The sequence below is a fragment of the Haliea alexandrii genome (genome assembly GCF_003719295.1).
GTDB lineage: Bacteria > Pseudomonadota > Gammaproteobacteria > Pseudomonadales > Halieaceae > Haliea > Haliea alexandrii.
Genome location: NZ_RFLW01000001.1, coordinates 1,666,131 through 1,723,125 on the forward strand (window position 1 = coordinate 1,666,131; position 56,995 = coordinate 1,723,125).

A 56,995-nucleotide genomic window follows, 5' to 3' on the forward strand; every position below is an offset into this window, starting at 1 on the left:
AGCGTGTCCAGGTTTTTCGACATGAGACTGAGCTGAATGGATTCTTCAGGCTGCAGGCGAATCACCAGGCGATTGGGGTCCATTTTCCCGGCGCCGGCGCTGAAGACGCGGTGCGGAACCTCTTTAAACTGAATCATGATTTCCGCAAAGCGGGACTTCATGCGTTTGCCGGTACGCAAATAGAAAGGTACCCGCGCCCAGCGCCAATTGTCGATATAGACGCGCAGGGCAACGAAGGTTTCGGTTGCGCTACTGGTTGATCCCAGCTCTTCGAGGTAGCCGGGCACCAGCTTGCCCTGATGGCCGCCCGCTACATATTGGCCGCGGACCGTGTTTTTCATCACGTCGGTGCCGGTGATAGGGCGCAGGGCTTCCAGTACCTTGATCTTCTCCGTTTGAATGTTTTCAGCATTCATGGTGTGTGGTGACTCCATCGCCACCAGGCTCAACAGCTGCAGCAGGTGGTTCTGCACCATATCCCGCAGTGCCCCGGCCTCGTTGTAAAAGCCCGCTCTGCCCTCCAGACCCACCGTTTCGGCAATGGTGATCTGCACCTGGTCGATAGACTTTGCATCCCACAACTGCTCGAAAATCAAATTGGTAAAGCGCAGCGCCAACAGGTTCTGTACGGTTTCCTTTCCCAGGTAGTGGTCGATACGGTAAATGGATTTTTCTTCAAAATACGTGGCGATCTCGTTGTTGATGGCCTCGGCTGATTTTGCGTCGTAGCCCAGTGGTTTTTCCACCACCAGGCGGCTGTGCTCGGAAATCAAGCCTTCTTCGCTCAGGTGCTTGCAGCAAGCACCAAATACGGCGGGTGGTGTGGCAAGGTAAAAGATACGCGTGGCGTCCGGGTGAGTATGCAGTGCACGTTTGAGTTCCGTCCACCCTGCGTCGCGCTTTGCGATGTCCAGCGTAACGGGGAACAGAAGCGTCTTGAACGCCGCCCATTTCGTGTCGTTGAATTCTTCGGCAACCAGAAACGCTTGCAGACTATCCCGGGCGGTCTCCAGATACCTCGCGGTCGCATCTTCACTCCGCGTGGTGGTGAATATGCGCGTGCCCTCTGCCAGCTCTTCTGCAGTAAACGCTTTGTACAGCGCGGGTATCAGTTTGCGCAGGGCCAGGTCGCCTGAGCCGCCAAAAATCACGATATCGAACGGGTCTGTCATAACGGTACGGTCGTCTTCTACTGCTGAAACACACTAGCACCGTCTTCCGCGGCACTAACCTGGTTACGAAACACCTGAAACATTTCTCGCCCCATCCCCTGGGTGGGCTGCCCGTCGCCGGGTATCACCGCGCGGGAATCGAAATCTGCTGCGTGTACATTCAGCGCTCCGGCCTCGGCATCCAGCTCAATGGTGTCGCCGTCCCTCAGCTTTGCGATTGGACCCTGGTCCAGTGCTTCCGGGGATACATGTATCGCGGCGGGAATCTTGCCCGAAGCGCCAGACATTCTGCCATCGGTCACGAGGGCAACCTTGAAGCCCCTGTCCTGCAATATACCCAGATAGGGCATGAGTTTATGCAGTTCCGGCATGCCGTTGGCTTTGGGGCCCTGATAGCGGACCACTGCCACAAAGTCCCGCTCGAGTTCCCCGGCTTCAAATTTTTCTTTCAGTTCGTCCTGGTGGGAGAGAACCACCGCAGGCGCGCGCAACTTCTGGTGTGATGTGGCCACCGCAGACACCTTGATGATGGAGCGCCCCAGGTTGCCGGTCAGCAATTTGAGTCCACCCTCCGGGCTGAAGGGCGTTTTTATGCTGGCAAGCACCTGCGGATCCGCCGACGCGCTAGGACCCGGTTTCCACTCAAGCAGTTCATCGGCGCCGTCGGGGTTGAAGAAGGGTTCGCTGCAATAGGCTGTTAACCCCCCCTGGCCGAGAATCGTCTTGACCTCATCATGGAGGAGCCCGCCGCTTAATAACTCGCGCACGAGCAATGGCATGCCACCGGCGGCTTGAAAATGGTTAACGTCCGCCTCGCCATTCGGGTAGATGCGACAGAGCAGGGGCACCACTGAAGAGAGTTCCGACATGTCTTGCCAGTTGATCAAAATACCGGCAGCTCGTGCGATCGCAATGAGGTGAATGGCGTGGTTGGTGGAACCCCCGGTTGCCAACAGTCCCACGATAGCATTGACCAGACTGCGCTCATTGACGATATCCGCCAGCGGTGTGAACGCGTCCCCCTGTTTGGTGATTTTGGCGAGCTGTTTTACCGCTGCCGCCGTTAGCGCATCGCGCATTTCGGTGCCGGGGTTGATGAAGGAGCTTCCAGGCAGGTGTAGCCCCATGATTTCCATCAACATCTGGTTGCTGTTGGCGGTGCCATAGAATGTGCATGTGCCGGGGCTGTGATAGGACTCGCTTTCGGCCTTGAGCAGCGCATCGCGGCCAACCTTGCCTTCGGCATACAGTTGGCGTACCCGAATTTTTTCCTTGTTGGGCAAGCCCGAGGGCATGGGCCCGGCAGGAATGAATACGGTGGGCAGGTGGCCAAAAGAGAGTGCGCCGATCAGCAAGCCGGGTACAATTTTGTCGCACACCCCCAGGCACAGCACACCGTCGAACATATCGTGGGAGAGTGCCACGCCAGTCGCCATGGCGATCACATCACGGCTGAACAACGACAGCTCCATGCCGTCGCGACCCTGGGTGACACCATCGCACATGGCGGGTACCCCGCCCGCGAACTGGGCAACTGCATTGGCGTCACGCGCGGCCCGTTTGATGATGTCCGGAAAATCAACGTAGGGTTGGTGCGCAGACAGCATCTCGTTGTACGCGGAGACAATGCCCAGGTTGGCGGCGCGGTCGGAGGCGAGCAGAGACTTGCCTTCGTCATTGCAGGCTGCCATGGCGTGGGCGATATTGCCGCAGGACAGCCGTTTGCGGCTCACTTCCTGCTGGCTCGCAGTGTCTACCTTGTCCAGGTAGCGCTTGCGGCTATCGTGGCTCCGTTCATGGATACGATCGGTGACAGACTCGATGGTTGAATGCAGCATAAAATACTCAAAACGCGAGAGGGGCGTAACAAGTATAGGCAGACAGGAGGGGCTATTGGCAAGCCATCGCCTCTTGGCACGCCCTGCTGCCCTCCGAGGGCTATACACGCCGCCTCGGGTTAGGCGGACGGCAATTGCAGCCGCCGCCATCACCGAACGAGGGCGGGTCTTGACGATCTTGCCCTTTCCCGGTTTTTCAATCGTGTTGATTTGACGGTAGGTCCTGAGCTACCGGGGTGGTGGGGTCGTGCGTTACAAAATGATTCTAACTGTTGCTATTTGTCGCATAAACGCATTTAAATGTGACTAACTGCACACATCTGCAAGTTGCGCTGGTGCCGGCTTGCGACGTTTCCCATAATCTCGCGTCAGTTTTCGTGGTATGGGTAAACAGATGGAAGGTTCTTCGACGCTGCTGCACGTTTTTGTCAGCATTATTCTTGGCATTTTGGCCTTCGCCCTGATGGGAGCGATCAATACCTGGTGGGGCCGTAACCGCGCTGAATTGAGGCAGCGTGATCCTTTGCCCCTGTTTCAGGTCATACTCCGTTTCCTGGCGCTCACTGGTTGCAGTGTGGCGGTCATCCTGTCCGTGCGCGAACTGTTGCCCTACGAGATCGTCAGTGCGCAAGGCATGCTCAAGGCTGAACGCCTTTTTCCCATGTTGGCGATTGATCGCTATGAGGCTCGTCTGGAGGTGGCGGAAGGTCGTGTGGACATCGCGGCCCCGCTGGTGACCTACGAGCGCAAACTGGGCCCCGCGGAGGAGGCGGAGGCCCGGCTGGAGAGGGAATTGCTGGTCGAGCAATTGGCCGACCTGAAGTCGCGCCTGGCTGTTGGAGATCCGATAGATGAGTTGCAGAAGCTGTCGCAGGTGGAGAATTTGCGTGCCGCCCGCAGCCAGCAACAACAGGATCGAAGTCGGGCGATGTGGGAGGTGGAAAGTCTGAACTTCAAGCTCGATGAACAAAAGGCGCGGGTTAGCCTGGCACGCAAGGAAGTCGACTTTGCGCAGGATGCGATCAAGAACGGCTTGGTATCGAAGATAGAGTACGATCGACGGCAAGAAACCCTGCGCATGGAGCAAGCACGTTTTGAAGAATTGAAATCACGGCTGGATTTCACCGTCGACAGCATGATCGATTTCGCACCAACCGCGAGCTCGGAGGGGCTGCAGAGACTTGATCAGGTTCTGCAGAGCGATCTCAGCGCTTATGGAGAAGTCGCCGCCGGTGATTCGGTTCTGGTCGATTTGGAGCGCAGGCTGCGCGAACTCGACCGCGTATTATCTGGCGATTCACAGGCACCCATCACTGTAGCCGCTCCCTGGGCGGGTTTGATTGGCTATCGCAACCCGTCCTCCGTGCTGGGCCCACGCGAGCTTATCGGTGTTCTGGTTCAATCGGACTCTCTGTTTCTCGAGGTGCTGGTGCCCGCCACACTTGCGGAGAAGATTGGCGAGGGCTCGCGAGTGCAGGTATCCAGCCAGGAGTTGGAGGAGCTGGGGGTCATTGTTGAGGGGGAAATTCGTCGGGCTGTGACGGAAAACCCGGAGCAAACCATGTTCGAGGTGCGTCTGGAGCCCCGTGCGGATCTCATTCGTGATCTCGCGCTGGGTCAAGAGGTCAAGTTGACGGTCAGTTTTCTTAATCAACCGCCACACTTCGTATACGAGGTCGTCTACTTTTTCCGCGATATCTCCTCGCGTGACGTGGCGTTGTTGTGCTCGGCGCTGTTGCTGGGCTTGATAGCCGTTTACAGGCGGCAGGAGAGGCCGGGGCGAGTATCTGAGACCGTCGCCCATGGCGCCCCGGGAGGTGTCTAGCATGCTCGATGGACAAGTGATTTCATCCCCTGCGGTAGAGGCGGTTGGGCGGCCCGTGCATGAGCGGCGCTCACTCACCCCGCTGCTGTTGTTGGGGTATTTCCTCACCATCGGTGTGGGCTGCGCCCAGGTCTACTTTCTGGTGCGCGCCATTACAGGCGTATCGGAGTCATCTGACCTTAGCTACTGGCAGTCAGTGATTATTGCCTTCTTCTTCTTTTTCTTTTCTGTATTTTTTATCGGCCGTTACCTGGTGACCATGCTATTCGCCTTTCTGGAGGGGTCGAAGCGGGTGAATGAGTGGGTGGTGCCCGAGACTGGTGCGCCTCTGGTGAGCATTATTATTCCTGCCTACAACGAAGCTGACAACATTGTTCCTACGATCGTGTCGGCACTTGCTGTCGACTATCCTGCGCTGGAAATCATAGTGATCGACGATGGTTCGACGGATGAAACCCTGCAACGGGCGCGAGATTGGGTGGCCGGCCAATCCGTGAACGTACAGGTTGTGTCACAAGCCAACGCCGGGAAAGCGGCAGCGCTCAACTATGGCTATCGATTGGCAAGAGGTGAATACATCCTCAGTATGGACGCGGACAGTGAGTTGGATGAGCACAGTGTAAAGCGGTTGGTTGCTCGAATTTGTGAGTCGGGCGCTGCGGCGGTTGCCGGGCAGGTGTTGATCAAGAATACCCGCAGCATGCTCTCCTATCTGCAGCAACTGGAATATGTGTTGATGAATGGCACCGGTCGCTTGTTTCAGAGTTTTTTTTCCGCCGTGTTGGTGGCGCCTGGCCCTATTACGTTGTTCAGTCGCAGTGCTCTGGAGCGCACTATGGAGTTTCGTGCCACGCTTGGCTTTCCCGGTGCTGCACTCGTTTCCGGGCCTTGGGAAACATCCACATTTGCGGAAGATGCCAAGCTCTCGATGACGATGCTGGCGAGCGGTGAGAACTGTGTATTCGAACCCAGTGCAGTTTGCCTTACACAGGCTCCGACAGGGCTGAGTAGTCTGCTCAACCAGCGCTATCGCTGGATTCGCGGCAACCTGCAGGCAGTCAAGAGCACATGGGCGTTGTGGACGCGCGCATCGAGTCGCCGCCCCGGTCTGGGCTTGTGGCTGGTCTGGTTCATCATAGAATCACTGCTCTGGCCGCTGGTGGATGTGTTCGGCGCTATCGTCATTGTTTTGGTGCTGGCCAATACGAGTGCGTTCAATGAAGGGTTCCTCTGGTATCTCGCGTTGATGAGTGCTGATGTGGCGGCAGCGCTATTCGCTGCGACTGCCTGTCAGGCACGGCGTCGCCTCGCGTTGCTGGTGCCATTCTATCGCCTGGGTTACGGCCTGGTACTCGAGTGTGTCGCGTTGATATCCATCATAGATGAAAGTCGCCGCAGCAAAATGACATGGAGCTAGGGAGGTCCGCTGCGCTTTGTGTGGCGCTTCTGTGCCTGCCGACAGGACAGGCCTTGGCCCAGCATTTTGTGTCCTACTGGCCGCATTATCGCGGCATTGATATTCAGGCGGTGCCCGCATTGACTCATCTTCTCTATGCGTTCGCAGAGGTTGATGAAAACGCCGAAGTACGGCTGCCTGAGGATTTATCGGTGCTGAAGGCGGTTCGTGGTGCCGCGTGGCGCTCCGCTGCCCGACCGGGGCTGCTGGTAGGTGGTTGGAACGGTGGCGACGATGCGCATCTGACACGCGCTATGGCGTCCGCGGGTGGCCGCGCGCATCTGGTTGCCTCGCTTGTTGCGGTGCTCAAGCGTCACGCGCTGTCAGCCGTCGAGATTGACTGGGAATATCCCGACAACCGTCAAGAGGGGCTTCAGCTGCTGGCTTTTCTCACTCAGTTGCGTGGTGAGGTGAGCGGCTTGGATGTGTCGATCGGTCTGTCCGTTCCCGCGCTGGGTCCGCATGCGGATGTGATTCCAGGCGAGGTGTTTGATCATATCGATGTGCTGAGTATTATGGCCTATGACAATAGCGGTGGCCTGCATTCAAGTCGCACGTTTTTTCAGGACAGTCTGGAATACTGGTTGGCCCGGGGTGCGCCAGCACGGAAGATTGCTATGGGTATCCCGGCCTATTCACGGCCTCAGCCACAGAGTTATGCGGAGCTCGTTGCAGCCGATGCCCGGAACGCCTGGCGGGACACTGACGGAACGTCCAACTGGAACGGCTTGCCGACTGTCCGGTGGAAGGCAGATATGGCCCTGCGACAGGGCACCGGGATAATGCTGTGGGAGCTTGGGCAAGATGCGCCCGAACCCGTGTCGATTGCTCACGAGTTGTCACGCACTTTGTGGGAGTTCATGGGAGACGAAGTCAGGGACTGACCATGGGAACCCCGAGCAGGGCGTCGTCGGGGATGGGTTCGCCGCGTCCCGCCATTTCGCGTAGCACCAGTGCACGGGATTGATTCAGGGACGAGCGTGCGGCGAGGCTGTCGAGCTGCTGGAGATCCAGTAACTTGCAGCTGGCGACATTCGCGTTTAACCAGCTCAGCAACACCTGTTCTCGGTCGTAGATGAATGATTCAGCGACGATCAACGCCCGAGCGGCGTCGACATTGCAGCCGAGAGTGGGGGTTACCGTGACACCCGCATCACTCTCCAATTCGGCGATGCGTAGCCGCAATTGGCTGATTTCTGCATCACGCGCACTGAGTTGGCGCACCATCAGATCAAACGCCGCCTGCAACTCGGCATTTTCCTGTGCCAGTGCTGCGGTGGCGTATACATGGGACGAATGGCTCAGGTATGTCAGCAGTAGTATGGCAAGCAGGCGAGGGCGCAATCGTCGGTAGCGTTTTGATAGTGGCGTAAAAATCATTGGCATTCTCCATTACCGAGCTGTACCCAGCCAGTTTGCAGTGAGGGTGGGCTGCCGCGGTTCCACCATTTATTTCGCCAAGTGTTGCTGCGGTAGATGACGATATCGCCCGCGAGGTAGGTTTTCTTCATGGACCACGGCGTGGCGGCTCCCATAGCAGTCGGTGTCACGGTCTGCCACGCGTCACTGGATACAGGCAGTTCGCCCTGAGACCACCATCTTGCCTGGTAGGCTGCTCCCCGATACTGAACCTGATCGCCTGCCCAATACGTTGCGCTTGCCTGCCAGTCCGGTGCGGGCCCTGGAAGGGGCTCGCTGCTATGACAGCTGGGCTGCGCGTATTGCTTCTCCGAGTCCTCCACCACCGAAAACATCCAGGGGTTCGCCGTGCTGCTGGCCAGTTGTTGGTCGCTGATGAGCGTCAGTTGATAGGGTCCGGGTGCCACGCCAACCAATGACAGCGTGATCGTTTGCGTCGGGGTGCTCTGTACAACCTCGCGGCGCATAATTTCGCCGGCATTCAGGTTGCTCACAACCAGGTTCCCCCGGCTGCCTGGCTCACCACTGATCACAATGTCGGCGGTGCCCGTGCCCTGTCGCGTGGTGATCGTGCTGGGAGCCGACACCAGCTCTATTGCACTCTGCTGCACCGTCTGCGGCGCGCGTACAAGCTGCATTTCAGCTCGCACGATTCGACTGTTGCGTGGCGCCCACACTGGGTTCACCCCCAGCTGGGGGCGCGCTGTGCCGTCTGCATTGAGGGTGCCCGCGCGAAGGTCGAGATTGCTGTCATTGATGCGTGCTGCAAACAGGCGTGGCCACGCTCTGACGTCGCCTTGGGCTGCCTCCGTGATCATCAGGGTCGGCAGATTGCCAGGCAGCTCCCCCGTTGCGTCAAACAAGCGCAGCGTTATGCTGTCGCCCACCCGCAGTGTGCCGATTGGGTTGATAGCGCCAATTTCGGTCCATGGTGGCGATAAGGAGGGCGCAGGCGCAACATCGTTATGGCCGCTTTGCGCCGCAGTGAAATCAGCGTCGATGACATTGTAAAAGGCCGCGCCGGTGTCCCCCACGTTCCAGACGCCGAGTATCACATGATAGCCGCTACGTGTCGGGACATCGCAGTCGTGAGTGAGCTGCTCGGCGGGCCGCTGCATCTCGCCTGAGTAGCTGCAGAACGCCGCAGGCTCGAACGACGCCCGAGTCAATGGCGTGTTCGGATCCCAGTTGGTTCGTGTGATGTAATAGCGCCAGCCTTCGGTCACGTGAGGCGCGGTAAATCGCCAGGTGAACCGTTGCAGGCCGGCCTGCATGGGTTGCCTTCGCCAGCGCGTAAGGCTCTGTTCGTTGAGCGGCGCCCAATTGCTGCTACCGGCTGCGGCGATGCTGCCATCAGCAGGGCCGGATTGTGGCCAGCCATCAGGTCCCTCGAGGCTCTGGGGCTCCCAGTAAATGGCGCCACAATCCACGTTTTGACTCAGCTTGCAGGCATAGCCGCGTGCAGGAGGGTTTTCAATGTAACCATGCCCGTAGCAGTGGCCGGTACCCAGCGTGGCGGAGAGCAGTAAAAGCGCGGTCATTGACGCTGTGGTGCGCGGTATATTTTTCATGGTTGTTTCCGGCCGTATTAATCGCAGTGTGTAGATCGGTTGCTAGCGCACGCTGCGCTGGTTGGATTGCTGGTTGCTGGGAGGCTGCAGAAACGCGTCAAGACGATACAGGTCGCCCGGGCGCAGCCGGGCACCTGTGGCTCTCAAGCGGAAAGAGTTTTCAATGTAGTCGTAGCGGCTGTTCGCGTAGTCGCGTTCTGCGGAAAAGAGTGTGTTCTGCGCACTGAGCACATCAATGATGTTGCGTGTGCCGATGTTGTAGCCTGCCTCAGCCGCATCGAATGCAGCCTTGGCGGAAAGGATCGCCTGACGACGTGCCTCAATGCGTGACAAATCACTCTTTACTTTCAGAAACAGCTGCCGTGCCTGAGTCATAACGGCGCGCTGGGTTTCGCTCACCAGATCCCGGCTTGCTTGATATTGGTGCTCGGCGCGACGCCTGTTCGCTGATGTTGCGCCCCCCTCGTACAGCGGGATTTCCAGTCGCAATTCCAGCCCCAGAGTATCCGAATCCTGATCGGGTGAGAGCACAAAGGGGCTTTCGATGTTGCTATCAAGCGTGCCGCTGGTGTCGAGGTTGGCGGCAAAGACGCCCAACGTCAGCTTTGGTGCATGCGCCCATGAAGCAGCCTTGCGCTTGTCTTGTGCCGCGGCCTCGGTATGGCGTGCCGCAAGCAATAGCAGATTATCTCCTGCGGCGGCCTCCGCCCACGCAGTGACGTTGTCAGGTTCTGGTCCGGTAGCGAGAAAATCCTCGCGTAATATATTGATAACCGAATGCGTCTCTCCGGTAAGGTTGGAGAGCGCTTCGAGGGCCACCTCAACCTGGTTGGACTCCTCTATGGTACGCACTACCGCCAGATCGAAGGCCGATTGAGACTCGGCCACATCCGTGACTGGAATCAGCCCCGTCTCGAAGCGTTTGCGGGTTTGCTCCAGTTGCTGGCCGAAGGCGCGCTCCTGGGCGCGCGCCGCCGCCAGATTGTCCTGGGCTCTGAGCACGTCGAGATAGGCGCTCACCACGCGCAAGAGTAGTTCCTGACCCGCATTGGCAAAAATGGATTCGGCTGCCAGTGCCTTGGACTTGCCCTGTTGGTAGCCGTACCAGGCGGGTGCATCAAACAAGGGCTGGTCCAGGCGTGCAATCCAGCCCCGATCATCCGTATCCCGCTCAAGGCCCATATCTGTTTCCAGTAGTCCGCCGTTCCCGGTCGTGATCAGTTGTCGCGTGGTGCTGTCCTCGTTAACCGAGCGCAGCAGGTAGTCGGCGGTGATTTTGGGCAGGAGTTCGCTGCGGGCGATCGTCGGCAGCTCCAGGTCGGCGTGGTAGGTGGCGATTGCGCGCTGGAATTGATAGTCGTTTTCCAGGGCGAGTTCATACACTCTGCCCAGAGATTCGGCGTGCGTCGCTGTTGGCATGGCCGATAGTAGAAGTAGGAGTGCGGTGATGTTGAGCTTCATGTCGGTATCCCGGTAGCGCTGGTGTGGTGAGCAGGAGCGCTGCGTTATAACACGGGCACGACACACTGTAGTCCCGGGGTACGCGTTTTGTGATCTGTATCGCGATTAGCAGCCTTTTATTTGTTTTTTAGAAGATTTTCGATGCAAATGTAAGTAGATAGATACAAATAGATACGATATGTTGCAATTGGCCGTTGCGGAGTACTTATCCTGCGGCGCGTCTGCGTGCCTCACCGAAGGCGTCCAGGGCAAAATCGATATCGTGTGTTTGCAGCGCCGCTGACATTTGTGTGCGAATCCGTGCTTTGCCTTTGGGCACTACCGGGAATGAGAATGCCACGACATAGACACCGTGTTCGAGAACGACTTCGGCAAACCGTGCGGCGACGGCGGCTTCGTGCAACATGACCGGTACAATTGGGTGTTTCCCCGGCAACAGCTCAAAGCCCAGTGTTTCGAGTCCCTCCCGAAAACGGGCCGTATTCTCGATCAGCTGCCGCCGCAGGCCCGGTTCGGATTCCACCAGATCCAGTGCCTTGATTGCGCCGGCGACGACCGGTGGGGCGACCGTGTTGGAGAAAAGATAGGGGCGCGAGCGCTGACGCAGGAGGTCCACCACTTCCTGTCGCGCGGCAGTGTAGCCGCCGCTGGCGCCACCGAGGGCTTTGCCCAGGGTGCCAGTGATGATGTCCACGCGGTCCATGCAGCCGCGGTATTCGTGTGTGCCTTTGCCGTTGGCGCCGAGAAAGCCGGTCGCGTGGCAGTCGTCGAAGTGCACCAGCGCGCCGTAGCGCTCGGCCAGATCGCAGATCTCATCCAGGCGCGCGATATAGCCGTCCATGGAAAACACACCGTCGGTGGTGATCAACTTGAAGCGGGCACCGGCGGCGTCTGCTGCCTGTAGCTGTGCTTCCAGGTCGCTCATGTCGTTGTTGCGGTAGCGGAAGCGCTGTGCCTTGCACAGGCGTATGCCGTCGATGATGCTGGCATGGTTGAGTTCATCGGAGATCACCGCATCCTCTGCGCCGAGGAGCGTTTCGAACAGGCCGCCATTGGCGTCGAAACAGGAAGGGTAGAGGATGGTGTCGTCCATACCGAGAAATTCAGACAGTCTTTGTTCCAGCTGTTTGTGCAGGGTTTGTGTGCCGCAGATGAAACGCACGGAAGCCATGCCATAGCCCCACTCGCGCAGGCCCTCGGCCGCGGCGGCATTCACGGCGGGGTGCTGCGCCAGCCCCAGATAGTTGTTGGCGCAGAGGTTCAGCACCTCCCGCTCTGCCACACCCACGTGCGCGCCCTGGGGCGTTGTGATGAGGCGCTCGTGTTTGGTCAGCCCCGCGGACTCGATATCGGCCAGCTGGCCGGCCAGGTGTTCCCGAAATGCGCTGTACATGGTGGTTCAGTCCTCCCAGTTCAGTACGACTTTACTCGCTTCGCCGGAGCTCATCACATCGAAGCCGTGTTGAAAGTCGCGGAAGCTCATGCGGTGGGTAATCACGGGCGAAATATCCAGCCCGGACTCGATCATGACCGACATCTTGTACCAGGTTTCGTACATTTCCCGGCCGTAGATACCTTTCAGGGTGAGCATGTTGAAGATAACTGTGTTCCAGTCTATCGCTGTGTTTTCGCTGGGGATGCCCAGCATCGCCACCTTGCCACCGTGGCACATATTGGCCAGCAGGTCGCGAAACGCCTGCGGGTTGCCGGACATTTCCAGCCCCACATCAAAGCCTTCGTCCATGCCCAACGATTGCTGGACGTCGGCAATGCTCTCCCGGGTCACGTTTACGGTGCGTGTGGCGCCCAGTGTGGCAGCCAGTTCCAGGCGTTTGTCGATCACGTCGGTGATCACCACGTGGCGCGCACCGGCATGCTTGCACACAGCAGCTGCCATGGCTCCGATAGGCCCGGCACCTGTGATGAGCACGTCTTCCCCGAGCAGGTCGAATTGCAATGCGGTGTGGACGGCGTTGCCGAAAGGGTCGAAGAGGGCGGCAACATCGAGATCGATCCCTGCTGAATGCTCCCATACGTTGGACATGGGTAGCGCCATGTACTCGGCGAAGGCGCCGGAGCGGTCCACCCCGATGCCGCTGGTTTTCGCGCACAGGTGACGGCGGCCGGCCATACAGTTGCGACAGCGGCCACAGACCACGTGGCCCTCGCCGGAGACAATCTGGCCAGGGTGGAAGTCTACGACATTGGAGCCGACTTCAACGATCTCGCCGACGAACTCGTGGCCGACGATCATGGGAACGGGCACCGTTTTCTGCGCCCAGGCATCCCAGTGGAAAATGTGCATGTCCGTGCCGCAGATGGCAGTGCGTTTGACCTTGATCAGCACGTCATTGATGCCGAATGCCGGTTCCGGTACCTCCTCCAGCCAGAGGCCGGAGCGTGCTTCTTTCTTGACCAGTGCTTGCATAACGGCGTTTCACTATAGTGGAATTTATCCGGTATAGTAGATGGGTAATATCCCGGATACAAGAAATCCTTCTACTAAACTGGAAAATTGCATGTCCAAATCAGCGCTGGACCCCGCCAGCAAGGTCTTGTGTGAGCGGGTCACCGAACTGCGCCAGGTTCACGGGTTTACACTCGACCAGCTGGCAGCCGCGTCCGGCGTCAGCCGCTCCATGTTGAGCCAGATTGAACGCGGCCAGGCCAACCCGACTCTGGCGGTAACCTTCCGTATCGCCCAGGCCTTCGGACTCAGTATAGGCGAACTGGTGGATGACCCGCTGGCCAGTGGCCTGATTGAAGTGGTGAGGGCGGACGACCCCTCGAGCCTGTTCCGTGCTGATGACGAATGCCAGATTCGCACACTGTCGCCCCTGCATATGGAAAAACACGTGGAATTCTACGAATTGCTCCTGCAGCCCGGAGCGAGCCTCGACAGCTCGCCGCATTACAGCGGGACGCGCGAACTGTTGACCCTGGCGGCGGGTGCGGCGCAGGTGGTGGCGGGAAACACCGAGTGCCAGCTGGCCGCCGGCGACTCGGCGCATTACCGGGCGGATGTGGAGCACAGTATTCAGTCGCTGGGTGACACACCGCTGCGGGGCTACCTGGTGGTGACCTACAAGTGACGGCAATCGATGTGCGGCCCGGCCTGCGCGGCCCGGCCTGCGCGGCCCGGCCTACGCGGCCCGGCCTAACTACATAAACTCTGTGCGGGGGGCGTGGTCTGCGCAGGCGCGTTCGCATGCATTGCGCAGGCGCATCTGGTATATCAATTGCTCGAATAATTTGAGCAGGAGACGGATATGCAAGATCTCGATTTCACAGGGAAGATCGTTCTGGTTACCGGTGGCGGTGCCGGTATTGGCCGTGCCATTGTAGAAGCTTTCGCAACACGTGGCGCACGCTTGGTGGTTGCCGAGAAAGAGGCCGACCGCTGTGCCGACCTGCAGGCGGCCCTGGATGCCAGTGCGACTGAAGCGCTGGTGTCGCATACCGATGTCTGCGACCGGGCCGCTGTCGATGCGCTGATGGCCCAGGTGCAAGCGCGCTTTGGCGGCCTGGATGTGCTGGTGAACAACGTGGGCGATTTCCTTGGCATCATCAAACCGTTTGCGGCCTGCACCGATGAAGATCTTGAGCAGCTGTACGGCGTCAACCTGAAACATATTTTCACGGTCACCCGCGCCGCTATCCCGCTGCTGCAGTCCCGCGGTCGCGGCGGCAGCATCATCAGCATCTCCTCCATCGAGGCGTTCCGCGGCATTCCCATGGTAACGACCTACTGTGCCTTCAAACACGCGATAACCGGCTTCACCCGCAGCCTGGCGCTGGAGCTCGGTCCGGATGGCATTCGCGTCAACGCCATTGCTCCGGAAACCACCGAGACCGCGCAGGTGCGGCCCTCCCAGCTGATTGCACCCGAGCATCAGGCGCATACCCGTCGCTGGATACCGCTGGAGCGCTTTGGTACACCGGAGGACGCTGCGGGTTGCGCGCTGTTTCTGGCTTCCGGGCTGTCGGCCTGGGTTACCGGCACGACAATAAATCTCGATGGCGGTGCACTCGCGGCGGCCGGCTGGTATCGTGACCCCAATGATCTGTGGACCAATGTGCCGGTGGTATCCGGCAACGGGTTCAACTTCTGACGGTGCGCCCCCGGGTGCGACCAAACCTGAGAGAGGATTTTCGTGACCGAGCCAACATCGGGCGCTGTGCCGCGCGCCTATATTCTGTCATTCCAGTGTCCGGACCGACTCGGTGTCGTGGCGCGTTACTCCCAGCTGTTTCTGGAGGCGGGCGCCTTCATCACCGAGATTTCCAATTTCAGTGACCCGGTAAGCGGCACCTTCCATTTGCGCTGTGTCTTCGATGACCGCGCGATGACGGTGCCTTTTGCAGAGTTTGCCCGGCGCTTTGCCCTGCTCGCCGACGACATGGGCATGCACTATCGGCTGCGGCCGGCGGATGAGCTGCCACGTGTGTTACTGGCGGTTTCCCGCTACGACCACTGCCTGGTGGCGCTGCTGACCAAGTGGCGCGCTGGCGCACTGCCGGCCACGCTCGTTGGCGTGGTCAGCAACCATGAAGACTGCCGCGAACTGGTGGAATGGTACGGGCTGCCCTATCACTACCTGCCGGTCAGCCCGGAACAGAAGGCGGCGCAGGAGTCGAAGTTGCTGCAACTGTTTCGCGAACAGCAGGCTGACCTGCTGGTGTTGGCGCGCTATATGCAAATTCTCTCGGATGCGCTGTGTACGGAACTCGCGGGGCGGGCGATCAACATTCACCACTCCTTCCTGCCTGGTTTCAAGGGCGCCCGACCCTATCACCAGGCCTATGACCGTGGGGTAAAAGTGATCGGGGCCACGGCACACTACGTCACGTCGGATCTCGATGAAGGCCCTATTATCGCCCAGGAAGTCAAGGCAATTGACCACCAGGTTTCGGTGGAGCAGATGATTCACCTGGGGCACGACACCGAGGCGACGGCGCTGTCGCATGCGGTGCGGCTGCATTGCGAGGAGCGAGTGCAACTGAACGGGCAGCGCACGGTAATCCTCTAGGCGGGCCACTGGTTTCCCAGAGCCCCTTCCGGCGGACCACGATCGAGGCAGTGTCGCTGCGGCGTGAGGGGCGGGCGGCTGTACCCGCAGTGCCTCGCCTGTGGTAATCTGCCAACTGGTTTTTCGGAGGTAATGCATGAACGCGCACACGGTTCGTTCTTTGGCCACGTTGGCGGTTGTATCCGCGCTGCTGGCAGGCTGTACCTGGGTCAAAATCCCGGATGACGCGCGTGCCCTGCCCCTGCTGGAAGCTTCTGAAGTGGCGCAGTGCAAACGTCTCGGCCGCATTACCACGAACGTGGCGTGGAAGGTGGCGGGCATTGAGCGCGGCGAAAACAAGGTCCGGGTTGAACTCGACAACCTCGCTCGCGAACGTGCCCTGACGATGGGTGGAAATGCGGTTGTGCGTGAGTCCATTCACGAAGGTACTGGCGACTATACGGCGTGGATGTGTCCCTGACCGGGCACAACCACCGGTCCGGTAAGCCGCTGTAGCGGTGTGATACCGGCTTTCCACTGCTCCGGCCCAGGCAGCGCAGGCAACTATGTACCTTCAGTATTTCGGCCTCAGTGAAACGCCCTTCTCAATCGCGGTAAATCCGCGCTATCTGTTCATGAGTCCACGGCACCGCGATGCACTGGCGCACCTGCTCTACGGTGTGGGCAGTGGCGGGGGCTTTATTCTGCTCACCGGCGAGGTGGGTACCGGCAAGACCACAATCAACCGCTGCCTGCTGGAGCAACTGCCGCCCGATACCGATATCGCCATTGTGCTGAACCCGGCCTTGAATGCGCAGGAGTTGCTCGCGACCGTGTGCGATGAGCTGGGCATTGCCTACGACGGCAACCAGCCTTCGCTGAAAACACTCACCGACAGCCTGCATAGCTACCTGCTGGAGAATCACGCCCAGGGGCGCAAAACGGTGCTTCTGATCGACGAGGCACAGCATCTTGATTTTGATGTGCTGGAGCAGATTCGTCTGCTGACCAACCTCGAAACGCACAGTGAGAAACTCCTGCAGATTGTGTTGATTGGCCAGCCTGAGCTCGCGCAGCTGCTGCAGCGGCCTGAACTGCGTCAGCTCAACCAGCGCATCACCGCGCGCTACACGCTCGCGCCACTGAACCAGGCAGAAACCGCAGCATATATCCGTCACCGGTTGCAGATTGCCGGCCTGCCGGCTGGCCGCGAGCTGTTTCCGCCGGACGTGGTGCGTGGTATTCACCGCGCGACTCGCGGCATTCCCCGGTTGATCAATGTACTGTGCGATCGTATTTTGCTGGGCACGTATGGTCGCAACCGGACACAGGCCGACCGGCAGGTGCTGGCGCAGGCAATAGCAGAGGTGCTGGGGGAAGAGGGCCCGGCATCGCGTCGGCGGCAGCAGTTGCGTGTTGTAGCAGCGGCGGCCGGAATCATAGTGCTGATCGCCGCGGTGTGGTGGCTGGCGCGAGTCGGCCAGCCCGCGGTGCCAGTGGTTGCACCGGCACAGGCACCGACACAGGCGCCCGCGCCTGCGGCCCCCGCGGCGACCGACGTCGGCAAGGATACTGCCGTATTGGCGGCCTCGCCGGCCGCGCCCGCCTGGGAGCTTGCGCCGGCGCAGGGGCTGCAAGCGCTCTGGCAGTTGCAGGCGGCGGGGCCAGTGCCGCCGCTGGAACTTCTCTGTGACGACAGTGTGCGCTTTCCCCTGAGCTGCCACCGCGGTACCGCCGACACCTGGCAGGACGTGATCGCACTCAACCGTCCCGTGCTCCTGGACCTGATTACCGCGGATCGCTTTGCGGCTGCCGCAGTGTTCCTGGGGGAGGCTGCGGGCAATGCCCTGTTGTGGTCGGAAGCGGGGCTGCAGCGCGTGCCTTTCACGCAGCTGGCGCCGCACTGGCGGGGTGCTTACCGGTTGCTCTGGCGTCCTCCGGAGGGTTTCTCCGGTCCCGTGGGTCGGGCGGACTCGGGCCCTGTTGTGGCCGATATCGCCGGCCTGTTTGCTGTGCTCGATGGGCAGGCCGCACCGCTCTCTACCGGCGCATACTCACCCGCGCTGGCGGAGCGTGTGCGTCTGTTTCAGGCCAGCCAGCAGCTGCGGGCTGACGGGGTGGTGGGCGAGCAGACCCTGCTGCGCCTGAATATTCTGGCCGGACGCGACCTGAGCGCGGCGGAGGCGGCCCAACGGCTCGCGGCAGAGGCGGCAGGGCAATGAGTGGCCGCGCCGCAGTGAAGGAGCATCGCCAGTGTCATTGATCCTGGAAGCACTGAACCGCTCGCGCCGCGAGCAGCAGAATGCGAGCCCGGTACCGGGTGTGGACAGCGTGCATTTTGAACCCGAAGCCAACCGGCGCAGTGCGCGCTGGCTGTGGCTGCTGGCCGCTGCCGGCCTGATATTGCTTGCCGGTTTCCTGCTCGGCGGGCTGTTCAACCGTGCTGAAGGGCCAGCAGTGCGGCCAACTCCCGAACACGCCGAGGTGACATCATCGACGGCAGCGCAGTCAGGCGGAGTGCCGCCGACGTCTGTAGGCATGGCCCCGCCGATTTCTGTAGAGCCTGTAGGCGCCGAGTATGCCGCTGCCCGCGCCGTGCAGCCGAATGCGCCGACACCCGTAGCGGTCGAGAGTAGCGCGGCGGCACCTTCCCTTGAACACGAAGCCAGCGCGGATGTGAGCGCGTTGTATGCCGGTACCTCCCCGGCCGTGCAGGAAGCGCCTGTGGCAACGCCACCTGCGAGCGCGAGCAACGAGCGTGCGCCGAAGGACGCCGCGGCGAGCCCGGCTGATACGGGGCCATCCACGGAGACGGAGAGCAGCGTGGATATTGCGGCCCTGGCGGCCGCAGCCGAGCAGGCACTGGAAGATGTGCGCTTGGCGGAACACCCGGCGCCTTTTCTCGGCGAGCTGTCGCAGCAGCGCAAGGATGCCATTCCAACCCTGATGTATCTGCAGCACGATTACCGTCAGGACGGCGGCTCCAGCGTGACAATCAACGGTCAGCAGGCATCCGCCGGGCAGTCTGTGGGGCGCGGCATTCGGGTAGAGGCGGTGCTGCCCGATTCTGTTGTGCTCAGTCAGGATGGGGAACAGTTTCGCCTGCGTGCCCTGAACAGCTGGGTCAACCTGTAAGGGCTAGCCGGCAGCTCAGCCCTCACGCTGTAACGCGAGCGGCAGCAGCGTATCGCGTTCGACGCCCATGGCCAGCTCGGACAGGTGCTCAATCCAGCGTATCAGTGCAATCACGATCAATGTGATGATCATGACGGTCATGAGGAACAGCACAATGTGTCCGTGGTCGCCGTAGATGCCGGCGTTCAGCACGCGCAGTTCGGTTCACAGTGGTGGATGATGCGGAGTACACTTCAGGCATGGGCAGCACTTCCCTGGCGGCAGACGAAGCAGGTCACGCTTCCTGATGCATCAGGATAGGCAGGATTTCAACCACAGAATGCGCAGACTTTCCCGACCCGGCGCAGTCCAGGGGACCCCCAGCATGGAATGGATACATCGCCACGCCACCATCAATGGCATCCGTATGCACTACGTCGAACAGGGCTCAGGCATGCCGGTGGTGCTGTGCCACGGTTTTCCCCATCTCTGGTTTAGCTGGCACCGGCAGATCAGCGCGCTGGCGCAGGCCGGTTATCGGGTGATTGCGCCGGATATGCGTGGCATGGGGCAGACCGATGCGCCGACGGCGGTGGAAGCCTACGATATCGACCACATCACCGCCGACCTGCTCGGGCTGCTGGAACATCTGGGTGAGCCGCGCGCGGTGTTCGCCGGCCTGGATTTCGGCGCCTTCGCGGTCTACGACCTGGCCCTGCGTCACCCCGAGCGGGTGATCGCGGTCATTGGCCTGGAAAACCCGGCGGCCCCGCACAACCCCGACGAGCCGCCGCTGACCGAATACCGCCGCATGGGCGAGCAACACTTTCTGCACATCGAGTATTTCCGCGAGCCGCCACGCGCTGACCAAGAGCTGGCCGCGGAACCACGACGCTTCCTGCACAAGGTGTTTCACACCCTGAGCGGTGCCTGCAACTACTTCGAGATGTTTCAACACCCCCCCGGCACGTCGTACATTGATGCCATGGAGGAGCCGCCGCCTTTACCCTGGCCGTGGCTCTCCGAGCTGGAGCTGGAATTTTTCGTGTCCGAATACAGCCGCAGCGGCTTCACGGGTGGCCTCAATTGGTATCGGGCATTCGACCTGAAATGGGCGCAACGCAAACCGTTCGAAGGCGTACAGAGCAAGGTGCCAGCGTATTTCCTCGGCAGTGAGCACGATGTGGATCTGGAGGGGTTTCATGGCGACGACCCAATCGGCCAGATGCGCGCCATATTCCCCCGGTTGCGCGCTGTACGCATGATCCCGGGCGCAGGGCACATGGTGCAGCTGGAAGCCTCGGAAGCGGTCAATGAGATCTTGCTCGAGTACCTGGCGGACATCGTGGCGCAGGACACGGTGCCGGCTGATTGAACGGGCTCTGCGGTGCTGGCAGTCCTGCGCCGCTTACGCCAGCTCAGTGCAGGGAGAGCTGCAGACCTTCCTTGCCGAGTAGCGACACTTCCTGCTCCAGTTCCCGCGCTGTCAGCGGATGGCGTTGCAGCCATTCGGGCGGAAATTCCAGGCCAATCGTGTTTTCGTGCGCGTGCACCGCAAAGTCGGGCAGCGCCTCCAACTGTTCCACGTATTTGAACAGCAGTGCCAGCCGAAACAGGGTGATCAGGCGCAATAACCGGGGGCGGTCGGCATCGGTGACTGCGGCCCACAGGGGGTGGTCCAGTTTGCCGCGCTGGGTGGCGGCAAGCAGTGCCATCTGCTCCTGCTCTTCCTGCGAAAAGCCTGGCAGGTCGGCGTTCTGCAGCAGGTAGGCGGTATGTCGCTGGTAGTGCTTGTGCGAGATGGCCATGCCCACCTCATGGGTGAGTGCCGTGCGCTCAAGCAGATCCCGGTCGGTCTTGCGCAGCGACCAGCCTTCGCGGCTGGCGTTGAACAGCGTGCGCGCGCGCCGCGCCATCAGCTCGCCCATCACCTTGTCCACACTGTAGCGCTGCATCAATGCGTTGATGGTGCGTTCGCGCACATCCTCGTGCCCCAATCGCCCCATCAGGTCGTAGATCACGCCTTCCCGCAAGGCGCCACGCGAGGTGCGCAGGTGCGAAATGCCTAGCTCGTCGAACAGGGCGCTGGTAATTGCCACGCCGGCGGCGATAACGTTGCGGCGCTGGCTGCTCAGCCCTTCCAGTTCAATGGCATCAAAGTGCTTGAACTGCAGCAGGCGCTTCTCCAGCCGGGAAAGCGCCTTGCGCGTAATGCCGCCATCGCTCCACCCGTAGCTGACAAGCACTGACTCAATGGCTTGCAGGGTTCCCGAGGAACCCACGCATTCCGCCCAGTGGCGGGAGTGGAAGTGATAGCGGATGTGAGAGACTTCGAGCCTTGCCCGTTCATAGGCCGTGCGGTAGTTGCTGCGGCTCACCTTGCCGTTGGCAAAGCAGCTGTCGGAAAAGGATACGCAGCCCATCTGCAGGCTCTCCAGCCGCTGCGGCTCAAACCGCTGGCCAATGATCAGCTCGGTGCTGCCGCCGCCGATGTCGATCACCAGTCGCGACTGGGCGTCGTCCGCCAGGGTGTGGGCGACCCCCAGGTATACCAGCCGCGCTTCCTCCCTGCCGTAAACCACGTCGACGGGCGCCCCGAGGATGCGCTGTGCGGGCAGGGTGAATTCCCGACGATTATCCGCCATGCGCAGGGCGTTGGTGCCCACCACGCGGATTCTTTCCGGGTCCACGCTGCCCAGCATCTGGGCGAAGCGGGCGAGGCAATCAAGGCCTCGCGCAATGGCCGCCGCTGACAACTTGCCATCAACCAGGCCGGCGCCCAGCTGGACTTTCTCCGCCAGCGCCTCCACCGGGCGCATTTCGCCGTGCTCTACCCGCGCGACGATCAGGTGGAAGGAATTGCTACCGAGGTCGATAGCCGCCAGCAGGCTGCCATCGGCGAGCGGCGAGTGTAGGGGCTGCGACAAGAGATGCGACTCCGGAGAGAATTGCCGAAAAACCCATGATACTGGATGCCCAGTGCATGCGCACGGGGGGAGGCAAATCAGGCCAGGGCGTAGGCGGTGATGAGGAGCGCGACAAGGCCGATAATGGCGCTGTGCAAAACCACGCGCGGCGTTGTGCGCGAGAGTTCGCCAAGCGGGTCACCGCCGGCGTGTACGCGAGCGATAACGGGCCATTCGATGGCGCCGGCAAAGGCGAGGCTGCCCACGCTGGCTGCCAGCAAGGCAATGCTGCAGGGCGTTGCCGGCGGAATGTTGATCGCGAACAATGCGATGGCCACCAGGGAGCCCAGCGTACCGGCGTAGCTCATGACGAGGAACTGATGCCTGTTGTTGCGCTTGAAGTCCCACTCGAAGGCAAACAGGGCGAGGCGTGCCGGCCGGCTGTGTTGGCCTCGTGCGGCAAGGGCACCAAGGTAATGAAACCACTCGTGCACCAGGGTGCAAATGATGCCACCCGCTGCAGCGCCACTCACCACGCCCAGTACAGCGGCGAGTATGAGTGACGAGGACTGGTACCAGTTGTTTGCCGCTGCGAACAGTGCCAGCAGTATTAACGCCAGCGCCGCGTGTGCAGCGGCGACCCTACGAATTTGGATGCCGTCCCGGGTGGTGACGGTGGGGTTCAGAATATTGTCCATGGTGCTTCCCGCTCAGGTAAGACCGATGGAGAGTGTACGCGCTTCCGTGCCGTCTGGATGCGCTGCGGGCGCGGTTGTTATTTGCGCCCTGCGCCGGAGGGACGTGCGGCATAGCCGCCGGGCTGGCCGCTGATGCCCGACTGGATGTTCTGGATCTTGCCCCCAGTCTTCAAGAAAGCGCGCGTTTGTTCTTCGATCGAATTCGAGGTTTCTACCGCCGCGGGCTGTTTTTTCTTGGCGGGCGCGCGTTGTGGCTTGGCAGACATATCAGGGTCTCTTCAGGCTGGACGGCCGATCAGTATACCACAGACGGGTGCGACGCGCTCCAGATCGTTGAGATGCGCCTCGAGAAGGTCAGTCGATGACCACACGTCGTGGCACCCGCGCAGGCATGCGGGTCAGCAGTTCGTAGCCGATGGTTTGCGCGTGCTCTGCAACCTCGCCAACCGGCAGCCCGTTGCCCCAGAGCACCACGGGGTCACCGATCGCCACGGGCGGTAGATCGGTAACGTCCACGGTGATCATATCCATGGACACACGGCCCGCCAGTGCGGCGCGATGGCCGTTGACCAGCACCGGGGTGCCGTTGCCCGCACCGCGGGGATAGCCGTCACCGTAGCCCACGGTAACGGTGGCAATGCGCGAGGGCCGCCTGGCCTGCCAGGTGGCGCCATAGCCGACGCACTCGCCAGCTTCTACCTCGCGCAGGGAGATTACGCTGGAAGCCAGGGTCATCACCGGGCGCAGCGTGTCGGCCTGGGGGTGCGGTACAGTGAACGGGGAGTTGCCCCAGAGCATGAAACCGGGCCGAATCCAGTCGTAGTGGCTGGCAGGCCAGGCCAGGGTGGCGGGCGAGTTGGCGGCACTGCGCACACCGGCAAGCGGCCCGGTCAGTTGCTCAAAGCGCTCGATCTGCGCGGCGGTGGCGGGATGGTCCAGCTGGTCGGCGCAGGCGAAGTGTGTTGTCAGTACAGGTGGCCCTGCGAGCTTGCCGCAGGCCAGCAAGCGGCGATGGAACTCCGCGACCTGTCCCGGTGGAGCGCCCAGGCGGTGCATGCCGGTATCGATTTTCAGCCAGCAATGCACAGGCGTCGGCAACGTGGCCCGCTCCAACCACGCGACCTGTGTGGCGTTGTCGATGGTCAACCACAGCTGCTGCTCGGCGGCGAGTGGCAGTTCATCCGGGTGAAATACACCCTGCAACAGCAGCAGTGGGCAGTGGATACCCGCCCCACGCAGTTCCAATGCCTCCTCCAGAGAGGCGACCGCCAGTGCGTCTGCCAGCGGTTCCAGTGCGCGGGCCATGGTAATGGCACCGTGGCCGTAGGCGTTGGCTTTGACCACCGCCATGAGGCTGGATTGTGGCGCCAGCGTGCGGGCAAGCGCCAGGTTGTGGCGCAGCGCGGTCAGGTCCAGGCGGGCTTCGCAGGGGCGTGCCATCAGTAGTCGTACCGGTGCCGGGCAAACAGCGTTTGCGCGGCCAGCCAGACATCGCCGACCTGACCGTCGCCCACCGGCTGGTCGTCTATGGACAGCACCGGGGCCACTTCCTTGCTGGAGCTGGTCAGCCACACCTCATCGGCGCTGTGCACCTCCTGCATGGTCACGATGCGTTCGCTCACTGGAATACTGCTGTGCTTGCGCAGGATGTCCAGCAGCATGAGCCGGGTGATGCCGGGCAGTTTCTGGTGATCCAGGGGCGGCGTTGCCACGGCACCGTCCTTCACGATAAACACGTTGCACGCCGCGGCCTCGGTCAATTCACCGGCCTCGTTGTAGAGCAGGGTTTCTCCGTGGCCGCGGCTGTGGCCGTGCTGGTAGTGCATCACGTTGCCGAGCAAGGCGGTGGATTTGATGTTGCAGCGTCGCCAGCGCAGGTCTTCCGTGGTGGAAACATGAAAGCAGCGCGCGGCGGCTTTGTCGGGTGCCGGGGGCGGCGCGATCTCAAAAACAAATGCATAGCGCGTTGCTGCGATGTTCTCGGGGTAGGCATGATTGCGCCGCAGGTCCGCACCGCGGCTGATGTGAAAATACAGTCCGAGATTGCCGCCGCCGTTGCGCTCCAGCAGCTCCTGGGCGATGGTGCGCCATTCGGCCTCGTTCAGATGTACTTTCAGTTCAATCGCATCGAGGCCCTGCTGCATGCGCTGCATGTGGGGGCCAAAGCCCACCAGTTTCCCGGCGTAGGAAGGGACCACTTCGTAGATGCCGTCGCCGAACAGGAAGCCGCGGTCCATGGGGGAAATGCGGGCTTCATCCATGGGCAGGTAACTGCCGTTGAGATAAACGATGCTCATAGCCTTTCCTTGTGTTGAGAGTGCCAAGTGCTCACGCCGCCGCCTCGAGAAAACCGGTGAGCGTGCGCAGCTGGCGGATGACCGATTCGCTCTCGGAGGGCGGCAGCCCATCTTCTGTGAGCGTGTTCCTGCGTGTGACACCATCCACGCTGCCGCGTTCGGACAGGTAGCGCAAGGTGGCCAGTGGCGAGAACTCGGCGAGCAGATCGCGTTCTGACCACAGGCCCAGGAACGCCAGCAGACCATAGGCACCCCAGTTGGAAACATCAGCGACCAGCAGCTCGTCACAGGGGGTGACTGATACCTGTATGTCCAACCCGGCGATGGCGTTGGCGATATTCCCCATGCCGATCTCATTGCCACCATCGCCAATCGCGATCGTGGGGCATTCCGCCAGGGTCAGGAAGGGGTCGAATACGCCGCAACCGGCGCTGATGTCCTCCCCGCGCATGTTGTAGTAGCGGCCATCGGCCGCCATCCCCGGGCGTTCGATAGAGATAATGGCGCTGGGTGCATGGGTCGCGAGCCAGCCGGCGGCGAGTGCCGAACCGTCATCCGCTGGCTCGCGCTCCAGCGGCAGGATCCGGTAGGCGCTCGCCAGCACCTGAGCCAGCGGTGTAGCACAGGCAATCATCGGCTCGGCGCCGAGCGCCTGCAGGGCCTGGTACAGGGCGATGGCGCCGACCGGGCCATCGGTCTCGAAGGTGCCCGCGACCGGAAAGCCGGTGCCGATCAATACGGTACCGCGGATATCGCGCAAGCGCTGTGCCGCACGCAGGTAGTAGCCCGCGGGAAGCGCGGCGCGGGCCACCTGCATTTGACGTGGATTGCGTGCCACCAGCAGGGTCTCAATGGCTTCGCTCAGGACTTGTTCGTCCACGGCGTTTACTCCTCAGGTGGTGATTGCAGTGGTATGTGTCGCATGCGCCAGTGTTGCAGGTGCAAGACGTTGTGTGCCGCATGGGGGCTGATGGCGGCAAAGTGCACGGTAGCGCCGGGCCGCAACTGGCTCATGCGGGCGGCATCGACCGAGAGCGCGGCGCCCAGCTTTGGGTAGCCGCCGATGGTCTGCCTGTCATTCAGCAGGACGATAGGCTGGCCATCGGCCGGTATCTGGATCGCACCCAGGCAAATGCCTTCTGAAACAATACCGGTAATATCGCCCTTGATGGGCGGGCCCTCCAGACGATAACCCATGCGATCAGCGCGCTGCGATACCGTCCAGGGGGAGCTGTAGAAGCGACGTTGCTGCAGCCTCGGAAAATGCGCCTGTTGGTAGCCCGGCACCACACGTACCGTCAGTTGCGCACCGTAATGGGGGCGCTCGGTCGCGGGCAGCTGCAGTCGTCGACGCTGTGTGTCCGGCCGGCACGGCAGAACATCGCCGGGCGCCAGTTTTTCGCCGCGCAGGCCTCCGAGTCCCTCGCGCAGCACGGTCGCCGTGCTGCCGAATTGCGGGCTTACCGCAAAGCCATCGACCACACCAATATAGTTGCGGCAACCGTGTTCAGCGTGGCCGAGCTGCACCCGGTCGCCGCCTTGAACACGGTGACTGGTCCAGAGATCCCGCGGCTGACCATTGATCAGCAGCGGCGCCTCGGCACCTGTTACACAGAGCAGTGTGTCGGTTTCCACATCGAGCTCCAGACCGCCAAAGCTACACTCTATCAACGTGCAGTTCGGATCGTTGCCGAGTAAGCGCTGACAGAGTAGAAACGCCTCCAGGTCCATGGGGCCGCCGGTGGTGAGGCCAAGATGGTGTTGGCCAAAGCGGCCGCGATCCTGCAGCAGGCTGAGCAGCCCCGGTTGCCGTACACACAGGCTCACGCGAGCTCGCCGCCCAGTTCGATAAAACGCTGCCGATCAATTGCGACAAAGCGCACGCTATCGCCCACGGCAACCGGCATGGGCGGATCCTGATGCGGATCAAACAGGCGTTGCGGGCAGTTGCCAATCAGGTTCCAGCCTCCCGGTGACACGGCGGGGTAGACAGCGGTCTGCCGGTCCGCAATTGCCACCGCGCCGCGTGGCACGCGCTGCCGCGGGGTCGTCAGTCGCGGCGCGGCGATACGTGAGTCGACGTGGCCGAGGTAGGCAAAGCCCGGTGCGAAGCCAATGGCATAGACGGTGTATTGGGTCGCGCAGTGCAGTGTGATCACCTCGGCCACAGTCAGGTCCGCCTCCCGCGCCAGGCGTTCCAGGTCAGCACCGGTTTCCGGGCTGTAGTACACGGGTAATTCGATCTCGCGGCCGCCGCCACCTGCGGTGGCGGCTTCGATGGTCCCTTGCAGCGCCTGCAAACGGTGCACAACGCTGAAATGGTCGGTGCGCAGGGCGTCGTAGATCACCAGCAGCGAGGCATAGGACGGCACCAGGTCGATCAGGTCTTCCTGCAGGGCCGCCCGAGCCGCCTCAGCCGCGGCGCGAACCTGAGCCGCCTCGCGGGGGCCGGGGGGCGCGGCGGCGTTCTCCTCCGCAAAGGAGATCAGCACGGCGTTTTCACCTGCATGTTTCAGCTGCATGGGTGTTCCGAACTTCCCGAGGTCAACTGCTGTATCTCCTCAATGGCCATGACCCCCTCGGGGTTGTCGCCGTGTACGCATAGAGAGTCCACGGCCAGGGCCAGCACCTTGCCCCCGCGGGTGGTGATGGTGCCGTGATCGAGCAATTGCCGTACCTGGGCCAGCATGTGCTCACGATCGTGCACTGCGCCCGGCAGGCGGCGCGACAGCAGCCGGCCGTCGTCCGCGTAGCAACGGTCGGCAAAGGCCTCGAACCGTAACGCAAGCCCGTGTTGCTGCGCTTCCTCGCGGTGGGCCTCAGCCTCGGGTGTCGCCTGTAGCATGAGCGCCAGGGGGCGGTGGTAACTGGCAACGCTGCGCATGACCGCGGCACGCACGGCGGGATCGACCATCATGTCGTTATACAGCGCGCCGTGTGGCTTGACGTAGGCCACCTGCAGATTGTGGCAGGCGGCCATGCCGTCCAGCGCGGCAATCTGATAGCGCAGGCTGCTGGCAAGTTCCTGCTCGCTCAGGGCCATGCTGCGCCGGCCGAAGCCCACCAGGTCCGGGTAGGCAGGGTGCGCGCCCACCTGCACCTCGTGGCGCGCGGCCAGCGCCAGTGTACGGTCGATGGTGAGCGGGTCGCCGGCGTGAAAGCCACAGGCGATATTGGCCTGGTCGATATGCGGCATAATGGCCTCGTCCATGCCCATGTGCCAGCTACCATAACTTTCGCCGAGGTCGCAGTTGAGGAGCATACGGTGGTTTCCTGTGGTAAGGGGCGCGATCAGAGCACGGCCAGCTGGCTATTGCGCAGGTCGGTGACCAGCATGCAGCCCGGGCTGTGGGTGATGGCAAGCGGCGGTTTTGCCTGCTCCAACGCGACCTGGGGCGTCACCCCGCAAGCCCAGAATACGGGCAATTCGTCTGCTGCAATTGTTACCGGATCGCCGTAGTCGGGCCGGTTGATGTCAGCGATGCCGATAAGGGCGGGGTCGCCGAGGTGTACCGGAGCGCCGTGCACCGAGGGAAAGCGGGTACAGATCTGCACTGCGCGAATCGCGTCGGCTGCGCGCATGGGACGCATGCTGACCACCATGTTACCGGCGAAAGGGCCTGCCGCTGTGCAGGGCAGGTTTGTGCGATACATGGGCACGTTCACCCCCTCGGACACATTGCGTACATCCAGCCCGTCGGCGATCAACGCCTCCTCAAAGGAGAACGAGCAACCGAGCGCAAAGGTCACCAGATCGGGCTGCCAGAGGACGCTCAGGTCGCCGAGTTCGGTCTCGAAAACGCCGTTGCGAAACAGCCGGTAGCGGGGTACGTCGGTGCGAATATCGATGTCTCCGAGTGGCGGCAGGGCAGGGTCACCCGGGGCGGCGGCAACGGCAATGAGCGGGCAGGGCTTGGGGTTGGCCTGGCAGAAACGGAGGAAGTCGTTCGCCCAGGCTTCAGGTAGAATGACGATGTTGCACTGAACGAAGCCGGGCGCGCAGCCTGAGGTATTCCCCGTGTGCTCACCCGCGCGAATGCGCTGGCGCAGTGCTGCTGGTGTTGGCGAAGCGTGCATCAGGATCCTCGCTGGGTTTGGATGGGCCTCGTGTCTGGAGCTGGCGGGCCGTATCCGGGATAATGCGCGGTTATATCAGTGCATCATAGTGGATTCACCTCATGCTCGACCAGTTGTTGCAGGTACTCACGCCACGTTTTGTCAGTGAGGATGTGTTCATCGCCGACAACATGCACCCGCGGGCCCCGCGCGTGTTCGGCGGTCAGGTTTTGGCACAGGCCTTGCGTGCGGCCGCGGCCACTGTGCCGGTCGAGCGGGCGGTGCACTCCCAGCACGCCTACTTCCTGCGCCCCGGAGATCCGGCCGAGTCGATCCGTCTGGAAGTGGATCGCGCGCTGGACGGGGGCAGCCTGAGTTCCCGGCGCGTGGTGGCCCTGCAGCGCGGCAAGCCGATACTGGTGTCATCGGTATCGTTCCAGACCACCGGTGCGAGTGCTGATTACCAGCGCACGGCACCCGAGGTGCCGCCGCCTGAGAGCCTCATCAGCGAGCGCCAGAAAGCGCTTGAAACCGGCGATTTCGATGATGCCTTTCCACTGGTCACGGGAGAAGATCTGGACGTACGCATGATCACCGTGGTCGACTGGCACAATCCGCGCCCATTGCCGCCGGTACTTTCTGCCTGGGTAAAGACCAACGGCTGCCTGAACGAGCCGGACGCCGTTCATGCCAGCCTGCTGGCCTATTTTTCCGACACGCTGTTGATCGACGTTTGCCTCGCTGCCACCGGTCGCTCTTACCTGCGTGATGACATTCAACTGGCGAGCCTGGATCACGCGCTGTGGTTTCACGGCCCCATCAGGGCGGATGAGTGGCTACTGCACACGGTGGAGGCGGAGCGCGTCGCCGCAGGTCGCGGTCTCGCCCACGGGCGTTTCTATAATCGCGAAGGGGTGCTGGTAGCGTCCGCATCGCAGCAGGGCCTGATGCGAGCGCGCTGATACATTGCCTCGCTGGATATCGCGTCTTATGATGGCGCGCTATCCCGCATAGCCAGCAGCAAGGATCGTGACATGCCACATCCAGCAATAACCGCAGAGACGTACCCCCACAAGCCAGCCATCATCATGGGCGCAACCGGCGAGGTAGTGACTTACGCCGAGCTCGACGAGCGCAGCAACCAGGCGGCTCAGTTGTTTCGCTCGCTGGGCCTGAAGAAAGGTGACCATATCGGCATGATGCTGGTGAACTGTCGCCAGTTCCTGGAAATCTGCTGGGGGGCCCAGCGAGCGGGGCTGATCTTCACGCCAATCAGTACCCACCTGAAACGTGATGAAACCGCTTATATCCTGGAAAACTGCGGGGCCAAGCTGTTCATCGCGTCTCACGCGCTGGCAGCTGTGGCAGGCGAAATTCTTGCGCTGGGCACCTCGCGCATCAAACACTATTTGATGGTGGATGGTATTCTGGACGGCTACGAGTCCTGGGATGACAGCATTGGCCTGCAGCCGGCCGAGCGCATTGCGGACGAGGCCAATGGTGTGCCCATGCTCTACTCATCGGGCACCACCGGCAAGCCCAAGGGCGTATTCCTCCCACCGGCCAGCGACGACGTCAATGCGGTGCACCCGCTGGCAGGCAGTCTGGGTGCGGTGTTTGGTTTTGGTGAGGAAACGGTCTACCTGTCACCCGCGCCGCTCTATCACGCGGCACCCTTGCACTACAACATGATGACCCTGTATCAGGGCGGCACCAGCGTGGTGATGGAGACGTTCGACGCCGAAGCTGCGCTGGCCCTCATTGAAGAGCACCGGGTAACACACAGCCAGTGGGTGCCCATCATGTTTGTACGTATGCTGAAGCTGCCCGAGGACGTGCGCGCGCGGTACGATGTCAGCAGCATGCAATTTGCCATTCACGCTGCGGCCCCGTGCCCGATTGAAGTCAAGGAGCAGATGATCGCCTGGTGGGGCGAGGTCATCGTCGAGTACTACGCCGCCAGTGAGGGCATTGGTATCACGATGATCGACTCCGCCAACTGGCTCACCCACAAAGGTTCGGTGGGTCCCTCGCTGATGGGATCGGTACATGTGGTGGACGACGAAGGAAACGAACTGCCACCGGGTGAAATCGGCACCATTTACTTCAGCGGTGAACAGGTCCAGTTCAGCTATCACGACGAACCGGGCAAAACGGCTGAGGCTTTCAACGAACGTGGCTGGGCGACCACAGGTGATCTGGGCTACCTGGACAAGGACGGTTTCCTTTACCTCACAGACCGCAAGAACTTCATGATCATCAGTGGCGGTGTGAACATTTATCCGCAGGAAATCGAAAACCTCTTGATCACGCACGGCAAGGTGGCGGACGTTGCCGTGTTCGGTATTCCCAACGAGGAGTTTGGCGAGGAGGTGAAAGCCGTGGTTCAGCCCATGAACTGGGCGGATGCGACGGATGAGGTGGCGATCGAGATCATGGAGTGGCTGCGCGAGCGCCTTTCACACATCAAACTGCCGCGCTCCCTGGACTTCCATCAGCAGTTGCCGCGTATGGACAATGGCAAGCTGTACAAGCGCCATCTGGTAGAGGAATACCGCGGTGTGCACCGGGATTTGCCGGAGCAAGAGGACAAGGACAAGCCCTCCTGACCACGTCGGGGCTGCCAGCAGAGCCGGTGTGCGGCGGTTTGGGTGCATAGCCTCTGGCCAGATTTAACCTGTATTGCCGGTGGCCTTTGCAGTATCCTTGGAGGAGTCTCCGGCAAAGAGGTAGCCCATGAGAACGTCCCGTAAACTCGCCCAGCTGGAACGCCAGATGGCGAGCTGTTCAAATTACGATGAGTGGCGTGAAGCCGCCATCGCGCACGACGAGCAGTCCGGCAAGCGCCGCTGGCGCGAGGTGGACCAGACGACGCAATACGACTACAGCCAGATCCGGCTGCGCCTCGACCGCTTGCGCAGCCTGCGCTCCCGCCACGATTATCAGGGCCTGCTGTTCACTCTCAACGAGGGCATTCACGGCAACATGGGTGGTATGGGGCGCAGCGCGCTCTACCAGAATGCCAAGTTCGGCACCAAGCATCTGATCGAACAGTACATTGACGAGGTGACCGATTCCCTGCGCTATCTTGCCGAGCTGGAGAGCGACGACGTCACCCTGCAGCAGAAGCTCGATTTCTTCTACCGTGCGAACATCTGCTTCGGTCGGTCAGCCCTGATGTTGAGTGGCGGCGGTGTGCTGGGTTTCTATCATCTGGGCGTGGTCAAGACGTTGCTGGAACAGGGCCTGCTGCCGCGTGTTATTTCCGGCTCCAGCGCGGGCTCTTTGGTGGCGGGCGTTGTGGGCTCCCACACGGACGAAGAGCTCCGGCATTTCTTCGATCCCGGCAACGTGCACTTCGAGGCGGAGCGTGAGGCGAGCGTTTTTTCACGCATGTTCTTCGGGCGCAATCCGCAAATTGATGTGCGCGACCTGGAGAACATTATCGCTCGCCTGATTCCGGAAATGACCTTTCAGGAAGCCTACGAAAAGACCGGGCGCCAGATCAGTATCACAGTTGCGCCGGCGGAAACACATCAGCGCTCGCGGCTGCTGAACGCCATTACGTCCCCCAACGTCTATGTGCGTTCGGCGGTGATGGCCTCCTGTGCGGTGCCCGGGGTATTCCCGCCCGTAATGCTGATGGCGAAGAACGTGCACGGCGAATCCCAACCCTACCTGCCGACGCGCAAGTGGGTTGATGGCTCCATCGCCGACGACCTGCCGGCGAAGCGGCTGTCGCGGCTGTTCAGCACAAACCACTATATCGTCAGTATGGTGAACCCCATTGCCACGCCTTTTTTGCGCGGCAACCACAAGAGCAATGGCCTCAGTGCGGCCCTGGGCACTCTGGGCGTGGGTATTGGCCGCGAAGTGCTCAATTTCTACCGCGGTGTGGTGCAAAAGAACGGCGACAACTGGCCGCGCTTCAACCTGTTGATGAACGGCATTCACTCCCTGATTGACCAGGAGTACAGCGGCGACATCAACATTGTGCCCAGTTTCCGCTGGTATAATCCGGCGAAGATTCTGTCCCACCTGTCCGAGAAGGAGCTGGTGGCGCTGATGGAGGGGGGCGCGCACTCGGCTTTCCCCAACATTGAGGCCATACGCATCTGCACCAAGATCAGCCGGGCGATGGAAGAGATTCTCAATCGCTTCGAGTACGGCGACCTGCGCCCCGATAGCGAAAAATACCGTCGACCGCGGGCTTCACGGCGCCGACCACCACCGACGCGGTCTGACCGTGAAGCGCAGCGCGAACAGCTGGCGGCACTTGATACTGCTCCGAAGAGCAAGCGTACGAGCGCCAAGGCGCGGGTGAAGACCCGGCGCAAGAGCCCGTCGCGGTCAGCTGCCGCCTCGGCCAAGAAAGACACGTCGGGAGAGCCGGGGCGAGCAGTTGCATGACGGTGTTGGCATGATTGAGGCGGAGGCGTGAAGGCGCCGGCGTTTTCGCGGGAACAGAAAGAGCGCATGGCGAGCAAGGTCAAGGGCTACCTGCGCGATGAATTGCAGCAGGAAATAGGCAGCTTTGATGCCGAATTCCTGGTGGACTTTCTGGCGGAAGAGCTCGGTCCCTATTTCTATAACCGTGGGCTGGCTGACGCCCGCGGTCTGCTCAACGAGAAAATGGCCGAGCTGGACTACCAGGTGCAGGAGCTGGAGCAGGCGGAGGATTAACGCTCAGTCAATGGGTCTCGGCGGCAGGTCCGGTTTCGCATAGGCCATGCGGCGCACGCGCGAAGTCGTGTAATAGCTGTCCAGCCCGCTCAGGGCCACGCTGTCCGCGGCATTGATATCGACGGCACCATCCTCGCCCAATGCCTCGTCAGGCACATCAACCAGTACCACTTCCCCAATCACCAGATGCGTATCGTTGATTTGCAGATGGTGATGTTCGCGCAGCTCCAGGCCCATGCGCACGGTGGCTTCGCGCACGAAAGGTGCTGCAAACCCCGTCACCCAATGCTCGCCGAGTCCGGTCGCGGTAAATTCGGACTGCTCTCGTGGATATCTCGCTGCGGTCTGGTGGGCCGCTTCAATGAAGTTCTGTTGCACGTGGTTGATGGTGTAGCACCGCGTGTCGAGAATATTTTCCAGCGTGTGGCGCTCAACCGGGCTGGGACGCACGATCAATGCCAGCAGGGGCGGGTGTGAGCCGAGGTGAACCACGGAGCTGATGATGGCCAGGTTGCTGTTGCCGGCGGCATCGGCGGTACCCACCAGGTTGGCGGGCTTGAAGCCACTCAGGGAGTTGATAAACGCGGCGCGGTAGCGAGACCCCATCGCGCCGATATCGTGTGCGGTGAAATGCATGTGTGCTTCCTATGAGGAGTACAGGCGCCGGTAGCGGCGCTCAGCCCAGAGCCGGTAAACCCGATCGGCTACGGGGCGTATCAGCGGCCAGCGCAGCCAGCGCCACAGGGGGCCCAGCCGGGTGTGTTGCCAGGCCGCAACGTTGGCATCAATGCCGGTTAGCCATTGGCCTTCCGCCGTGCGCAGGTGCAGCGTTTTCAGCAGCGTGTCCCGCGATGGCAGGGCGTCTGCGGGCACTGAACCGTCTGTCGGCTCCAGACTATTGACGGGCGGCAGGCAGTGAATATCTGCGAGCTGCAGCTGCGCATCACACAACTGGCCAAGTTTTGCCATTTCACGCGTGCACAAAGGGCAGTGCCCATCGTAATAGAGTGTATCGGGCATGGTAGTGTGCCGCCGCTGGTGATGGATGTGCCTCCATGTACGCGTGGTGGCGCCTGCTGGATGCATCTTGGCGGCGACTCAGGGCGGTCGCCACCACACATGTCAGCGGATGAGGTCAACGGCCAGCTGTGACAGGGGCCCCACCAGATTCGCCCTCGCGTCGGCTTCCTGGCTGGAGGCGGTGCCGATTAGCGCGCGCTTCTTGATACCCTGCACGATGGCGGCCAGGCGAAACAGCGAAAAGGTCAGGTAGAAGTTCCAGTTCTCGATTCCCGTGCGCCCGGTGCGTTCGCAGTAGCGCGCAATGTATTCCTCGTCCGTGGGAATACCCAGTGACGCACGGTCGACCCCGGCCAATCCTTTCATGCTGCTGTCGCGCGGCAGCATCCATGCCATGCACTGGTTGGCGAGGTCGGCGAGGGGGTGGCCGAGGGTGGAAAGCTCCCAGTCGAGCAGGGCAATCACGCGCGGCTCGGTGGGGTGGAACATCATGTTGTCCAGCCGGTAGTCGCCGTGTACCAGGCTCACGGTGCCGTCGTCCGCCGGCATGTTCGCCGGCAGCCAGGTCAGCAGGGTTTCCATATTGGCCACGGTTTCTGTTTCGGAGGCACGGTATTGTCGGGTCCAGCGCGCCAGCTGACGTTCGAAGTAGTTCCCGGGTTTGCCGTAGTCAGACAGGCCCACCGCGTCCACGTCGACATTGTGCAGCGCTGCCATGGTCGCGTTCATGGCATCGTAGATTGCACTGCGCTCCGCGTTGTCTGCGGCATCCGGCAGTACCGGGTCCCATAGGATACGGCCTTCCATGTATTCCATGACGTAGAACATCGAGCCAATGACCGATTCGTCTTCACACAACACGTGGGTTCGGGGCACGGGCACGTCCGTATTCTGCAGCGCACTGATGACCCGGAATTCACGGTCGACCGCGTGGGCAGAGGGCAGCAGCTCACCCGGCGGTTTCCGCCGCAGCACATAGGAGCGCCCGCCCGCGGTCAGCTTGAATGTGGGGTTTGATTGTCCGCCGGGGAATTTCTCTGCGGTGAGGCTGTCATCCATGTTGGGCAGGTGGTCTGCCAGGTAGGCAGAGAGACGCTTGGTGTCCAGTTGCTGCGAGCTCATGATCATCCCTTGGCTTGTGTTATTCAACGTGTAGTCTGGCGCGCTGCGCGGCGTGCCACAATGACGCGGGGCGACAATATTGTTGACCTGCGCCGACATCGTGGACGAGCGTTGAGCACACCAAGCGGTCGGGGTATGCTGCCGCTTCCTCACCAGCAGAAGTCTAACAGAGGTTTTACTGTGTACGAGCACTTGAAGCAGGCATGGCAAGAATTGACAGGGCCCGGGCAGCCATTTGAGGTGACAACCGAAACGGTGGGCGGTGTACCGATTCGCACCTTCAGCCACGCGCCGCCTTCCCTGCGTGAAATCTGGTTGAGTACCGCCGGGCATGCAGACAAGGACTACCTGGTATTCAGCGGCGAGCGCTGCACCTACAGCGAGGCGCACACGTTCACCGCCAGCATTGCGCGCTGGTTGCACGATGCGGGGGTAGGCCCCGGTGACCGGGTGGCGATCGCCATGCGCAATTATCCCGAGTGGATGCTCGCCTACTGGGCCGTCACGTCCATGGGGGCTGTGGTGGTGGGGATGAACGCCTGGTGGGTTGCGCAGGAAATGGCGTTCGCCCTTGAGGATTCGGCGCCGCAGGTACTGATCTGCGATCGTGAGCGATTGCAGCGGTTCAGTGAGATCCGTGAGCGCTTTTCTGCCATGAAGGTCGTTACGGTGCGCCTGCAGGACGAAGCGCCAGCCTGGGCGACAGACTGGGTTGAGGTCATCAATGCCAGGCCGGACCTGCCGGCGGTTGCGATCGCCCCGGAAGACGATGCCTGTATATTCTACACATCAGGCACCACCGGGCGCCCCAAGGGAGCGCGCCTCACGCACCGGGGCTGTGTTGCCAATGTGATGAATGTGGCGTTCATTAACACCGTTCAGCCCATGGCAGTGGCCTTGGCCAAGGGCACAACGCCGCCAGCGCCGGGTGCTTCTCCCGCCCCCAACTCCCTGCTGGCAACTCCGCTGTTCCATGTCACCGCCAATAACTGCGTGGCGCATGCCACCACCCTGGCCGGGGGCAAGCTGGTGCACATGTATAAATGGGATGCGGCGGATGCACTGCGGCTGATTGAAGAAGAGGCGATCACCACATTCAATGGTGTGCCCATGATGGCCAGGGAAATTCTCATGCATCCCGATTTTGCCCATCGCGATACCTCGTCGCTGCTGGTCCTTGGCGGCGGTGGTGCCGCGCTACAACCGGACCTGGTGGAGAAAATCCAGGCCCGTTCAGGGGCGGCGCGGCCGAATACGGGCTACGGCATGACCGAAACCTCGGGCATCATCGCCGCGGTGTCAGCTGACTTTTTTGTCGACAAGCCGTCCAGCGTGGGGCCCGCCGTGCCCACGTTGGAGGCCAAGTGCGTAGGGCCCTCCGGTGAGGATCTGGGCGCCGACGCCATCGGTGAGCTCTGGGTGCGCGGGGCGCCGGTCATCAAGGGTTACCTTAACCGCGCGGATGCGACCGCAGAGTCGATCACCGACGGCTGGTTGCATACGGGCGACATCGCGCGTATCGATCAGGACGGATTTATCTTCCTGGTCGACCGGGCCAAAGACATGGTGCTGCGGGGCGGGGAAAATGTGTACTGCGCAGAAGTCGAGAACGCGCTGTTTGCCCATGACGCCGTGGCCGAGTGTGTGGTGTTCTCGGTAGCGGATGAGCGCCTCGGCGAGGAGGTGGGGGCCGCGGTGTATCTGCAACCCGGCGTAGAGCTCGACGCCGCACATTTGCGAGCCCACTGTGCTGGTCAGCTCGCGCCCTACAAAGTGCCTCGGCATATCTGGTTTTTGCCGGAGCCGCTGCCGAGAAATGCCAATGGCAAGTTTCTCAAACGCGAGCTCCGCGAATCCCTGCAGGTCGCCGACGCGGTTTAATCAGCTTTCCACGAAGGCCCGCTCAATGACGTAGTGGGCGGCCTTGCCGTGGCGTGATTCCTGGAAGCCGCGCTCTTTGAGCAGTTCGCCCATGTCTTTCAGCATGCTGGGGCTGCCACAGAGCATAAAGCGGTCATGGTCGGGGTCGACTGGCGGCAGCCCCACATCGGCCGGCAGCTTGTCGCTGCGCAGGAGGTCGGTCAGACGGCCGGTATTGCGGAAAGCTTCGCGGGTGACGGTAGGGTAGTAGATCAGTTTGCCGCGAATCTCGTCACCGAGGTATTCATGCGCCGGCAACTCGCGGGTAATCGCGTCCTGATAGGCCAGCTCGCTCACGTTGCGGCAACCGTGCGCCAGGATGACCCGCTCAAAGCGCTCGTAAATGGCGGGATCCTTGATGATGCTCAGGAAGGGGGCGAGTCCGGTGCCGGTGCCCAGCAGGTAGAGGTTGCGCCCCGGCAAAAGGTTGTCGAGGATTAGCGTGCCCGTCGCCTTGCTGTTGACCAATAGTTCGTCACCGACGCGGATGTTCTGCAGCTGTGAGGTCAGGGGGCCATCAGCCACTTTGATGCTGAAGAACTCGAGCTGGTCCTCGTAGTTGGCGCTGGCCATGCTGTAGGCCCGCAACAGTGGCCGTCCCTCGCGTTCCAGACCAATCATGGTGAAGTGCCCGTTTTCGAAGCGAAAGCCCGGATTGCGCGTGGTCTTGAAGCTGAACAGGCGGTCTGTCCAGTGGTGTACCTCGGTAACGCGTTCACGCAGCAACGTCGCCATGTTCTTTCTCCCGAGTAGTTGTGTGCAGTGGCGCTACTGTAAGCACGGGGTATATATTGGTAAAACAGTTTTTATAAATATATGATAACGGTAAAACCGATATTGGAGCCTTTATGCGCTACACCTTGAGGCAGTTGGAGGTGTTCATTGCCACGGCGCAACACGAGAACATCAGTCGGGCGGCGTCGGACCTTGCCATGTCGCAGTCAGCCGCAAGCGGCTCGCTGCGCGAACTCGAGCAACAATTCGATGTGCAACTGTTCGACCGCCTCGGCAAGCGGCTGCGCCTCAGCGAGCTGGGGCGTCAGCTGCGTCCGGCAGCGGAGGAGTTGCTCGATCGGGCGCGCGCGCTGGAGCAGGGGATGCTGGGGGAAGAGGTCAGCGGACGCCTGCAGCTCGGCGCCACTCTGACCATTGGCAATTATCTCGCGGTCCCTATGATTGCGGCTTTTCGCACGCGCTTCCCGGCGGCTGATGTGGCGCTCAGCGTTGCGAATACGGCGGCCATCGCCGAGAAGGTGGCACACTATGAACTCGATATCGGCCTGGTTGAGGGGGAGCTGAGCCACCCCGATTTGAGCTGTGAACCTTGGCAGGCGGATGAACTTACCGTGTTCGCGGCGCCCGGCCACCCGCTGGCGCGGCGCCGCGCGCTCACTGATGACGACCTGCTGTCTCTGGAGTGGATTGTGCGGGAGCCGGGTTCCGGTACCCGGCAGACCTTTGATCGCGCCATGCATGGCGTCCTGCCCGCATTGCGTCTGGCCCTTGAACTGCAGCACACCGAGGCCATCAAACGTGCCGTGGAGGCGGGCCTGGGCGTGGGCTGCCTGTCGCGCATTAGCCTGGTTGAGGCCTTTGCCCGCGGCTCTCTCGTACCCTTGCGGGTGCCGCATCGCGATTTTACGCGGCGCCTGCATATTGTGCTGCACCGGCAGAAATTTCATACCGCTGCACTGCGCGAGTGGCTGGCACTCTGTCACGAACAGGCGTGGTGAAGCCGCACGCACATCGCGGTTACAATGGCGCCATGAGCAGCGACGACACATCCGCCCGCGTATCCATCGAGCCGATTGGCATGGCGCAACGTGCGCAGGTGATCGCTGCAACCCAGGCCTGGGTTGACCGTGCGGCGGCCCTGTTGGCGCAGCCACTTGCGCTGCCAACCGTACTTTTTGACTTAAGCGGCGGCAGTGCCGGCATGTTCCGGGCGCAGGGAGTGAACTGCAGTATTCGCTACAACCCCTGGATTTTTGCCCGTCACTTCGACGAAAACCTGGAACACACGGTACCGCACGAAGTGGCACATTATGTGGTTCACATGCGTCATCCCCGTCGACGCCTGAAGCCGCACGGGCCGCAGTGGCAGCAGGTGATGCAGCTGTTTGGGCGTCCGCCCCGGGTGACGTTTGATCTTGCGCTGGACGGTGTGCCGATGCGTCGCCAGCGCCGCCATCCCTACCACTGTGGTTGTCGCGAGCACGCGGTATCCACTGTGCGTCACAACCGCATGCGCGAGGGGCGCGCCCGCTACCTGTGCCGCTATTGCAGTGGCGTACTACGCCCCGTCGGCTGACGGCCGGCGCAGCTTCAGTCCACCGTTATCGCCAGCGCCACGCCGCTAAAGCGTTTCTCGGTGCTCTCTGCTTCGCTGGCAGTGACCTCCAGTCGCTCCGCCGGGATACCTGCATTGAGCAGGAAGTCTTTCGTGGTGGTGGCGCGCTGCGTGGCGAGTGCGGTGAGTGCCTCATCCGGCACCGGCCACTGATCACGGAGTATCCGCGCCTGTTGCAGCACAGACGGGCCCTCCGCGTCGGCGTCGGTTGGTTCTGGCGCGGGGACTTCGGCATAGAGATTTGTCACCACGTCCTCCCAGGCGCGGGTGCGGTCGCGGATGTCCTGTTCGCTCAGCCCGGCGTCGAGCAGCGCTGAGCGGGCAAGCTGGCGTTGCAACTGAGTGCGGTCACTGTCCAATTCCAGCCTGCCGCTGATCTGTAAAGACAGTTCGGGCCGTTGCTGCATCGCCGTAGCCAGATCCCGCAACTTGCCCTGACCATGGTCATCCAGTTCGCTGCTGCCGGCCGCGAAGTCCACGGTGTCCAGGTCCTCGCTGCTTCCCACCAGGTTTGCCAGCAGGGCAAAGGGTGCGGTGATGGCCTTGGTGAGCAAATTGACAAAAGCCCCGGCAATCACGCTGCCAAGGCTGAACTGGGGATTATTGACGTCGCCGCTGACCGGCACTGCAAGGTCGATCACGCCGTTGCTGTCGGTCAACAGGGCAATGCCCAGGCGGAGTGGCAGGTCCAGCGCTTTGCTGCTCTCAATGCGCTCTCCGAGCTGAAGCTGGTCAATCACGATCTGGTTGTTGCCTTGCAAGCGGTTGTTTGCCAGGCCATAGCGCAGGTCAACAGTCATCACACCGTCTTCGATGGCATAGCCTGCGTAGGTGCCTGAATAGGGCGTCAGGCGTGCCATATCGAGCCCGCGAAAGCGCAGCCTGAGGTCCAGTGAGGGCGGGTCCTGCAGGGGGCTTGCGGTGCCGGAAAGCGTTACCGGCGCATAGCCATCCACCGACCCCTTGAGGTCTACCGCCAAAGGCTGCCCCTTCCGGCTGCTCAGGTCGGTGATGGTGCCATCGAGATCACCGACCACCGTGCGGAAACGGATCGGCAGCGACTCATCGAGAAAGTCCACGGTGCTGTTGGCCACGAAAATCGCAGGTAGCTCTAGCGTCCAGGGTGCTTCCTGTGTGGTATCGGCAGGTTGCTCGGGTTCTTCGCTGGGCGGCGCTTGCGGGGTTTCTGTTGCGGCCTCCTGCGCCAACAGCCGTTGTACATTGAGCTGCCCGTCCTCCTGTATGTGCAGACGTCCCTGGTAGCCTTCTATGTGCATCTCGCTCAGGTTCACACTGCGAGCCAGTGGCTGCACATCGAGCCCCGTCCAGGACACGCTGTCCCAGCGCGTCAGCGCATCGTCGGCTCCGCGCAGGCGCATGGAAAAGTCGATGACGGCGCCATCGGCGTTGACAGTTTGGGGCAGGAATGACTCCAGCCGTACAGTGCCTGCGGTGCGCGCTTCGCCGCTGCCGATCTCGGCTCGCAGTACCGCGGGCAGGTTGGGTGCAAACCAGGCCAGCGGCAGGGACTCCAGCGCGAAAGCGACATCGCCTTCACCGGTGCCGGCATGCAGGGCGCCCGCGAGATCGAATTTGGCGGCATCATTGATTGCCAGCGACAGGGAGAAGGCCGATGGCTCCTTGGCGGGCCAGCGCACATCACGCAGTTCGCCGGTCAACGGTGTGACCTGCAGCAGGGCCGGCTCGGTGAATTCGCTGCGCCAGTGCACGGCGCTCTGCTCTATTTTCGCGAGTTTCAGCTGAAGCGACCAGTCGAATTCAGCGGGCTCTGTTGCTGGCTCTGGCGCACTGTCTGCCTCTGCTTCGCTGGGTGGGGGCAACAGCATTTCGGTCAGGCTGACACGGCTGCCTTCGCTCCAGCCACTGACGTCAAGCCCGCGTATTTTCAGCGCATCCAGGGTCGCGGTTTGAGGTGCACTGTCGACGTTGAGACCTGCAAGGTTCAGCGCCTGCAGCGCAATACCGGTGTCGGGCAGCTGTGCATCCTGGTTCGGAGTCAACGACAGGTCTCGAATACCCAAGGCGCCTCCCGCGAGGGTGTAGTGCAGTGCCTCGGACCAATCAAGCGTATAGTCGAGTTCCATATCGAGCTGGCCCCGCGCCAGGGCGAAGGTGACCCAAGGGCGCGCAAACCGCCACGCCGGTCGCAGGTCAATGTTTGTCAGCTGCAGTCGGCCGCTGCTTTGACTCGCCGGCAGCGAGACCTCTGCCTCCCACAGCAAGTGACCTCCGCCTTCGGTGCTTGCGCTCAGTCGATAAGGTTGACCCGCCTCCTTCACGGTAGACAGATTGGTCACCGCCAGGCTGAAGTCATTGATATGCGTGCTGTAGTCCTGCGGATGGCTGTTATCCGTGAAATCGATACGGCGCGCGCTGATGGACAGGTCGGCGATGGTGATACCCGGGGGAGGTGCATCGGGCTCGTCGTTGCTATCGGCGCGGTCAGCGGGCAGGAAGTCGGCAATATTCAGCTGGCCATCCTTTTTGCGCCGCAGGTGTATCGAGAGGTCTTGCAGTGCGACTTTATCGAGCACCAGGCTGGTTTGGATCACCGAGGCCAGCGACAGGTTCATTTCGGCGTAGCTGAAGGCCAGGAAGGGCTCACCGTCTGGCTCACTGAGGGCGGCGTTGCGGACCTGCAGCGCGAGCGTGAATGGGTTGAACAGAATCAGCTCGGAATTCAATTGACGGCCATACTGGTCCTGCAGAAATCGATGCGGCAGGATATTGAGCGCTGGCAACAGAATGAGCAGGCTGCAGGCGAGGTATACGGTATAGGCGATGATCATGCCTCTGACGGCACTGCGCACGGGTCAACCTCCGAAATCCATCGTGAGTCGCCACTATACGACAATTGATGTCGGGTCGCAGTGAGTGGCTATAAGCCCTTGCGGTAGGTGTAGGGAGTCAGCCCGGTCCAGCTCTTGAAAGCGCGGATGAATGCACTGGCTTCGGAAAAGCCCGAGCGGTGTGCGATCTCTTCAATGGATATGCCCTGCTTGCCGAGAAAGTGCAGGGCCGTGTCGCGACGCAGCTGGTTCTTGATGTCTTTGAAGGTAGTGCCCTCCGCGGCGAGGCGCCGGCGCAGGGTCTGCGGATGAATGTCGAGGGCGTCGGCCACGGTGCCAAGCTCGGGCATGTCCTGCAGGCTATGGCGAATCTGGTCACGCACCCGGGCGGTCCAGCTGTTGCGTGGAAAGTCCTGCGTCAGCATCATCAGCACCGGGTGACGCAGGTAGTGCCGCAGTCCCTGCTCGGTTTGGGTGATGCGCTTTTCCATCAGCGCTTTGGAGAACACCAGCTCGCTGTGCTGCGCGTCAAAGAATACCGGGTTGGCCAGGAACATGTGGCGGTAGTCTTCTGGTTGTGCGGCCGGCGCGTAGGTCAGGTTTACCGCCTGGATGGGCAGGTGTTCCTGTACCAGCCAGCTGCAGAAGCGGTGGGCATTGAACAGCATCAGCTCGACGGGCCAGGGTTCGAGGGCAGTACCCTCCTGGGTTTGCAGCCGCAGGCTCACCTGGTCGGGCTCTTCGATGAAGCAGGGCCAGGGCGAGGACTCAAATAGCTGGAAGAAGCGGCAATAGCGATTGAGTGCCTGGCCGAGCGTCTCGCAGCCGATCACGGCATGGCACATCATCGACCAGGTGCCGATGGGTAGACGCCGCGTGGCATACCCCAGGGTCTCGTCCTGCATCGCCAGCATGGTGCTCACCTGAAGATTGGCATAGCGCTCGATGGAAATACGCGCGCCCTTTTCCAGCATCAGGCGCGGAGAGATACGGTTCTTGCGCAGAAGCTCCATTGGGTCGAGACCAATCGCCACGGCGTTGCGCAGCACGGCGCGGGTGAAATAGACCGAAATGGACAGTTCACGCATCAGGTCTTTCCGCCATTGCGTGAAATCTGCAGTGGCCGATGCTCCACGGCGGCCACCCGGTTGCGGCCAGTGTGCTTGGCCAACATCAGGGCGCGCCGCGCATCCGCGCAGAGCTGCTCCAGCGTGCCCTCGGCGCGCGCGTCAGCGACGCCGAGGCTCACCGTCAACGGAATGGGGTGATCATCGATATGCAAGCCCACCGTCGCCAGGTGCTGCTGGATGCGCTCAGCGAGATTGCGCGCCCCCTCCAGCGTGGAGTTCGGCAGCACAGCGAGGAATGTGTCGTCGTCGTAGCGGGAAATGACATCGCTCGCGCGGCATTCGGTCTCCAGGCAGCGCGACACCTGTTGCAGTGCGCGGTCCCCCGCGCCATCGCCAAAGTTGCTGTTCAACTGTCGCAAATGGTCAATGTCCAGCATGATTGCCGCGGTTGGCTGGCCGTGCCGGGCGGCGTTGGCCAGAGTGACATGCAATGCACTTTCCAGGCCGCGACGGTTGAGCAGGCGGGTCAGCGGGTCCAGCGTATTCATACGCAGAAGTTGCTGTTGCTGCTCGAGCAGCATCGCCACGAGATAGCCGAGCATCACCAGCACATGGGCGGCGCCGTGCAGCGCCGCTGCGGTACCACCAAACGGCATGGCCGCTGCGCTCTGTAGCAGGCGCAGTGAGTCCAGCATTGCCAGAGCCAGGGCAATACCGGCAATCGCGACCAGCACATCACCCGCGTTGCCACCACGCCAGCTGCGGCGTGCATGCAGCAGGGCAATGGCGACGCCGAGCACTGCACTGGCGGCCGTGTAGAGCAGGGCAGCGTGTTGCGCTTGCAGTGCAAGCAGGCCCAGCGCGGCTGTCCCTGCCAATGCAGCGATTGCAGCACGGCCGGTGCGGGCCTCGCTGCGCTGCATCCCGGCCAGCAGCAGCAGGGTGCTGCTGAGCAGCGAGGCGGCAAAGGCGACGCCCGGCGGCAGGCTCAAAGCGGTGAATTGCACCACTGACACCGCGGCTGCCGCCAGCAGCAACAAGAGGAAGTACAGGGTGAACAGGCCCAACCCTCGCGGTGGTGTGCGCACACCGCTGAGAACATGCAGAATGAACAATTGTGATGCTACGAGGGCCAGTATGGCGCCGCAGAGGAGAGGGGTGATCGTATCAAGCAGGCTGCTGGTCATGTCTGGCTTGGGCTCGGCCGTAGTGGGCTGTTAGTTTAGGTCAATAAAATTGTCTGCACGGGTCATTGTTGGCCGGTTCCGTGCTCACCATACTGGTCGCTTATTTCGGTTACCACCAGAGGCAACAAAACATGCTGCAACGCGATTTTACGGATGAACAAAACATGTTCCGCGATGCCTACCGCAAGTTTCTCGCTGCGGAGATTGTGCCACATATGGAGGCCTGGCGAGAGGCGGGTATTGTCGATCGCGCCGCTTTTCGCAAAGCGGGCGATCAGGGCTTCCTGATGGTGTGGCCGGAAGAGAAGTACGGCGGCATGGGAGACCCCGACTTCCGTTTTGAACAGATCATCATCGAAGAGACCGCCTACGCGCGTGCCGGCGACTGGTACAGCACTCTGCACAGCCGCTTGGTCGGGCCCTACTTCACGCGCTTTGGCAGCGAAGATCAATGCCAGCGCTTTTTGCCTCGCTGTGTCAGCGGCGAGTGCATACTCGCGATTGCCATGACCGAGCCCGATGCGGGTAGCGACCTCGCTGGCATGCGCGCTACCGCGGCAGAGCAGGGGGACCACTGGGTGTTGAATGGCTCCAAGACCTACATCTCAAACGGCATAAACGCTGATGTGGTGATTGTTGCGGCAAAAACCGATCCCGAGAATAACCCTCACCACATGACGCTGTTTCTCGTAGAACGCGGCATGGAGGGGTTCGAGCGTGGTCGCAACCTGAAGAAAATGGGGCTCAAGGCACAGGACACGGCGGAACTGTTCTTTAACGACGTCAAGGTGCCGAAAGCCAATGTGTTGGGCGAGCCGGGCAAAGGATTCATCTACCTGATGGAAGGATTAGCCGAGGAGCGCCTGATCGGGGCCTGCGGCTATTTGTCAGCCGCCCAGCTCTCCTGGGATTTGACGGCAGAATTTGTGCGCGAACGCAAGGCGTTTGGCAAGCCGCTGGCGGCGTTCCAGAACACCCAGTTCAAGCTGGCGGAAATGCGCACAGAACTCGATATCGCGCAGATTTATGTCGACCAGTGCGTGCGCGCGTTCAATAATGGCGCCCTGACGGCTGTGGATGCCGCGAAGGCCAAGCTGGTCACCAGCGAGCTGCAAGTTGCCGCGGCTGATCTGGGTGTACAGCTGCATGGCGGCGCCGGTTTCATGGATGAATACCCCATCAGCCGACAGTGCACGGATGCCAAGATCGCAACCATTTATGCGGGCAGCTCCGAGGTGATGAAGATTATCATCAGCCGCGATTGCCTGTCGGACAACTACACGCCGTTCAACACACGGAATTTCTGACCACCGCAACCCAGTAGACGCAGCAGGAGAACATCATGGATCTGACAGGAAAAGTAGCCATCGTCACAGGCGGCGCGTCCGGTTTGGGCCGGGCCACCGTCGAGGCCTATGTCGCCAAGGGCGTCAAGGTCGCCATCTTCGACATGAACGAGGCCAACGCGCAGGACGTCATCAACAGCCTCGGCGCAGACAATGTCGCGTTTTGGAATGTCAATGTGGCCGATGAAGAGTCGGTGCGTGACGCCGTGGCAGGCGTGGTGGAAAAATTTGGCGCCCTGCATATCTGTAACAACTACGCCGGTATTGGCAGCGCCTGCAAGACCCTCGGCAAGAATGGGCCGTTCCCGCTGGACCAGTTCCTGCCGGTGATTAACGTCAACCTGGTGGGCACCTTCAACGTGGCGCGCTACGCTGCCGAGCAGATGGCCAAGAATGCGCCGGTGAATGGTGACGACGGGCGGGGCGTTATCATCAACACGGCGTCGATCGCGGCGATGGAAGGGCAGGTGGGCCAGCTGGCGTACAGCGCCAGTAAAGGGGGTATCGTTGGCATGACATTGCCGATGGCGCGCGATCTGGCCAGTTACGGTATTCGCGTCAACACGATTGTCCCGGGCCTCATACACACGCCGCTGTTCGAGAGTCTGCCGGAAGCCGCATACAACTCCTTGGCCAGCAGCGTCTGCTACCCGCGCCGACTGGGTCGCGCCGAGGAGATCGCCCATTTGTCCGTGTTCATTGCCGAGAACGATTATGTGAATGGCGAGTGTATCCGCCTGGACGGTGCCATTCGTATGCAGCCTCGCTAGGGAGATACCACCATGGGACCTTTGAACGGTTTTACCGTAATCGAGTTGGCCGGCATAGGCCCGGCTCCCATGGGCGGCATGATGCTGGCCGACATGGGAGCCGAGGTGATCCGCATCGAGCGCGCCAATGCGGCGGACCTGAAGCAGCTGAAGGATGTCAGCGCGCGTGGCAAGAAGTCTGTTGTACTCAATCTCAAGCAGCCGGAGGGCGTTGAGACCCTGCTGCGCATGGTCGAGAATGCGGATGTGGTCATCGACCCGTATCGCCCGGGTGTTTGTGAGAAGCTGGGTATTGGCCCAGATGTCTGCCTTGCCCGCAACCCGCGACTGGTGTTCGCACGCATGACGGGTTGGGGGCAGGATGGCCCCCTGGCGCGCGCCGCTGGCCACGATATCAACTACATTTCACTGACCGGTGCACTGTTCGCAACCGGTCGGCGCAACGAGAAACCGGTGCCGCCATTGAACCTGGTGGGCGACATGGGCGGTGGCGGCATGTTGTTGGTCAACGGCGTGCTGGCCGCCCTGCTGGAGACTGCCAACTCCGGCAAAGGTCAAGTGATTGACGTCGCCATGGTCGATGGCGCCGCGCAGTTGATGTGGATGTTCCACGGCTTTGAGGCCGTTGGCGCCTGGGACGCCACACAGCGCGAGGCGAACTTGCTGGACGGTGCGGCACATTTCTATGACACCTACGAGTGTGCTGACGGCCGTTACATTTCTCTCGGTTCGATTGAGCCGCAGTTCTACGCGCTGTTGATGCAGCTGGCAGATTTGCCGGACGCTGAATTCGGCAATCAGCATGATGCGGCGCGCTGGCCGGAGATGACCGAGAAGCTGGCAGCGGTCATCAAACAGAAGACCCAGGCAGAGTGGTGTGAGCTGATGGAGGGTACCGATGTGTGTTTCGCCCCCGTACTCTCATTTACGGAGGCGCCCGGTCACCCGGCCAATGTGGCGCGTAATACCTATGTCGAAGTCGATGGCGTGACCCAGCCGGCACCGGCGCCGCGCTTCAGTCGCACCCCGTCGAGCGTTGCGCATGGTCCGCATGGGCTGGGTGAAGATACGGTCTCAACCTTGTCCGCTATGGGTTTTGCCGAAAGCGAAATTCAGGCGCTCCGCGAAGCGGGCACCATTGGCTAAGTACGCAAGCAGCAAGGATGGACACTATGGCAAATTACGACACGGTGACGGTGGAGCGTTTCGAACGGGTGGCCCTGGTCAGTTTCAATCGGCCAGATAGCCTGAACGCATTCAATGCGGCGCTGCGAGCCGACATATTGCAGGCCGTGGAGAAAGTGAATGCCGATCCTGATATTCGCGTGGCGGTTCTCACCGGAGCGGGGCGAGCGTTCTCGGCCGGCGCCGATCTCGCCGAAGTTACAGGTGCAGATTTTGACGTTGAGAGCCAGCTGAACCAGGAGTACAAGCCGGTCCTGATGGCAATCCATCAGGCCCCGATGCCCTGGGTTAGCGCTGTCAATGGCGCAGCAGCAGGTGTGGGCAGCGCCTTCGCCATGGGGTGTGATCTTACGGTCATGGCTGAGAATGCCTACCTTTATCAGGCGTTTGCGGCGATCAGCCTGGTGCCGGATGGCGGCGCCACCTGGCACCTGGCGCGTACCCTTGGGCGTAAACGCGCTTACGAGTTGATCGTGACCGGCGAGAAACTCCCGGCACAGCGCTGTCAGGAGCTCGGGCTGTGTAACCGTGTCGTGGCGGCAGACACCCTGGTTGCCGATGCTCTGGCCTGGGCACAGGAACTCGCAGCAAAGGCGCCGCTGGCGTTGCGCTATGCCAAGGAGTCGCTGAACTTCGCGCTGGAGCAAGAGCTTCCTGCCACGATTTCCGAAGAAGCCCGCCTGCAGAAGATCTGTATCGGCAGCGCCGATGCGACGGAAGGGGTGGAAGCATTTATTGGCAAGCGTGCCCCCGTCTGGCAGGGGAAGTAGGCTGCGCCCACGACGCATTAGCGCTGGGTCTTGACCATGATAGACACCCCGTGAAGGATTCACTGCGACCCGAGTTACAGGCCCTGCGCGAGCGTTTGCAGCGCACCGGGGACGAGTACCGCGACGAGGCCCGAAAGCGGCGCCACGCTGCGGGGTATCGCACGGCACGCGAGAACCTCGACCACCTGGTGGACGCGGGCAGCTTTCAGGAATACGGTCAGCTGGCTGTCGCCGCCCAGCGCACGCGCCGCGACTATGTTGAGCTGCAGAGCAGCACCGCGGGTGACGGCATCATTACCGGCACGGCAACAATCAACGCCGATCAGGTGGGTGCACAGGCCGCGCGTGCGGCGGTTGTGGTCAACGATTATGCGGTCCTCGCCGGCACGCAGGGCTTTTTTCATCATCGCAAGCTGGACCGCCTGTGCGAACTGGCGGAGGAGCATGGGTTGCCGGTCATCATGTTCACCGAGGGCGGCGGCGGCCGGCCGGGTGATACCGATGTGCTCACGCACATCGCTGGCCTGCACGTAGCGTCATTCAGTACCTGGGCACGTCTCGCAGGCAAGGTGCCGCGCATTGCCGTGAATAACGGTTACTGTTTCGCGGGCAATGCCGCGCTCTTTGGCTGTGCCGATTTCACCATTGCCACAAAGACATCGTGGATTGGTATGGCAGGGCCGGCCATGATTGAAGGGGGCGGCCTGGGCAAGGTCGCGGCCACGGACATCGGCCCGCTGGAAGAGCAGCTGAAGAATGGCGTTGTGGACATTGCGGCACATGACGAAGCGCATGCCACGGCCCTGGCGCAGCAGTTACTGGGCTATTTCCAGGGGCCGCTGCAGGCCTGGTCATGCGCCGGGCAGGAGCCCTTGCGCGACGCCGTACCGGAGGACCGCCGTTGGGCCTATCCTGTGCGCACGGTGATTGAAACCCTGGCCGACACGGGTTCATTCCTGGAACTGCGCCGGGTGTATGGGCGCAGCATCATCACCGGCTTTATCCGCCTCGAAGGGCTGCCGGTTGCACTGATCGCCAACGACTGCCAGCAACTCGGCGGTGCCGTGGACGCTGAGTCGGCGGAAAAAGCCGCGCGATTCCTCGGCCTGTGTGATGCCTTCGGATTGCCGGTGCTGTCGTTGACCGACACGCCGGGCTTTATGGTGGGGCCGGCGAGTGAGCGACAGGCGGCGGTGCGCCGCATGTCGTCCCTGTTTATCACGGGTGCCAGCCTGCAGGTACCGGTTGTGGCAATTTTTCTGCGCAAGGGCTACGGCTTGGGCGCCATGGCCATGACCGGCGGCAGTTTTGTCGCGCCTGTCTACGCCGCCGCCTGGCCCACCGGCGAGTTCGGCGGTATGGGGCTCGAGGGCGCGGTGCGCCTGGGTTTCCGCAAAGAGCTGGAGGCGGTGGACGATCCCACAGAACGCGAGCGCTTGTTTGATCAGCTGCTGGCGAAGATGTACGAAGCGGGCAAGGCGTCGGAAGCCGCTTCATTTCTCGAAATCGATGCCGTGATTGACCCCGCGGAGACGCGTGCGACGGTACTCCGGGCACTCTGTGCGGCGGGTGTCTGTCCTCCGTCAGCAGGCCCATCGGGTTCCAGCCCGCGCCATGGCGCCTGATTACTCATTTTTAGGGAGAAAAAGCATGCACAACCTGTTTGACGTCAGTGGAAAAGTGGCCGTGGTGACCGGCGGTTCGCGTGGTATCGGGGCGATGATTGCCGAAGGCTTTGTGGCCAACGGCGTCAAGACCTACATCACCGCACGCAAGGTCGAGGAGCTGGAGGCGACGGCGGAGCGCCTGTCTGCCCTGGGGGAGTGCATTCCCATCGCTTCGGACCTCTCCACCCTGTCCGGCATCACCCAGTTCGCCGCGGCGGTACGTGAGCGGGAAAGCGCGGTGCATATTCTGGTCAATAATGCGGGCGCCACCTGGGGTGCGGACATTGACGACTTTCCCGAGAGTGGCTGGGACAAGGTCATGGACCTGAACGTCAAGTCGATTTTCTTTCTCACTCAGCAGTTGCTGCCGGCGCTCCGCGCTGCACGCCGCGACGACGATCCGGCCCGTGTGATCAATATCGGCTCGGTGAACGGCATTACCAACGCGCATGGCAACAACTACGGCTATAGCGCGAGTAAGGCTGCGGTACACCAGCTGACCCGTCAACTGGGTGCCGACATGGCAAAGGAGGGCATCAACGTCAACGCCATCGCGCCCGGATTATTCCCGAGCAAGATGACGGCGCACATGCTGGCGCATGAAGCGGAGTTGGTTAAAGGTTTCCCGATCCCCCGGCTGGGCTCGCCGGAAGACGCCGCGGGTACGGCCATATACCTCAGTGCCCGTGCCTCCGCCTGGGTGACCGGTCACGTGCTGGTACTCGATGGCGGATTGGTAGCGGAATCCTGACAACCCTGTCGCCGCTGGCCACGGGCCAGCGGCGACAGGGGGTGCCTGCTACTCTGCCGGGGCTTTCGCGTAGAGCTTAACCCACTCGGTGAGCAGGCGAACACCGTAGCCTGTGGCGCCAGTCAGGGGCGGTTGGCTCGCGGCGTCGTAGCGTCCGTTACCCGCCATGTCGACATGCACCCAGGGGGTTTCGCCCGCAAACCGTTGCAGGAATACGGCGCCCGCCTGCGCTCCGGGGCTGCCGGTGTTGCGAATATCCGCCACCGTGCTGTCGATGATTTTCTCATAGGGCCCGAGGGGAAGCCGCCAGACGCGCTCGCGGGTCAGCTCGCCGGCTTCGGTAATGCTGGCAACCAGGTTGTCGTCGGTGCTGAACACAGCGGCGTAATCACTGCCCAGGGCGCGCACTTTCGAGCCGGTCAGGGTGGCGATATCGACAATGACTAGTGGCTCAAATTTCTCCCGCGCATACCAGATACCGTCTGCGAGTACGAGGCGTCCCTCGGCATCCGTATTGGCGATTTCAATAGTAATGCCGCTGGCGGAGGTCACCACATCACCGGGCAACTGCGCGGTACCGGATACTGCATTCTGTGACAGGGGCATAACGCCGACAACGTGAATCGGCACACGCTGGCGCGCCAGTGCTTCGATAGTGCCGGCCACTGCCGCTGCACCGGCCTTGTCGCCGGTCATGGCGAGCAGGGAGTTGGCGTCCAGCTTCAGGTTGTAGCCGCCACTGTCGAAGGTGATGCCTTTGCCGACCAGCGCGATGGGGGCTGCCTTGCTGCCGCGCCATTGGGCGATCAACAGGTGCGAGCCGTGTTGGCTGCCACGGCTGACACCATACAGGGCCTCCATACCTTCCTCGAGGATCTGCTTGGGTGTCAGCACGGTGATTTTGACGCCCAGGGGTTCCAGCCGTGACCTGACCTGTTCGGCAAATGCGGCCGGGTAGCCATCACTGCCGGGCAGGTTGGTCAGCTCGCGGGCGGTGAATACGCCCTCGGCGAGTGCGCGCAGTTCCGCGTAGCGCTCTTCGGCGGCATTCGGGGTGGCTGTCAGCCAGTAATACGTTTGCGCCGGGCGCGGCTCCGGTGCCGATTTATAGCGGTCGAAGCGGTAGTTTGCCAGATCCGCGCCGTGGGCCAGCGCTGCCACGGTACTGCTCTGGTCGCTACCCTGCGGTAACAGACTGGAATTCACCGCCACGGTGCTGGACGCTCGCGTTGACAATAGCGTGGCGAGTGCTGCGCCCACCGACTCCGCATCGGCGCGCGGCAGGCTCTGCCCAGCGCCAACGCCGAGTGCGACCAGCCGCTGCGACTCAAGCCCGCTGGGGGCCAGAATTTCAAACTGTTCACCCAGCGCACCGGTGAAAGCCTGTGCCTCCAGCGCGCGCTGGAATTGCGTTGCAGTCGCTGCGGGCCAGCCCTCGGGTGCGGCGATAGCACCATCGAATTCGGGCACGAGAACGACCATCGCTTCAACGGTTTCGGGTTGTGTTGTGCGGAACTCGTTTCGGGTGTCGAGATAGTCCGCAGAAGCCACAGTCGCCAGGAGTGAAACACCCAGCAGGGCACAGATACGTAGGGTTGCTAGCATGGAATGTAGAGGTCTCCCTGGTTTCAGGTTGTAATGATCAGGCGCAGTGCCTGTAATTGCAGGCTGGCATGACCGATATGCAGCGCCGATTCTTCAATCCGGTACGCTATATGGTCCAGCTCCTCCTGACGAATGGAGGGGTTTACCGCGCGCAGTGCCTGCAGGCGCGCAAGCTCTGCACCCAGCTCCGTGCGCATGCGCTGTTCTGCATCTGCCAGCAGCGGCGCGAGGCGCTCCGTGGCAAGGCGGGTGGCGAGCAGCATCTTGTTGTCCACGTCCTGTTGCACCTGCTTGATAATGGCGAGGGCAGTGCTCTTGTTGACACGTTCGACCAGGCCGTTCAGACGCTCATGTGGTACCAGTGCGGCGAGATCCTTGCCGCGGGCATCGACCAGCAGGCGCAACGGGGACAGCGACAGGAAGCGTTCCAGCTGCAATCCGCGCGGTGCCACGCAATTGATGGTGAACACACATTCGAGCAACATAGTGCCGGGCGCAATGCCCTTCAGTTTTATTGTGCCCAGAGCCGCGTTACCCAGCTCGGTGGAACGCACCATGTCCATCGCTTCTACCAGCATCGGGTGCTCCCAGGTGAGGAAGGCCATGTCTTCCCGGGCCAGCGCCTTGCTGCGGGAGAACGTCACCGTGGTGCCGTCTTCCGGCAGGTGGGGGAAGTGTCCGGTCAGCATATGGTCGGTGGGCCGCAGCACCAGCGCGTGGTCTGAATGGTGCTCGTGCTCTACGCCATAGGCCTCGCACAGTGTTTCCAGATACTGTTGTAGCGCGTCGTCCTCTTCGTTGCCGGCGATTTCCGCGATCAGCTGTTGTGCGACGTCTGTCTTGCAGGAGTTGCGCTCCAGCAGGCGGTCACGACCCTCGCGCAGTTCGCGCCGGGTTTCCTCGGTGAAGACGGCAGTATCGGCAATCAGCGCGTCCAGGGTGGTGGTATCCGGGTCCTGCAGCAGGGGTAGCAGGCGGGCCTGGAACCGCTCCAGGATCATGGTGCCTGCAGAGCAGCTTTCACGGAACAGGTTCAGGCCGCGGTCGTACCACTCGAGGAGCACTTCCTGCGCACCGCCAGCGAGAAAGGGTACGTGTATCTGCACGTCCTCTGTTTGCCCGATGCGGTCGAGACGCCCGATGCGCTGCTCAAGCAGGTCGGGGTTGAGGGGCAGATCGAACAGTATCAGGTGGTGGGCGAACTGGAAGTTGCGGCCTTCGCTGCCGATTTCAGAGCACACCAGCGTTTGTGCGCCAGCCGATTCGTCGGCGAAGTAGGCGGCGGCGCGATCCCGCTCGATGATGGACAGCCCCTCGTAGAAGGCTGCTGAGCGGATGCCGGCGCGCAGGTGGAGATAATGCTCCAGCGTCACCGCTGTCTGCGCCCGGGCGCAGATGACCAGCACCTTTGCCGGGCGCAGGGCCTTCAGTGTCTGTTCCAGCCAGGCGACGCGCGGATCGAAGGACAGCCAGCTGTCGTCGTGGTAGGGCGACTCCGGATGCAGTGCCTCGGTGATATCGCTGTTGGCGTGGCGATAGGCATCGGGTTGTTCCAGCGGGTAGCGGTGCAGAACGCGCTGTGGGAAACCACTGATGGCGGCACGGGTGTTGCGGAACATCACGCGCCCGGTGCCGTGGCGGTCGAGAATTTGCTCAATCAGCGTTTCTGCGGGTGCATCCGCGTCCAGCCCCTCCGGTAGCCCGGCCGGGCTTTCGCCGCGCTCCAGGCGCAGCGTCAGGTCGCTCCAGTGTCGGTACTGCTGCTCTTCTTCACGGAAGGCGGACAGCGAGTGGAACCGCTCCGGGTCCAGCAATTGCAGGCGTGCAAAGTGGCTCTCCAGACCGACTTGCTCCGGTGTCGCGGTGAGCAACAGGAGCCCGGGGTTCTGGCGGGCCAGTGCGGCCACGAAGCGATAGTCTTCTCCCGGGTTGTCCGGCGACCAGTGCAGGTGGTGGGCCTCATCGACCACCACCAGGTCCCAGTTTGCGGTCAACGCTTGCAGTTGGCGCTCCTGCGAATCGCGGAACAGATCCAGGCTGCACAGCACCAGCTGCTCGGCGTCAAACGGGTTGTGCTCTTCCACATCCAGCAGCGGGTCCTCGTCCAGCATGTCGAGCGGATCGGCCTCCGCCAGTCGCTCCGCGTCGAACAGGGCGAAATGCAGGTTGAAGCGACGTAACATTTCCACCAGCCACTGGTGCAGCAGTGTTTGCGGCACCAGCACAAGTACGCGCGATGCGCGCCCGGTCAAGAGTTGCTGGTGCAGGATCATGCCTGCCTCAATGGTCTTGCCGAGGCCAACTTCATCCGCGAGCAGCACGCGAGGGGAGTGACGTTGCCCCACTTCGTTGGCGATATACACCTGGTGGGGCAGCAGGCTGGTGCGCGAGCCCATCAGACCGCGGGCAACGGAACGCTGCAAACGGTCCATGTGGGCAAGTGTTGCCACGCGCAGCGCGAAGTCGCTGGTTTTGTCGAAGTGACCATTCAGCAGGCGCTGCTGCGGTGTGGTGATCTGCACAAACGGGTCCAGCTCCAGCTCGGACACCGTCACGCTTTCCTCATGGTGGTCCGTGCCGGTGTAGAGCAGGAGGCCCGCACTCTCGGTCACCTCGGTAATGGCGAGTTCCAGCCCCTGCACGGTGGAGATGTGATCCCCGGCCTTGAAGCGTAACCGGGTGAGTGGGGCGCTCTCAGCTGCGTACGTGCGTTCTTCGCCAACGGCGGGAAAGCTCAGCGTGACGCGCCTCGGCTCGACCTCGACGATAATGCCCAAACCCAGCTGCGCGTCCGCGTGGCTTACCCAGCGTTGACCGACAATGTATTCCATAGCGTCCCATTTGCTGCCGGGCCCTGGCGTACGGCCCGCAAAAGGCCGTTATTCTACCACCGACGGGCTGCCGGGTTGAGGCTTGCGGGCAGCGTGCTGGGAAATTGCCCTGTTTATTTGCTTGTCTCGGGGAAAAACAGGGCAAGACTGTTGCGGTAGGCAGCCTGCAGCAGGGTTTCGACGGGTATTTCCAGTACCTCGGCGATCCGCTCGGCGATGAAAGGCAGGTAGAACGGTGCATTGGGACGCCCCCGGTAGGGCACGGGTGTGAGATAGGGGGCGTCGGTTTCCAACACCAGCTGATCCAGCGGGGTTGCGGTTACCACGGCGCGGACGTTGTCGGCGCTGTTGAAGGTGGTAATACCGTTGAACCCGAGCATGAACCCGGCATCAAGACAGAATTGCGCCAGCGGCAACCCGGAGGTGAAGCTGTGGATTACCCCCTTGCGCTGCAGTTGCGGCGCGTACTCGGCGAGTATGGCGCGGGTGTCCTCATCGGCTTCCCGGGTGTGCACCACGATCGGCAGGTCGAGCTCGACTGCCAGCGCCAGCTGCGCAGCAAACACCTTGCGTTGCACCGCCCGGTCCGCATGGTCGTAGTAGTAATCGAGGCCGATTTCGCCGATTGCCACAATACGTGGGTCGCCCGCCTGCGCGCGAATCCGCGCCTCGACCGCGCTATCGAAGCCCTCGGCTTCGTGCGGATGAATGCCCTGCGTGCCCCAGATGTCCGGTGCGGCTCTGGTCAGCGCCAGCACGGTGTCCAGATTGGCCGCGGATACGGCAATGGTAACAATACGCTCCACGCCCACTTGGCGAGCGCGGACCAGGGTATCCTGCAATTCTGTGGCATCGAGGTAATCCAGATGGCAGTGTGTCTCGATCAATGGCGTGGCAAATACGGGTATGTCGCGCCGCTTGCTTTTACTCATCGCGCCTCCAGTTCGGTAATTGTGTCGATGATTTGCGCCCACAGCCATTGGTGCAGCGGTGACTGATCCGTACGGCGGTGCGCGACCAGCATGTATTTCAGGGCGTAGTCACTGCCGGGGGGCGTTGGCAGGGCGACAATACCACTGGTGATAT

52 protein-coding genes (2 of these 52 only partly in view) are annotated in these 56,995 nt (G+C 61.7%); 23 read left to right on the forward strand and 29 right to left on the reverse strand.

The window, feature by feature from the left end; genetic code table 11:
• Both zwf and edd read right to left on the reverse strand, forming a co-directional pair.
• Window positions 1-1,172, reverse strand: the 5' portion of a protein-coding gene (zwf, locus tag EGJ68_RS07515) for a glucose-6-phosphate dehydrogenase (protein ID WP_123033816.1). The gene continues 316 nt to the left of window position 1, outside the view; 1,172 of the gene's 1,488 nt are visible here — the first part of the coding sequence; the start codon lies at window positions 1,170-1,172; the stop codon falls past the left edge of the window.
• 17 nt (window positions 1,173-1,189) lie between these two features.
• Window positions 1,190-3,010, reverse strand: a complete 1,821-nt coding sequence (edd, locus tag EGJ68_RS07520; protein ID WP_123033817.1) for a phosphogluconate dehydratase — start codon at window positions 3,008-3,010, stop codon at window positions 1,190-1,192.
• A 394-nt stretch (window positions 3,011-3,404) separates the two neighbouring features.
• On the opposite strand from edd, the gene EGJ68_RS07525 reads away from it, so the two are divergent.
• The 3 genes from EGJ68_RS07525 to EGJ68_RS07535 are packed head-to-tail and all read left to right on the forward strand — an operon-like array spanning window position 3,405 to window position 7,175.
• Window positions 3,405-4,835: an HlyD family secretion protein gene (locus EGJ68_RS07525; protein ID WP_123033818.1), complete on the forward strand. Its 1,431-nt coding sequence runs from the start codon at window positions 3,405-3,407 to the stop codon at window positions 4,833-4,835.
• Window position 4,836: 1 nt separating this feature from the next.
• Complete coding sequence (locus tag EGJ68_RS07530; protein WP_158283556.1) at window positions 4,837-6,252, forward strand: glycosyltransferase family 2 protein; 1,416 nt, start codon at window positions 4,837-4,839, stop codon at window positions 6,250-6,252.
• Window positions 6,253-6,305: 53 nt separating this feature from the next.
• A complete protein-coding gene (locus tag EGJ68_RS07535; RefSeq protein ID WP_158283557.1) occupies window positions 6,306-7,175 on the forward strand; it encodes a glycoside hydrolase family 18 protein in 870 nt (289 codons plus the stop codon).
• Here EGJ68_RS07535 and EGJ68_RS07540 read toward each other — a convergent pair.
• From EGJ68_RS07540 to tdh, 5 genes are all read right to left on the reverse strand, one after another.
• Entirely contained in the window at window positions 7,165-7,671 is a 507-nt protein-coding gene (locus EGJ68_RS07540) for a hypothetical protein (protein ID WP_123033821.1), read from the reverse strand. The two genes, EGJ68_RS07535 and EGJ68_RS07540, sit on opposite strands and share 11 nt — an antisense overlap.
• On the reverse strand, window positions 7,668-9,281 hold the full coding sequence (locus tag EGJ68_RS07545; RefSeq protein WP_123033822.1) for a lytic polysaccharide monooxygenase: 1,614 nt from the start codon (window positions 9,279-9,281) through the stop codon (window positions 7,668-7,670). Before EGJ68_RS07545 ends, EGJ68_RS07540 begins: the two co-directional genes overlap by 4 nt.
• Window positions 9,282-9,323: 42 nt before the next feature.
• A complete protein-coding gene (locus tag EGJ68_RS07550; protein WP_123033823.1) occupies window positions 9,324-10,742 on the reverse strand; it encodes a TolC family outer membrane protein in 1,419 nt (472 codons plus the stop codon).
• Window positions 10,743-10,947: 205 nt separating this feature from the next.
• Window positions 10,948-12,135: a glycine C-acetyltransferase gene (locus tag EGJ68_RS07555; RefSeq protein WP_123033824.1), complete on the reverse strand. Its 1,188-nt coding sequence runs from the start codon at window positions 12,133-12,135 to the stop codon at window positions 10,948-10,950.
• 6 nt (window positions 12,136-12,141) lie between these two features.
• Window positions 12,142-13,170 carry an L-threonine 3-dehydrogenase gene (tdh, locus tag EGJ68_RS07560; RefSeq protein ID WP_123033825.1) on the reverse strand — a complete coding sequence of 343 codons (1,029 nt, stop codon included), beginning with the start codon at window positions 13,168-13,170 and terminating at the stop codon, window positions 12,142-12,144.
• Between the two features lie 91 nt (window positions 13,171-13,261).
• Here tdh and EGJ68_RS07565 point away from each other — a divergent pair, with 91 nt between their 5' ends.
• The 6 genes from EGJ68_RS07565 to EGJ68_RS07590 all read left to right on the forward strand — a co-directional run bounded on the left by EGJ68_RS07565 (window position 13,262) and on the right by EGJ68_RS07590 (window position 18,886).
• Window positions 13,262-13,834 carry a helix-turn-helix domain-containing protein gene (locus EGJ68_RS07565; protein WP_035525919.1) on the forward strand — a complete coding sequence of 191 codons (573 nt, stop codon included), beginning with the start codon at window positions 13,262-13,264 and terminating at the stop codon, window positions 13,832-13,834.
• 177 nt (window positions 13,835-14,011) lie between these two features.
• Complete coding sequence (locus EGJ68_RS07570) at window positions 14,012-14,854, forward strand: SDR family NAD(P)-dependent oxidoreductase (protein ID WP_123033826.1); 843 nt, start codon at window positions 14,012-14,014, stop codon at window positions 14,852-14,854.
• Between the two features lie 42 nt (window positions 14,855-14,896).
• A complete protein-coding gene (purU, locus tag EGJ68_RS07575; RefSeq protein ID WP_233248710.1) occupies window positions 14,897-15,772 on the forward strand; it encodes a formyltetrahydrofolate deformylase in 876 nt (291 codons plus the stop codon).
• 136 nt (window positions 15,773-15,908) lie between these two features.
• Window positions 15,909-16,232 carry a DUF4156 domain-containing protein gene (locus EGJ68_RS07580; RefSeq protein WP_123033828.1) on the forward strand — a complete coding sequence of 108 codons (324 nt, stop codon included), beginning with the start codon at window positions 15,909-15,911 and terminating at the stop codon, window positions 16,230-16,232.
• A gap of 85 nt (window positions 16,233-16,317) precedes the next feature.
• Complete coding sequence (locus EGJ68_RS07585; protein ID WP_123033829.1) at window positions 16,318-17,973, forward strand: ExeA family protein; 1,656 nt, start codon at window positions 16,318-16,320, stop codon at window positions 17,971-17,973.
• Between the two features lie 31 nt (window positions 17,974-18,004).
• On the forward strand, window positions 18,005-18,886 hold the full coding sequence (locus EGJ68_RS07590) for a general secretion pathway protein GspB (RefSeq protein WP_123033830.1): 882 nt from the start codon (window positions 18,005-18,007) through the stop codon (window positions 18,884-18,886).
• 15 nt (window positions 18,887-18,901) lie between these two features.
• On the opposite strand, the gene EGJ68_RS18100 is transcribed toward EGJ68_RS07590, so the two are convergent.
• Complete coding sequence (locus EGJ68_RS18100; RefSeq protein ID WP_158283558.1) at window positions 18,902-19,078, reverse strand: hypothetical protein; 177 nt, start codon at window positions 19,076-19,078, stop codon at window positions 18,902-18,904.
• Between the two features lie 172 nt (window positions 19,079-19,250).
• Between EGJ68_RS18100 and EGJ68_RS07595 the strand changes: the two genes are divergently transcribed.
• A complete protein-coding gene (locus EGJ68_RS07595; RefSeq protein ID WP_123033831.1) occupies window positions 19,251-20,240 on the forward strand; it encodes an alpha/beta fold hydrolase in 990 nt (329 codons plus the stop codon).
• Between the two features lie 43 nt (window positions 20,241-20,283).
• On the opposite strand, the gene EGJ68_RS07600 is transcribed toward EGJ68_RS07595, so the two are convergent.
• The 10 genes from EGJ68_RS07600 to EGJ68_RS07645 all read right to left on the reverse strand — a co-directional run bounded on the left by EGJ68_RS07600 (window position 20,284) and on the right by EGJ68_RS07645 (window position 28,843).
• Window positions 20,284-21,792: a Ppx/GppA phosphatase family protein gene (locus tag EGJ68_RS07600; RefSeq protein WP_233248711.1), complete on the reverse strand. Its 1,509-nt coding sequence runs from the start codon at window positions 21,790-21,792 to the stop codon at window positions 20,284-20,286.
• Window positions 21,793-21,869: 77 nt separating this feature from the next.
• Window positions 21,870-22,469 carry a hypothetical protein gene (locus tag EGJ68_RS07605; protein ID WP_123033832.1) on the reverse strand — a complete coding sequence of 200 codons (600 nt, stop codon included), beginning with the start codon at window positions 22,467-22,469 and terminating at the stop codon, window positions 21,870-21,872.
• A 77-nt stretch (window positions 22,470-22,546) separates the two neighbouring features.
• Window positions 22,547-22,735 (reverse strand): hypothetical protein, encoded by a 189-nt coding sequence (locus EGJ68_RS07610; RefSeq protein WP_027948541.1) that lies wholly within the window; start codon window positions 22,733-22,735, stop codon window positions 22,547-22,549.
• Between the two features lie 88 nt (window positions 22,736-22,823).
• Window positions 22,824-23,909 (reverse strand): alanine racemase, encoded by a 1,086-nt coding sequence (alr, locus tag EGJ68_RS07615; protein WP_123033833.1) that lies wholly within the window; start codon window positions 23,907-23,909, stop codon window positions 22,824-22,826.
• Window positions 23,909-24,766: an aminotransferase class IV gene (locus tag EGJ68_RS07620; RefSeq protein ID WP_123033834.1), complete on the reverse strand. Its 858-nt coding sequence runs from the start codon at window positions 24,764-24,766 to the stop codon at window positions 23,909-23,911. The genes alr and EGJ68_RS07620 overlap by 1 nt, the downstream gene beginning before the upstream one ends.
• 31 nt (window positions 24,767-24,797) lie before the next feature.
• Window positions 24,798-25,646, reverse strand: a complete 849-nt coding sequence (locus tag EGJ68_RS07625) for a glutamate cyclase domain-containing protein (protein ID WP_123033835.1) — start codon at window positions 25,644-25,646, stop codon at window positions 24,798-24,800.
• Window positions 25,647-25,651: 5 nt separating this feature from the next.
• Window positions 25,652-26,593: a 5-oxoprolinase subunit C family protein gene (locus EGJ68_RS07630; protein WP_123033836.1), complete on the reverse strand. Its 942-nt coding sequence runs from the start codon at window positions 26,591-26,593 to the stop codon at window positions 25,652-25,654.
• Window positions 26,590-27,288, reverse strand: coding sequence for a 5-oxoprolinase subunit PxpB (gene pxpB, locus EGJ68_RS07635; protein WP_123033837.1), 699 nt, complete (start codon window positions 27,286-27,288; stop codon window positions 26,590-26,592). Before pxpB ends, EGJ68_RS07630 begins: the two co-directional genes overlap by 4 nt.
• On the reverse strand, window positions 27,279-28,028 hold the full coding sequence (locus EGJ68_RS07640) for a 5-oxoprolinase subunit PxpA (RefSeq protein WP_123033838.1): 750 nt from the start codon (window positions 28,026-28,028) through the stop codon (window positions 27,279-27,281). The genes pxpB and EGJ68_RS07640 overlap by 10 nt, the downstream gene beginning before the upstream one ends.
• Window positions 28,029-28,057: 29 nt before the next feature.
• A complete protein-coding gene (locus EGJ68_RS07645) occupies window positions 28,058-28,843 on the reverse strand; it encodes a putative hydro-lyase (protein ID WP_123033839.1) in 786 nt (261 codons plus the stop codon).
• A gap of 101 nt (window positions 28,844-28,944) precedes the next feature.
• Here EGJ68_RS07645 and EGJ68_RS07650 point away from each other — a divergent pair, with 101 nt between their 5' ends.
• The 4 genes from EGJ68_RS07650 (at window position 28,945) to EGJ68_RS07665 (ending at window position 33,505) form a co-directional block, all read left to right on the forward strand.
• On the forward strand, window positions 28,945-29,784 hold the full coding sequence (locus tag EGJ68_RS07650; protein WP_123033840.1) for an acyl-CoA thioesterase: 840 nt from the start codon (window positions 28,945-28,947) through the stop codon (window positions 29,782-29,784).
• A 72-nt stretch (window positions 29,785-29,856) separates the two neighbouring features.
• Window positions 29,857-31,431 (forward strand): acyl-CoA synthetase, encoded by a 1,575-nt coding sequence (locus EGJ68_RS07655; RefSeq protein WP_123033841.1) that lies wholly within the window; start codon window positions 29,857-29,859, stop codon window positions 31,429-31,431.
• 127 nt (window positions 31,432-31,558) lie between these two features.
• Window positions 31,559-33,232, forward strand: a complete 1,674-nt coding sequence (locus EGJ68_RS07660; RefSeq protein WP_123033842.1) for a DUF3336 domain-containing protein — start codon at window positions 31,559-31,561, stop codon at window positions 33,230-33,232.
• A gap of 27 nt (window positions 33,233-33,259) precedes the next feature.
• Window positions 33,260-33,505: a DUF2164 domain-containing protein gene (locus EGJ68_RS07665; protein WP_123033843.1), complete on the forward strand. Its 246-nt coding sequence runs from the start codon at window positions 33,260-33,262 to the stop codon at window positions 33,503-33,505.
• 3 nt (window positions 33,506-33,508) lie between these two features.
• On the opposite strand, the gene EGJ68_RS07670 is transcribed toward EGJ68_RS07665, so the two are convergent.
• From EGJ68_RS07670 to EGJ68_RS07680, 3 genes are all read right to left on the reverse strand, one after another.
• Window positions 33,509-34,141 (reverse strand): flavin reductase family protein, encoded by a 633-nt coding sequence (locus EGJ68_RS07670; RefSeq protein ID WP_123033844.1) that lies wholly within the window; start codon window positions 34,139-34,141, stop codon window positions 33,509-33,511.
• A 9-nt stretch (window positions 34,142-34,150) separates the two neighbouring features.
• On the reverse strand, window positions 34,151-34,525 hold the full coding sequence (locus tag EGJ68_RS07675; RefSeq protein ID WP_123033845.1) for a thiol-disulfide oxidoreductase DCC family protein: 375 nt from the start codon (window positions 34,523-34,525) through the stop codon (window positions 34,151-34,153).
• Window positions 34,526-34,627: 102 nt separating this feature from the next.
• On the reverse strand, window positions 34,628-35,647 hold the full coding sequence (locus EGJ68_RS07680; RefSeq protein WP_123034115.1) for a phosphotransferase family protein: 1,020 nt from the start codon (window positions 35,645-35,647) through the stop codon (window positions 34,628-34,630).
• Window positions 35,648-35,887: 240 nt separating this feature from the next.
• Here EGJ68_RS07680 and EGJ68_RS07685 point away from each other — a divergent pair, with 240 nt between their 5' ends.
• Entirely contained in the window at window positions 35,888-37,528 is a 1,641-nt protein-coding gene (locus tag EGJ68_RS07685) for a class I adenylate-forming enzyme family protein (protein WP_233248712.1), read from the forward strand.
• Here the strand turns inward: EGJ68_RS07685 and EGJ68_RS07690 are convergent, their stop codons facing one another.
• Window positions 37,529-38,302 (reverse strand): ferredoxin--NADP reductase, encoded by a 774-nt coding sequence (locus EGJ68_RS07690; protein WP_123033847.1) that lies wholly within the window; start codon window positions 38,300-38,302, stop codon window positions 37,529-37,531. It lies immediately after the preceding gene.
• 113 nt (window positions 38,303-38,415) lie between these two features.
• Here EGJ68_RS07690 and EGJ68_RS07695 point away from each other — a divergent pair, with 113 nt between their 5' ends.
• On the forward strand, window positions 38,416-39,300 hold the full coding sequence (locus tag EGJ68_RS07695; protein ID WP_123033848.1) for a LysR family transcriptional regulator: 885 nt from the start codon (window positions 38,416-38,418) through the stop codon (window positions 39,298-39,300).
• Entirely contained in the window at window positions 39,297-39,878 is a 582-nt protein-coding gene (locus EGJ68_RS07700; protein ID WP_233248713.1) for a SprT family zinc-dependent metalloprotease, read from the forward strand. Before EGJ68_RS07695 ends, EGJ68_RS07700 begins: the two co-directional genes overlap by 4 nt.
• A 14-nt stretch (window positions 39,879-39,892) precedes the next feature.
• Here the strand turns inward: EGJ68_RS07700 and EGJ68_RS07705 are convergent, their stop codons facing one another.
• The 3 genes from EGJ68_RS07705 to EGJ68_RS07715 form a co-directional block, all read right to left on the reverse strand.
• Window positions 39,893-42,748, reverse strand: coding sequence for a DUF748 domain-containing protein (locus EGJ68_RS07705; RefSeq protein ID WP_158283559.1), 2,856 nt, complete (start codon window positions 42,746-42,748; stop codon window positions 39,893-39,895).
• 68 nt (window positions 42,749-42,816) lie between these two features.
• Window positions 42,817-43,815 (reverse strand): AraC family transcriptional regulator, encoded by a 999-nt coding sequence (locus EGJ68_RS07710; protein ID WP_123033851.1) that lies wholly within the window; start codon window positions 43,813-43,815, stop codon window positions 42,817-42,819.
• Window positions 43,815-44,984, reverse strand: a complete 1,170-nt coding sequence (locus EGJ68_RS07715) for a GGDEF domain-containing protein (protein WP_123033852.1) — start codon at window positions 44,982-44,984, stop codon at window positions 43,815-43,817. The genes EGJ68_RS07710 and EGJ68_RS07715 overlap by 1 nt, the downstream gene beginning before the upstream one ends.
• Window positions 44,985-45,115: 131 nt before the next feature.
• On the opposite strand from EGJ68_RS07715, the gene EGJ68_RS07720 reads away from it, so the two are divergent.
• Genes EGJ68_RS07720 through EGJ68_RS07745 form a run of 6 tightly spaced genes read left to right on the forward strand, consistent with a single transcriptional unit; the run spans window position 45,116 to window position 51,473 of the window.
• Window positions 45,116-46,291 carry an acyl-CoA dehydrogenase family protein gene (locus EGJ68_RS07720; RefSeq protein WP_123033853.1) on the forward strand — a complete coding sequence of 392 codons (1,176 nt, stop codon included), beginning with the start codon at window positions 45,116-45,118 and terminating at the stop codon, window positions 46,289-46,291.
• Window positions 46,292-46,326: 35 nt separating this feature from the next.
• Window positions 46,327-47,100, forward strand: coding sequence for an SDR family NAD(P)-dependent oxidoreductase (locus EGJ68_RS07725; protein ID WP_123033854.1), 774 nt, complete (start codon window positions 46,327-46,329; stop codon window positions 47,098-47,100).
• A gap of 12 nt (window positions 47,101-47,112) precedes the next feature.
• The gene (locus tag EGJ68_RS07730) at window positions 47,113-48,246 is read left to right on the forward strand and encodes a CaiB/BaiF CoA transferase family protein (protein WP_123033855.1); all 1,134 of its coding nucleotides are present in this window, start codon (window positions 47,113-47,115) and stop codon (window positions 48,244-48,246) included.
• 26 nt (window positions 48,247-48,272) lie between these two features.
• A complete protein-coding gene (locus tag EGJ68_RS07735; protein ID WP_123034116.1) occupies window positions 48,273-49,055 on the forward strand; it encodes an enoyl-CoA hydratase/isomerase family protein in 783 nt (260 codons plus the stop codon).
• A 50-nt stretch (window positions 49,056-49,105) separates the two neighbouring features.
• Entirely contained in the window at window positions 49,106-50,680 is a 1,575-nt protein-coding gene (locus EGJ68_RS07740; protein ID WP_199227951.1) for an acyl-CoA carboxylase subunit beta, read from the forward strand.
• A 25-nt stretch (window positions 50,681-50,705) separates the two neighbouring features.
• Complete coding sequence (locus EGJ68_RS07745) at window positions 50,706-51,473, forward strand: SDR family NAD(P)-dependent oxidoreductase (protein WP_123033857.1); 768 nt, start codon at window positions 50,706-50,708, stop codon at window positions 51,471-51,473.
• A gap of 48 nt (window positions 51,474-51,521) precedes the next feature.
• Here EGJ68_RS07745 and EGJ68_RS07750 read toward each other — a convergent pair whose 3' ends face one another.
• From EGJ68_RS07750 to EGJ68_RS07765, 4 genes are all read right to left on the reverse strand, one after another.
• The gene (locus EGJ68_RS07750; RefSeq protein ID WP_123033858.1) at window positions 51,522-53,078 is read right to left on the reverse strand and encodes a leucyl aminopeptidase family protein; all 1,557 of its coding nucleotides are present in this window, start codon (window positions 53,076-53,078) and stop codon (window positions 51,522-51,524) included.
• A gap of 23 nt (window positions 53,079-53,101) precedes the next feature.
• Complete coding sequence (rapA, locus tag EGJ68_RS07755; RefSeq protein ID WP_123033859.1) at window positions 53,102-55,909, reverse strand: RNA polymerase-associated protein RapA; 2,808 nt, start codon at window positions 55,907-55,909, stop codon at window positions 53,102-53,104.
• Between the two features lie 113 nt (window positions 55,910-56,022).
• The gene (locus tag EGJ68_RS07760) at window positions 56,023-56,841 is read right to left on the reverse strand and encodes a TatD family hydrolase (RefSeq protein WP_123033860.1); all 819 of its coding nucleotides are present in this window, start codon (window positions 56,839-56,841) and stop codon (window positions 56,023-56,025) included.
• A protein-coding gene (locus tag EGJ68_RS07765) for a LysR family transcriptional regulator (protein ID WP_123033861.1) crosses the window boundary here: on the reverse strand, window positions 56,838-56,995 show its 3' portion. Its footprint extends 775 nt past the window's final position; only the last 158 of its 933 coding nucleotides appear in the window; its start codon lies off the right edge, out of view; its stop codon occupies window positions 56,838-56,840. Before EGJ68_RS07765 ends, EGJ68_RS07760 begins: the two co-directional genes overlap by 4 nt.

Excerpts from the sequence above, each read along its gene's own strand:
- edd (WP_123033817.1), bottom strand. The coding sequence starts at position 3,010 with ATGCTGCATTCAACCATCGAGTCTGTCACCGATCGTATCCATGAACGG.
- EGJ68_RS07525 (WP_123033818.1), top strand. The coding sequence starts at position 3,405 with ATGGAAGGTTCTTCGACGCTGCTGCACGTTTTTGTCAGCATTATTCTT.
- EGJ68_RS07530 (WP_158283556.1), top strand. The coding sequence starts at position 4,837 with ATGCTCGATGGACAAGTGATTTCATCCCCTGCGGTAGAGGCGGTTGGG.
- EGJ68_RS07540 (WP_123033821.1), bottom strand. The coding sequence starts at position 7,671 with ATGATTTTTACGCCACTATCAAAACGCTACCGACGATTGCGCCCTCGC.
- EGJ68_RS07545 (WP_123033822.1), bottom strand. The coding sequence starts at position 9,281 with ATGAAAAATATACCGCGCACCACAGCGTCAATGACCGCGCTTTTACTG.
- EGJ68_RS07550 (WP_123033823.1), bottom strand. The coding sequence starts at position 10,742 with ATGAAGCTCAACATCACCGCACTCCTACTTCTACTATCGGCCATGCCA.
- EGJ68_RS07555 (WP_123033824.1), bottom strand. The coding sequence starts at position 12,135 with ATGTACAGCGCATTTCGGGAACACCTGGCCGGCCAGCTGGCCGATATC.
- tdh (WP_123033825.1), bottom strand. The coding sequence starts at position 13,170 with ATGCAAGCACTGGTCAAGAAAGAAGCACGCTCCGGCCTCTGGCTGGAG.
- EGJ68_RS07565 (WP_035525919.1), top strand. The coding sequence starts at position 13,262 with ATGTCCAAATCAGCGCTGGACCCCGCCAGCAAGGTCTTGTGTGAGCGG.
- EGJ68_RS07570 (WP_123033826.1), top strand. The coding sequence starts at position 14,012 with ATGCAAGATCTCGATTTCACAGGGAAGATCGTTCTGGTTACCGGTGGC.
- EGJ68_RS07580 (WP_123033828.1), top strand. The coding sequence starts at position 15,909 with ATGAACGCGCACACGGTTCGTTCTTTGGCCACGTTGGCGGTTGTATCC.
- EGJ68_RS07585 (WP_123033829.1), top strand. The coding sequence starts at position 16,318 with ATGTACCTTCAGTATTTCGGCCTCAGTGAAACGCCCTTCTCAATCGCG.
- EGJ68_RS07595 (WP_123033831.1), top strand. The coding sequence starts at position 19,251 with ATGGAATGGATACATCGCCACGCCACCATCAATGGCATCCGTATGCAC.
- EGJ68_RS07605 (WP_123033832.1), bottom strand. The coding sequence starts at position 22,469 with ATGGACAATATTCTGAACCCCACCGTCACCACCCGGGACGGCATCCAA.
- EGJ68_RS07610 (WP_027948541.1), bottom strand. The coding sequence starts at position 22,735 with ATGTCTGCCAAGCCACAACGCGCGCCCGCCAAGAAAAAACAGCCCGCG.
- alr (WP_123033833.1), bottom strand. The coding sequence starts at position 23,909 with ATGGCACGCCCCTGCGAAGCCCGCCTGGACCTGACCGCGCTGCGCCAC.
- EGJ68_RS07620 (WP_123033834.1), bottom strand. The coding sequence starts at position 24,766 with ATGAGCATCGTTTATCTCAACGGCAGTTACCTGCCCATGGATGAAGCC.
- pxpB (WP_123033837.1), bottom strand. The coding sequence starts at position 27,288 with ATGCAGCTGAAACATGCAGGTGAAAACGCCGTGCTGATCTCCTTTGCG.
- EGJ68_RS07640 (WP_123033838.1), bottom strand. The coding sequence starts at position 28,028 with ATGCTCCTCAACTGCGACCTCGGCGAAAGTTATGGTAGCTGGCACATG.
- EGJ68_RS07645 (WP_123033839.1), bottom strand. The coding sequence starts at position 28,843 with ATGCACGCTTCGCCAACACCAGCAGCACTGCGCCAGCGCATTCGCGCG.
- EGJ68_RS07650 (WP_123033840.1), top strand. The coding sequence starts at position 28,945 with ATGCTCGACCAGTTGTTGCAGGTACTCACGCCACGTTTTGTCAGTGAG.
- EGJ68_RS07655 (WP_123033841.1), top strand. The coding sequence starts at position 29,857 with ATGCCACATCCAGCAATAACCGCAGAGACGTACCCCCACAAGCCAGCC.
- EGJ68_RS07660 (WP_123033842.1), top strand. The coding sequence starts at position 31,559 with ATGAGAACGTCCCGTAAACTCGCCCAGCTGGAACGCCAGATGGCGAGC.
- EGJ68_RS07670 (WP_123033844.1), bottom strand. The coding sequence starts at position 34,141 with ATGCATTTCACCGCACACGATATCGGCGCGATGGGGTCTCGCTACCGC.
- EGJ68_RS07675 (WP_123033845.1), bottom strand. The coding sequence starts at position 34,525 with ATGCCCGATACACTCTATTACGATGGGCACTGCCCTTTGTGCACGCGT.
- EGJ68_RS07680 (WP_123034115.1), bottom strand. The coding sequence starts at position 35,647 with ATGAGCTCGCAGCAACTGGACACCAAGCGTCTCTCTGCCTACCTGGCA.
- EGJ68_RS07690 (WP_123033847.1), bottom strand. The coding sequence starts at position 38,302 with ATGGCGACGTTGCTGCGTGAACGCGTTACCGAGGTACACCACTGGACA.
- EGJ68_RS07695 (WP_123033848.1), top strand. The coding sequence starts at position 38,416 with ATGCGCTACACCTTGAGGCAGTTGGAGGTGTTCATTGCCACGGCGCAA.
- EGJ68_RS07710 (WP_123033851.1), bottom strand. The coding sequence starts at position 43,815 with ATGCGTGAACTGTCCATTTCGGTCTATTTCACCCGCGCCGTGCTGCGC.
- EGJ68_RS07715 (WP_123033852.1), bottom strand. The coding sequence starts at position 44,984 with ATGACCAGCAGCCTGCTTGATACGATCACCCCTCTCCTCTGCGGCGCC.
- EGJ68_RS07720 (WP_123033853.1), top strand. The coding sequence starts at position 45,116 with ATGCTGCAACGCGATTTTACGGATGAACAAAACATGTTCCGCGATGCC.
- EGJ68_RS07725 (WP_123033854.1), top strand. The coding sequence starts at position 46,327 with ATGGATCTGACAGGAAAAGTAGCCATCGTCACAGGCGGCGCGTCCGGT.
- EGJ68_RS07730 (WP_123033855.1), top strand. The coding sequence starts at position 47,113 with ATGGGACCTTTGAACGGTTTTACCGTAATCGAGTTGGCCGGCATAGGC.
- EGJ68_RS07735 (WP_123034116.1), top strand. The coding sequence starts at position 48,273 with ATGGCAAATTACGACACGGTGACGGTGGAGCGTTTCGAACGGGTGGCC.
- EGJ68_RS07745 (WP_123033857.1), top strand. The coding sequence starts at position 50,706 with ATGCACAACCTGTTTGACGTCAGTGGAAAAGTGGCCGTGGTGACCGGC.
- EGJ68_RS07750 (WP_123033858.1), bottom strand. The coding sequence starts at position 53,078 with ATGCTAGCAACCCTACGTATCTGTGCCCTGCTGGGTGTTTCACTCCTG.
- rapA (WP_123033859.1), bottom strand. The coding sequence starts at position 55,909 with ATGGAATACATTGTCGGTCAACGCTGGGTAAGCCACGCGGACGCGCAG.
- EGJ68_RS07760 (WP_123033860.1), bottom strand. The coding sequence starts at position 56,841 with ATGAGTAAAAGCAAGCGGCGCGACATACCCGTATTTGCCACGCCATTG.